Genomic DNA, 57,671 nt, shown 5'->3' with positions numbered 1-57,671 from the left:
CGGAAAAAGGCGAGAAGCAGTGGGATAAGTGGAAGTTACACATCCCTGCCGTGGGATCTATTATCGAGCGCTCGACGTTAGCTCGTTATTGTCGCAGTTTCTCTATGATGCTCAGCGCTGGCGTGCCGATGACGCAGGCCCTAAGTTTAGTGGCTGATGCGGTAGATAATGCCTACATGCACGACAAAATAGTCGGTATGCGCCGTGGGATTGAGTCTGGTGACTCTATGTTAAGGGTATCGAATCAGAGCAAGTTATTTACGCCACTAGTGCTGCAAATGGTGGCCGTGGGTGAAGAAACAGGGCAAATCGATCAATTACTCAATGATGCGGCAGACTTCTATGAGGGCGAAGTAGACTATGATTTAAAGAACCTCACCGCTAAATTGGAGCCTATTTTGATCGGTTTTGTGGCCGTGATTGTTCTCGTGTTGGCCTTAGGGATATACCTGCCCATGTGGGATATGCTCAATGTGGTCAAGGGCGGTAAATAATCGATATGGATAATGTTTATCTCCTCTCTTATGTGTGGGGCTGAGGTTAAATGCAGACTCAGCAAAAGGCAGAAAGCGATCTATTACGCCTCTATGGGCGTATGATAACCATAGGGTTAGTGTTGGTTATCATGGCGGTGATTGGTGCTAAGTACTTTTTTACCCTACCGCAAATCGCTGCCCGTGGATTAGAAGTCGATCATGCGCGTTTTTTAAATGTGCTGGTGATGGTGCGCTCCCAATGGCTATCTTTGGGCAAGCCGCCGCAGATGCAGTTGAATTGGGAGGCGTTTGACAACATATCCAAAGACACTGAGTTTAGTGTCGTCGATATCAATAGTTTAGGATGGCCACAACCTAAACAGTTAAACGGCCAAGGTTGCCAAGATTTGTGGCAGCAACTTATGGGTGCCGAAGTGGATAACGCAGGGCTGGTTGCTGATTATTTAGTTAAGGATAACAGCTGTCACTATCGGTCGCACAATGGCGATAGTTTAGGCTATCAACTGAACTCTGGCAGGGTCATTTTTTTGACTGCACCCTAAAATATTGTTAACTCAAAGGCTTTTTAAAATTGATTTAGCTGTTAGAATAAAATTTCTTAAGTATGGGGCATATATATGAAAACTAAGCAAACAGGTTTCTCATTAATAGAGCTTGTGATTGTGATTGTGATTTTAGGGCTACTCGCCGCAACCGCGATCCCACGATTCTTAAATGTCACCGATGATGCTGAAGACGCCAGTGTTGACGGCGTGGCCGGTGGTTTATCGACTGCCGTTAGCTTTGTGCGTTCGCAGTGGGAAGTCGATGGGCGCCAAAATAGCAGTGTGATCTTAGATGGTACGTCAGTTTCGCTCGATCCTCGTTTTGGTTATCCAACGGGAACTTCAGTAACTAGTGCCACAGCTATGACAAATGTCAGTTGCCAACAAGTATTTAATACCGTGTTGCAGAGCGCTCCACGAAACGTATTATTTAACCAAGATGCACGTAATCAACGTTATACTGCCCGTGTCATTAACGCTGCAGGTGGCAGTGCTAATTCAATTACTGGCGCAGTCGTTGCTGGTTTAGATTTATGTGTTTACCACCAAGTGGCTTCGCTGGTGCTAAATCAAACGAATGGTGTGCCCACTCCCGCTCCCGATTTAACAACGGTAGGTGCTAAGGGAATAGTGTATAACCCCGGCACGGGCAGAGTGTTAAGCTTTACCCAAACGCCATTTGTACCATAGAAACTAAAGCGTCATGCTTAAGTTAATCAACTTTTTTGTAAAGTTATTGAATAGGTAATTAAGAATGAAAAGACAACAAGGTTTTACCTTAATAGAATTAGTAGTAGTGATCATCATCTTAGGTATTCTTGCTGTCACAGCGGCACCTAAGTTTATCAATCTTCAATCTGATGCGTACGCATCTACTTTGAATGGTGTCAAAGCATCTTTGCAAGGTGCTAATTCGCTTGTTTATTCTAAGGCGGCGATTCAAGGGGTAGAGAGTAATGCAACATCTAGCATTATCATCGATGATAAGGGGAATTCTGATGCCGCTGACGATGTTAAAGTAAACGGTGTTTATGGGTATCTGAAGCAAGCTGCAGTAGATATGGCTGTTGTACTTGATCTAGATACCACAAATGAGTGGACTATTGATGATGCGCCAGCGGTCACAACGACGCTTACAACTCCAGCAATAATTCATCCTAAAAAGTTGACGCCTTCAGATACGGTTAAATGTTGGGTTGAATATAAACAGGCTGATTCTAGTAATCTTCCTAAATATCATGTTGAGTCATCTGGTTGTTAAGTAAGGATTGTCAATGAAAAAGCAAAGTGGTTTTACATTAATTGAATTAGTGGTTGTTATTATTATTTTAGGCATTTTAGCTGTGACTGCGGCGCCTAAATTTATCAATCTACAATCAGATGCTCGAGCTTCAACTGTTAAAGGTCTAGAAGCTGCAATTAAAGGTGCGGATACGCTTATCAACTCAAAGTCATTAATTGCGGGTAATAATACAGTTGCTTCAACAGCCACAACCCCGCCATCTGTTAGTGTATCTACAGGTAAAACAGTTTTGATTAACTATGGACATGCAACACCTGTATGGACAGGTTCCTTGGAAAATGCTTTGGATATTAAGGCCGCAACAGCTGCTAGCGGAACATCGAGTGAGTGGATCTACCTGGAAGATAGTGCAAGTAAGAGCATTTATTTCTATCCTCAAGGACAAATCAGTCCTTTAGCTGCAACTGCTCCTGGTAAATGTTACGTGCAATACGTTAATAATCTGACTGCATACGGTCCAATTACAGTGACTCCTGTAGTAACTGGCTGTTAAGTCTTTTAATGCTTAAAGGCCTGCCTAGCAGGCCTTTTTTTTAGGTAAAATGCGGTTCTTACATTATTTTAAAGAAATGAGTCCGACAAGAATTTACCGACATTTATTTGCGTTAATCATATAGTTGGCAGAAACTGAACTTAGCACTTGAAATCAGCAATTAACCCGAGCGATGCTTAACTTCTCTATGTCAAAATAGGCCGGATTTACCTTAGTTGAATTAGTGACGACCATCATCTTGATTTCAATTCTTGCTGTGGTTGTACTGCCACGCCTGTTTACTCAGTCTTCTTACAGTGCCTATAGTTTACGTAATGAGTTCATTAGCGAGCTGCGTCAAGTACAGCAAAAAGCGCTCAATAATACTGACAGGTGTTTTCGTGTAACCGTTTCTGGTACTGGCTATCAAGTGAGTCAATTCTCTACCCGAAATGGGGCGGTTTGTTCTGGTACAGCATTATCGCCCAACCCGCTTTATAGCCAAGCTTTTCAAGGTGGTGCTCAATTAGTGCTAGTAGGCCCTAACAGTATTAACAGCAGTAACTTCAGCCTCGATTTCGATATCGATGGTAGCACTTCGTTGGCTTGTAATGGGCCATGCATTAATGTGATTGCTAATGACACTGTGATGATTAACGTCTCCAGCGAGGGTTATATTTATGCGAATTAATCCTCGGTTGCTATTGGGTAAAGCATCAGTAAAAACATCCAAAAAAGCCAAACCACAGAAGGGTTTTACCCTTATCGAATTAGTGATTGGCATGCTGGTGATTGCCATTGCGATAGTGATGCTAACCAGCATGTTATTTCCACAGGCGGATCGTGCGGCTAAGACTTTGCATAGAGTGAAGAGTGCCGAGCTTGCTCATTCGGTGATGAATGAGATCTGGGGCAAGCGTTACGATCAAAACACTAATGCCAATGGCGGTGTGCCTGCCTGTGGTAGTCCTTTAGGATTACCTTGCTCAAATGTGACCAGTTTAGGGTCATCGGAGTGGAAATGGCCTAATGAAGGCGAGGGCCGTAACGATTTTAACGATGTGGACGATTATCACGGTTTAAGTCAAAACGCCACTATGCTCAACTCAACCCAAACCTATGCCGCTGCTTATCCTAACTATAGTTTAAGTGTCACTGTCGCCTATGGGCCTGCGCCCAATACTAAGCTAGTCACCATTAATGTGACTACGCCGGACAATGAAGTGATCACTTACAATCTGGTGAGGAGCAATTACTAATGGGCTCTTTAACTGCACAGCGTATGCAAGCATCCACACGGGGGTTTACCTTAGTCGAGATGGTCACAGTGATCTTGATTCTGGGGATTCTTGTGGTCGGGGTGAGTAGCTTTATTATTTTTGGTACGCGGATTTTTGTGGAGTCGAGTTCAGTCGATCAAGTACTCAGTCAGAGCCGTTTTGCCGTTGAGCGAATGACCCGTGAGCTACGTAGTGCTTTGCCCAACAGTGTGCGTCTTAATAGCGATTCGCTGACCTATCAATGTGTTGAATTTGTACCGATCGAGGCCAGCACAACTTATCTCACTATGCCAATCATCCCCGCTGCGGCCGCGAGTACTGGCATAGTTATTCTAGATAATACCGCGAGTGCGATTCGCGTGAATCAATTCGCTTGGATCTATCCTTTGGTTGATGCAGATGTGTATAGCAGCGCGAGACAAAAACGGGCACAGGTTAAAACGATTGCTATCTCGGATCCCTCATTTGAGCATCAAGTGACACTGACTTTTACTGCGCCAACACGTTTTGCCGAAGCATCACCACGACAACGGATCTATTTTGGTTTAAGTCCTGTGAGCTATTGCTTTGAAAAGGGGGCAAGCGGTAATGATTTGCAAATAGTGCGTTATGCCGGTTACAACTTTAATGTTGTTCAGCCAAATCCTGCCAATATGGGCACGGGCGTGCTAATGGCGCAAAGTGTTGCGAATCGCCTCGATAATAGTAATGACTTGCCGTTGATCTTAACGCCATCGAGTTTAGTCAATAATGCCATGGTGCACTTGCAGCCAAGATTTAATGTCAATGGTGAGACGTTCCAATATCGACATCAAGTGCAGGTGATCAATGTTCCTTAATTCACAGCGGCGCTCGATAGGGCGTAACTCAGCATCCAGCTCATCACTATCAAGATCAAAATCTTACGCTCTGCCTATGCGGCAGCGGGGTAGTGCGTTAATCATTGGCGTGTTTGTGATTACCGTGATGTTTCTGCTGGCATCGGCACTGATCAATATTGTGGAAGACGGTGATACCGGGCTCACCCAAGAAGTGTGGGGGACGCGTGCTTTTGCCGCTGCAAACAGTGGCGCCGATGCCGCGCTGGCTAAGTTGTTTCCATTGAATGGTAACGTCGGAACGTGTTTAGCATCAGATGTTTGGACACCGCCCGATGTAACTGGTTTTCATGCCTGTAGTGTGACGTTGACTTGTACAGCATATGCGGTAGACACAGTCACTCAATATCGAATCAGCAGTAAAGCGGTATGCGAAAGCGGTGAAACGCGCGTCAGCCGAAAAGTTGAGGTAGAAGCCCGTGGGAATTAATCTTTTTCATCGTGCCATATTAGCAGTACTTATCTTGAGTTTCCCTTCTGCTGTGATGGCATTCGACCCTATTGACCAGAGTGTTATTTTTGCCAAGGTTGCTCAAGGGCATCATGGCGATAACTCTAACGTATGCCATCAGATATCATCGCCACAGCTGATGATAAACGGTAATGGCATTATTAATGGTACTGGTGGTGCTGCATTAGATTATTGTTCGAGTAACGATGGCAGCGGGCTTGCTAATAACAGTTGTGATAACGGTTCTGGCGGAGTGCGAAAATGTGCTATCGATGGCAGTGATATCCGAGGGTTAAAATTAACTGGGAGCAATGCTTTTTTATCGAGTAGCGGCGTTGGTGGCGGTTATGGTTATTGTAATAGTGGCGAGCAATTAACGCTTGGTGGTAATGGCCAAAGTCAGTTTGACAATGTTTCGCTTTATTCTGCTTGTACTCTGACTTTATCGGCTACTCAAAATGAGTATCGATTTAATACTATCGCTATTGGTGGGGGCGCGACACTCGTTTTACCCGAAGGAGACTATTGGGTAGATAGTTTTACCTTGAACCAAAATGCTAAGGTGATTTTGCAAGGTAATGTCCGCATTTTTACTAAACAGAAATTTGCGTTTAATGGCAGTAAATTCAATGAAAATAATACGGCTTCTGCCCTTATTTTCGGTTATAGCGATATTCAGCTAAATAGTGGCACTTTACTCAATGGACGAGTTTATAGTGATGCAACATTAACTATTAATGATAACTCGATTATCAATGGTCGTGTAACGAGTCGTTATTTAGTCATGAGTAGTGGCAGTATTAATGAAGATTTACCTGTTGCACCGTTGCAATTACAGTTTGGTAAAGCGACCACAACTTCAGTAACGTTTGCCAATGCTTTCCCTGTTGGCGTGAAACCACTTATTTTCCTTATGCCGACAATATCAACGGCGAATACTAGCAACGATGGACCTGCATCAACCTTTGTGTCATCTGTGACTAACACCGGATTTACTTGGGTGCAAAGTGAACCAACGAGTCCCTCAAACCGATATATCGCTTCGAATAGTATGCCGGAAGTGCATTGGATTGCTGTGACGGCAGGTTCTCATGTTTTATCCGATGGCAGCCAACTTGAGGCAGGCAGAATCTCTACCGCTAACGCATTGAACATGAGTAGTTCTGCGTGGACGAATGTGCCGCTAAATACGTCTCTGAATGTCGTATTGAATCAGTTGCAGACGCGTAATAATTCTACCTGTTGGCTGACAAGCGTGGCACAGCTAAATTCGAGTGGTATTCAACTTAATTTAGATACCTCTGAGGTCCGCTTTGGAACTCAATGTAAACCAGGCAATCTGCGAAGTTTACAATCAGAAACGATTGGGTATTTAGCGGTAAAATCTAGTGTTGGCACAGTCATACTGAATGGCGAGGATGTTCACTATCAATTCGGTACTGCACTTACCCACACTGGCGGGGGGAATACTAAAACGCTGGCTGAGCAATGTGCCTACAACACGAGTTTGACTGGATTTGTTAATCCCCCGACTTTAGTCGCGGGGAAAGATTCTCGTCGAGGTGGCGATGGTGGCTGGCTAAGACGTTGTAATCTGAGTGCAACTCAAGTCAGCATGGTAAACGATGAAGATACTTATGGTGATAATGACCGTAGTCATCTTGCTGAAGACTATGGCTTTGTAGCGCTTGAGAAAACCGCACCTGTTTTACAATGTTTTAATGATAATTTTTCCCAAAGCACTTTGAGTAATGACTGGGTCGTTTCTAGAAGTAGCGGAGGATTCACCCCTTCGATCCAAGGCGGCCGTTTACGCTTAACTGAAGCCCAATCAAATCAATCTACGGCATCGACCTACCAAAGACTCTTTCCTGCAGCGGCAAACTTAGTTGAGATCCAGTTTGACCACTATGCATATGGTGGAAATGGCGCCGACGGTATTGCGGTGGTGTTATCGGATGCTTCTATAACACCGCAGCCCGGCGCCTTTGGCGGTCCATTAGGTTACGGTTATAAACCTGGTATTAATGGGTTCGCGGGTGGTTGGTTGGGTATCGGGATCGATGAGTTTGGTAACTTCTCTGGCGAGGGTGGAGGTGGCAGTATCGGTCAGCGTCGTCAGTCGGTTGTAGTTCGTGGATCCGGTGCTGGTACATCAGGGTATAATTATTTACGTGGTACTTGTAACAATGGCAACAGTAATACCAGTGGCAACTGTTTATCTCCCACGGTCGATGGCAATAATGTCTCACCTGCGCACCGCTATAAAATCACTATCGACTCGCAGATATCCGGTCAGTCGATGGTGAAGATTGAGCGTAATACCGGATCTGGGTTTGTCACCTTAATCCCTGCTTTTAATGCCATAGATCAACAAGGGCAAGTGGCGACGCCGAGTGATTTCTTGTTGTCGCTTACAGGCTCAACCGGTGGCTCGAATAACAACCATGAAATTGATAACGTTCAAATTTGTGCCTTGAGGTCTAATCCAATTGGCGCGCAAATCGATCATTTTGAGTTTGACCATACGGGGCAGGGATTAACCTGTAATCCCGAAACCGTGACGATTCGAGCCTGCGCCAACGCCAGTTGTAGTCAGCTTTTTACTGACCCTTTGACGGCGACCTTATTACCCGAATCCACCTCAGAAGGCATATGGATTGGCGGCAATCAGGTGAGCTTTAGTGGTGGTACTGCACAATTACAATTACGGCGCAATACTGCTGGCACTGTGACTTTAGGTGTAAAAGGTTCGAGCCCGACAACCAAACCTTTAAGTAAAACCCTTTGCCGTATTGGGAACGGGGGACTGAGTGAAAATAACTGTTCACTCAAGTTCGCCGACAGTGGTTTTATCTTCGACGTGCCCGATAAATTGGCCAATAAACCTATTAATGTGTTGGTCAAAGCGGTGAATAAATCTGATGAGACTCAGCAGTGTGTTCCAAGCTTCCAAAGCCAGACCAAGACATTGAATTTCTGGAGCAGTTATCACACTCCGAGTGCGCCTATTTCGCCAAAAGCCGTCACTATCAACAATACGGCCATTGGCACTTCAAGCGACTCGCCTACGGCGCTGAATCTGGTGTTTGATACTAACGGACAGGCAAGTATTTCAGTGAATTACCCCGATGCGGGCAAATTACAACTCGATGCCCAGTATATCGGCAGTGGCAACGAGCAAGGCTTAGTGATGACAGGCTCGGACCAATTTGTCAGTGTGCCAGCTGGATTGTGTGTCAAACCCGTGGACGCCAGCGCCAGTTGCCCAAGTGCGGATATGAGCTGTAATGCCTACCGTAAAGCCGGACAAAGTTTCGGTATGACAGTACAAGGAATGGCATGGGAAAAAGACGACGATAAGGACTTTTGTTCAGGCAACTTATCTACGCCTAACTTTAGCGATCAAGCCATGCGGCTTGCTAGTAAAGTCTTTGCGCCAAAGATTGCCAGTGGCGGCTATGATGGGGCGTTAGGCGTGGCATCCTATAGCCACTCGGCGCAGGCCAATAATCTCAATACCATCAGCAATCAGACCATCAGCGAAGTGGGAGTATTCCAAATTGCAGCGCAGGCGAGCCCAAATTATTTAGGAACGGCAAGCAGCTTAAATATTCCAATTGGCTATTCAGCTAACATCGGCCGATTTGCGCCTGACAGATTTTTAGTCAGTGACATATCTGTCATACCTGCCTGTGGCGGCTTTAACTATATGGATCAGCTTTTTCCTATGTCGATGAAGCTCAGTGCTTTAAATATCGCGGGGGATATAACGAAAAACTATTTCCCGCCATTCTCCCTGGCTACTGCCAAATTAGTGGGAGAAAACAACAATAATGGTGTCGATTTACAGAGTCGCTTAAGTGCCTTACCTATAAAGACTGATAGTTGGGATCAAGGCGTGGCGATGGTTGATGCTTCTTACCGAGCTAACTTTAGTCGGGTGACCCCAAATGTGGCGACGAATTTGTATCAAGATGGTCCTTTCGAATCACTCGATATTGGCGTGCAATTGATGGATAACGATCCTCATCCCAATAGCATTTATTCCTATGTCGCTTCGCCAGATATGGATGCGGCAACGACGGGCAATTGCACTAACTGTAGTGCTAAGAAAATCAGCACTCAAATCTTGCGTCACGGCCGTGTGGTGATGGATAACACCTATGGTCCTGAGACAGAAATACTGCGTATGCCGACTCGAGCCGAATATTGGGATGGTAGCAGTTGGGTATTGAATACCAACGATAGCTGCACAACGGCTGTGTATGGTTTGGGTTCGCAGGTGGACAATGCTGGCCTTGGCTACAACTTTGATCCAGACTTAGTGGCGGGGCAAAGTGTTGTACGTTCTGGCGGGACTGCTACATTCCAAGCTGGCCAATTTGAGTTGCTCTGGCAAGCTGTCACCTCAAGTGGTGCGCCATACCGTGGTCAAGTGACGGCGCCCTTGAATGTGCCGCCATGGCTAGAATGGTACTGGAATTGGAATGGTGTATCACCAACAGATCTTACTGATCCGCGGGCAAGTGCGTATTTTGGTCGCTACCGAGGGCATGACAAAATTATCTATTGGCGTGAGGTAAACTAATCTGAGTTATCTCAGCTATTGAATCGAGCTGAGCCTTTCGTATGAAATGCGCATCAGTTTCATTTATTGAAGGTCGATTGAAACCCTAGCGACAGATTTTAAATGCAATTCCTGAGTTTGACATTTGTTGTTAGTTTGTATGTTTCTTCGTTTTTAGTTGTCGATATTTTCGTCAATAAACAGTATTTTCCGCTTAAATACTGTTTTTTAGAGGACGATTTGAAAAAAAATCACTTCATTAGCGATTGTTAACCTCCTCGGTCTTGTGGAATCAGGGTGGCATTGATAAAGTTAGCTGATTTTTCTTTTCTTCTGACTCCACAGAATACAGGCTAGTTACATGTTTAAGAAGCTACGCGGCATTTTTTCTAATGATCTATCGATCGATTTGGGTACAGCTAACACATTAATTTATGTTCGTGGCGAAGGCATAGTGCTCAATGAGCCTTCTGTTGTTGCTATACGTGGTGAGCGTGGTGGCTCCGGTCAGAAATCTGTTGCCGCGGTCGGCACAGAAGCTAAACAAATGCTCGGCAGAACGCCTGGCAACATCCAAGCTATCCGCCCAATGAAGGACGGTGTAATCGCTGACTTTTATGTGACTGAGAAAATGCTGCAGCACTTTATCAAACAAGTGCACAACAATAGCTTTTTTCGTCCAAGTCCACGGGTTCTAGTGTGTGTGCCAGTTGGCGCCACTCAAGTTGAACGCCGTGCGATCCGTGAATCAGCCATGGGCGCTGGTGCTCGCGAAGTGTATTTGATTGAAGAACCTATGGCTGCTGCGATTGGTGCGGGTTTACCTGTATCTGAAGCGACGGGTTCTATGGTAGTGGACATCGGTGGTGGTACCACTGAAGTCGCGATTATTTCGCTCAATGGCGTAGTGTATTCGTCTTCAGTCCGTATCGGTGGTGACAAGTTTGATGATGCGATCATCAACTATGTTCGCCGTAACTACGGTAGCTTAATTGGTGAAGCCACGGCTGAGCGTATCAAGCACACTATCGGTACTGCTTATCCTGGCGATGAAGTGCTAGAGATCGAAGTCCGCGGCCGTAACTTGGCTGAAGGTGTACCTCGTAGCTTTACACTGAACAGCAACGAAATTTTAGAAGCCTTACAAGAGCCATTATCTGGCATCGTAAGTGCTGTGATGGTGGCGTTAGAGCAATCTCCACCAGAATTAGCTTCAGATATTTCTGAGCGCGGTATGGTGTTAACTGGCGGTGGTGCGTTATTGCGTGATTTAGACCGTTTATTAATGCAAGAAACCGGCATTCCAGTAATGGTGGCAGACGATCCATTGACCTGCGTAGCACGTGGCGGCGGTAAAGCCCTCGAAATGATTGATATGCACGGCGGCGATCTGTTCTCCGAAGAAACCTAATTTAACTTCGGTATAGGGCGGTTAATCACCGCCTTAGCTTTCATATGAAGCCAATTTTTGTTCGTGGTATTTCAAACCAATTCCGTCTGACACTGGCAATTATTTTGTCGGTGGCCTTGCTTGTGGTTAATCATCGCCTCGATCCTGTGCGGCAAAACCTATCCTCTGTCTTTAGTCCATTACAGTATTTAGCCAGCGTGCCCGGTGCGGCGCTTGACTGGTCATCTGAAAGTTTTGCCACCCGCAATATGCTGGCGTTGCAAAATAAAGAGCTGCTGCGGCAACAACTGCTGATGAGTGAACGCTTACAGCGTTTCGAACACTTACGCCAAGAAAATGAGCGTTTGCGTGCACTGTTAGGCTCACCCGCCTATCTGGATTCGCGCAAGATGGTGGCCGAAGTGCTAGAGGTCGCCAGCGATCCTTTCCATCATTACGTGGTGCTGAATCATGGTTCCCGTAGCGGTGTATTTGTCGGTCAGCCCGTGGTGGATGCGCAAGGAGTTGTTGGCCAAGTGGTGCAGGTCAGTGAAATGACCAGCCGAGTGTTATTGCTCTCCGATGTATCACACGGTTTACCTGTGCGTATTACCCGTAATGATGTGCGCCTTGTCGCCAATGGTACGGGTGAGCTTGATGAGATAGAGCTTCGCCATGTGGCCAAGAGTACTGACATTCGTGTCGGCGATTTATTGGTGACTTCAGGCTTAGGCAATCGTTTCCCCGAAGGTTATCCAGTCGCACGGGTTTTGGAAGTCTTAACTGAAGATGGCCAAAGTTACGCTCGAGTCACGGCCCAACCGTTAGCGGCTTTAGATCGTATTCGTTATGTGTTGTTGATTTGGCCGTCTCCCGATTCGGGTGTGACCTTGCCTAATCAGCCTACAGTCCCCGCTGCGGATCATTCGCTTATCGAAAACTCATCAAAAATTGGCAGTGCGAGTCCAGCGGAAGGCACATCTGCAGACACGACTAAGCCTGTGACTACACCCGCAGCCACTGTGGCCAAACCGGCAACGGAAACCACTCCACCAGCGACTGAGGTGCACCAATGAGTTTTCAAGCCGCCAATGGGCGCTTCATTGTTTGGGTGACATTATTTATCGGCGTGATCAGCCAGATTATGCCTTTGCCGAGTGTGGTCGATGCTTGGCGTCCCGACTGGTTGTTGATGATTGTGCTCTACTGGTCTATCGCATTACCCCATAGATACAACATTTTAACCGCTTGGGTCTTAGGCCTAGTGTTGGATATTTTATTGGGTGCCACCTTAGGTGTGCGCTCTTTAGCTATGTCTTTGGTGATTTATGTCGCCATCTTGCATTGCCAGCGATTGCGAAATTTCCCTAAGTGGCAACAGTCGTTGGTGATCATGCTGCTCATTTGTATGTATCACTTAGTGATTTACTGGGTCGAGTTTGTCATGCAAGAGGCGGTGTTCGATACGGATCTATTCTTACCTGCGATTTCAGGATTAGTGATCTGGCCTTGGATATTTTGGATTCTACGTCGGGTTCGACGTCATTATAAGGTTCGCTAACTGTGGATTTAGTTTTAGCTTCAACTTCGCCACGTCGCAAAGAATTATTGGCGTACATTGGACTCGGTCGTCCGGAGTTTTGTTTCACGCAAGTGGCGCCGGATATCGATGAAACCGTGCAGCAAGGTGAAGCGCCAAGGGATTATGTACGCCGTTTAGCCGCCGAAAAAGCCCATGCTGGACTTGCATTATGCGCAGATATGTCACAGCCTGCTGTATTAGGTTCTGATACTATCGTTGTGCTTGAAAACCAAATATTAGGCAAACCACTGGATGTGGCCGATGCTAAGCGAACGCTCAGTGAATTATCTGGCCGAACGCATACAGTAATGACCGCTGTGGCGCTGACTTACCAAGCAGATGCAGATTTAAGCTTCAAAACCTCAGTGCGCTTAGTCGAAACACAAGTGCGTTTTTGCGCCTTATCGGCCGCCGATATTGACGCTTATGTCGCTTCACAAGAGCCAATGGATAAAGCCGGCAGTTACGGTATCCAAGGACTTGGCGGTTGCTTTGTGGCTGCGATTGAAGGCAGTTATTCTGGCGTCGTGGGTTTACCTTTGGTTGAAACACGTGAGTTGTTAGCCGAGGTTGGGCTGATTTAACGCCTTGTTACTGGTATTGCGGCTTGAGGTTAGAATGAACCTTGCGGGAGTTTTAGGCTCTTAATCGAGAATCCCCATGAAGTTACCCTTAGCCTTGATCCTTTATTCGGTTTTCATGCTTAGATAGTGCGTAACTTCTAGTTTGTAAATTCTAGTTTGTAACTTCGATTAATTAATCTAGTTTCCCGAATGGGGTGAGTCGTGAATACCAGTCGCTTAATTCCAAATAAAATACAGCGCAAGATGGGTTCAGAATTACTGATCAACGTAACCCCCTCTGAGGCACGGGTTGCCTTAGTTGAGCATGGCGTGCTGCAAGAAGTACACATTGAACGCCGGATGAAACGGGGTTTAGTTGGCAATATTTACAAAGGTAAAATCAGCCGTGTGTTGCCCGGTATGCAAGCCGCCTTTGTCGATATTGGCTTAGATAAAGCCGCTTTTCTACATGCGTCCGACATAGTGCCGCACACTGAATGCGTTGCCGATGTTGAGAAAGGGCATTTCGTTGTCCGCGATATCGCCGAATTAGTCCGCCAAGGACAAGATATTATGGTGCAAGTGGTTAAAGATCCACTGGGCACTAAGGGCGCACGTCTGACTACCGACATCACGCTGCCTTCCCGCTATTTAGTCTTTATGCCTGGCTCTAGCCACGTTGGCGTTTCCCAGCGTATCGAGCTTGAAGAAGAGCGCAGTCGCCTCAAGCAAATCACTTTGCCCTATGTCGATGATGACGGTGGTTTTATTATCCGCACCGCCGCCGAAGGCGTGGGTGAGGATGAGTTATCCCAAGATGCGGCGTTTTTAAGGCGTGTTTGGTCAAAGGTCAGTGAGCGACGTAAGCGCAGTGGCGTGTCGCTCTTATATCAAGATTTAGCCTTACCTGTGCGGATTGTGCGTGATTTTGTTGGTACTGAGCTTGACCGTATTCAGGTCGATTCTCGCCGCACCTTTGCCGAGTTGCAGTCCTTTGCCCAAGAGTTTATGCCTGAAATTGCCGAGAAGATTGAGCATTATTCAGGGCCTGCGCCAATTTTCGATCTCTACGATGTGGAGAACGAAATTCAACGTGCGCTTGGTCGTAAGGTTGAGCTCAAGTCTGGCGGCTATTTGATTATCGATCAGACCGAAGCCATGACGACTGTAGATATCAATACCGGCGCTTTTGTTGGGCACAGAAATCTTGAAGAAACCATTTTTAATACCAATCTCGAAGCGACCCAAGCGATAGCGAGGCAGTTACGTCTGCGTAATCTCGGCGGCATCATTATTATCGATTTTATCGACATGATGACGGCGGATCATAAGGCTCGGGTGCTCAGTAGCTTAACCAGTGCTTTGTCTAAGGATAGAGTGAAAACCAATGTAAGTGGTTTCTCTGGCTTAGGTTTAGTTGAAATGACCCGTAAACGAACTCGTGAGAGCTTAGAGCACGTGGTTTGTGGCGAATGCCCCGCCTGCCATGGCACGGGCAGCATGAAGACGGTTGAGACCGTTTCCTATGAAGTGTTTCGCGAAATCATCCGCTTAAACCGCGCCTATGATGCAGATGAGTTCCTGTTGTACTGTTCGCCTGCCGTGTATCAAAGCCTGCATACCGATGAAAATCATCTGATTGCTGAGCTTGAGGTTTATATAGGTAAGCGTATACGTTTGCAAAATGAGCCTATGTACTCACAGCATAAATACGATGTGGTGATGATGTAGTGGCGGCACCTTTTACTGCAAAAAAACTAAGTCGTTTTTGTTGGCAATTTATCGCGCTAATCTTAGTGCTATTTGCGCTTGCAGTGAGTTTGATCCGTGGCTTATTGCCACAGGTTGATGGGGTGCGTCAGCAACTGGTTGATTACGTAAAAAGCGAATATAAGGTTGATGTGCAAGTGGGGGAATTATCCGCCCACTGGCAAGCGTTTGGTCCGGCAATTAACATAGATAATCTAGTGATCCCGCCGCAGGAACAACTGCCCGTCACTTTGATTATCAAGAATGTGCAAGTGAAGTTAGATTTTTGGCAATCGCTGCTGACCTTCACGCCGCGTATCGAAGATGTCAATTTTGATGGTGTCCATATCGCGTTAAACATGGACAAGCTGAGCGAAAATAATCCCGCCGCAACCAATAAAGCGCCGCAAGTTGATTGGCTCTATGCATTATTGCTCAAGCAACTCGACAGATTTTCGTTAACCCATGCCACAGTGCAACTGCTCAGCTTGCGCCAAGAGTTTCGCCCGATCCATATACGCCAGCTAAATTGGCGCAATAATGGCGAGCGTCACCGCGGTGCAGGGGAACTGTATCTTGATGATAATGCCTCTGAGCATGAATCTCTGGGATTACAGTTAGATCTCAATGGCGATGGCGCGAATCCCGACAGCTTAACGGGGCAGATTTATCTGGCGGCTAACTCATTAGACTTAGGTGAGTGGGCATCGCGTCAGCCTAATCCCTATGATGCGAGCAAAAAATTACCCTTAGAAGGGGTCGTTAATCTTAAGGCTTGGCTTACGTTTGCCGATCGCAGCATCAGTTCTGCCATGGCTCATTTTGAGCCGAGCTGGTTGCAATGGACCTTAAAGGAAGTGCCACAACGATTTGAAATCCAAGCGGGTGATATCGTTTGGCAGCCAAAAGATTCAGGCTGGGAAGTACAGAGCTCAGGGCTCGACTTTGTCACTAACGGTGAGCATTGGCCGCAGTTAACGCTGGCGGCTAAGCGTCAACATGACGAATTCTTTGCCTATGTGAATCAAGTTAACACTCAAAACCTGTTACCCCTGTTACCGCTATTCCCCGGAGTCGATAAAGCCGTATTACATCAATGGCATGCTTTATCGCCTGAAGCCAGTATTGGGCCCATTCGACTGTATCAAAAGGCCGATCAGCCTTTGCTCGCTACTTCTGAGGTGAAACAGTTACATTGGCAGAAGGTCGACGGTATCCCCAATACTCATCCTTTAGATCTGAACTTACATTGGCAAGACAAGACGCTGTATTTCTCTTTGCCTGCACAAGTTTATACCGTGGATTTTGGGGATGAATTTTCGGCGCCACTCGTCTTTAACGGTTCGGTAATTGATGGTCAGTTCAATACTGCAGAGTTGAGTTTAAATGTGCCTCAGTTGCAGCTTGAGAACGATGATATAGGCTTAGATGCTGCGCTGAAATTGGATTTCAGTGCTGCGGCGCATATGGCGCTGGCCGCCAATGTTCATATCAATAATGTCGCCAATGCCGACAAGTATTTCCCCAATAAGGCGATGGGTGAATCACTGGCCGAGTATTTGGATACAGGACTTAAAGCGGGTCAGACCCAAGATGCACAGGTCGTTTGGCGTGGTCCGTTAAACGGGTTCCCCTTCGATGACAATAGCGGCGTGTTTCAAGCGGCATTTACTTTAACGGATGCCCAATTCCAGTTTCAACCCGATTGGCCTGTTGTCACAGACTTATCCCTTAATGCTTTGTTTGAAAATGCTCGTATGGATCTTTGGCTCAACCAAGGCAAGCTGATGAACGTGGATGCCACGGGTGCCCATGTATTTATTCCCGCGATTGGGGAGCACACGCTGCTGAGGATTGAAGCCGAACTTGCTACCCAAGGCAGCGCGGCGACTAAAGTGTTACAAGCCTCGCCTTTGGCGGGTTCAGTGGGTAAAACCTTAGATATCGTGCAAGTACAAGGCGCTGTGACTGGCAATTTGGATATCAGTATTCCGCTGTATGACGGAGGCGCAGAAGATATTCGTGGTCAAATTAGTTTTGATAACACGCCTGTGTATATTGCCCAGCCCGGACTGCAGCTTAATGGCGTAACGGGTATCGTCGACTTTGCGAATGAGGTGGTGACAGGTAAAGGTATTAAAGCGCGTTTGTTCGAACAGCCGCTCAACTTAACCTTTGATACTCAGCCTAAAGGCAAAGATTTCGGTCTTAATCTTTTACTCAAAAGTCGTTGGGATCTGAATCGTCTCCCCGAAGCATTACATAATCCTTTGAGTGATTTCTATCAGGGTAAAATCAGTTGGGACGGCGCTATGACTATGCTGTTTACTGAAAAAGGTTATCAAATTCAAGCCAAAGTAACTTCGGATATGGTTGGCACTCAACTGTCATTCCCAGGATATTTTGCCAAACCCGAAGATGAGCCGCGGCCCTTAGTCGCTGAGTTTATTGGCGATCAAAATGATGCAACCTTAGATGTAAAGCTCGCGAGTCATGCCGAGTTTATCGGTGGTTTCGATAATGAAAAAGGCGCTAACTTTAGTTATTTTGATTTGTTATTGGGGCGTTTATTCGATCAGGATGAAGCCCGAAATACTGAAAAAGGTCATATTCAAATTGACCTTGGTAAGGCGAAACTAGCCGACTGGTTACCTGTGATTAATGCCTTTGTTGGCCAAGAGAAATTACCTAAAACCGGCATCCTCGTCGAGGATATCGACCATGACAGTTTATTCCCTGCGGTGGCGAGTATCGATTCCCATATTGGCCGCCTCGACCTTTTAGGGCAACAGCTGACCGAGCTTAGGCTCAATGCGAAACCCAATGAAACGGGCTGGCGTTTTAATACCGTTGCCAACGAATTTGACGGCTGGGTCGATTTCTATCCCAACTGGCGAACCCAAGGCCTCAAAGTTGTGGCGAGCAAATTCTATTTTTCACCTGAGGTTAAGTCGGATACCGATGCCGATTTTGCCAGCGATCAAGTGCTCACTAACCTGCCGCCCGTGGCCGTGAATGTGGAAGATTTTCGTTTCTTCGATAAGCCTTTTGGCAAGCTAGTCTTGCAGGCGGGCCCACAAGCGGCGGGCTATAAAATCCAAACCCTGTCGTTGACTACGCCTAATGTGACCTTGCAGGGCAGTGGTATTTGGCAGCAACAGGCAGGGCAGAATAAAACTGATTTGAGTGTCGAATTGAACGCCACTCAGTTTAATTACCTCTCGGCTCAGTTGGGCATAGATCCCGGCGTGAATGAAGCGCCATTAAAGGTTAACGCGGATTTGTCTTGGCAAGGTGCGCCTTATGCTTTCTCCCTCGAAACCTTAAATGGCAAGGTGAAGTTCGACTTAGGCAAAGGGCATTTATCTCAGGTGAGTGATAAGGGCGCGCGCATTTTCTCCTTGTTCAGCTTAGATTCTTTGGTACGCAAACTGTCGCTGGATTTCACCGATGTCTTCGGTCAGGGCATGTATTTCAACTCCTTCAATGGCAATCTGCAAATTGATAACGGTGTAGTGAAAACCACTGATACCGAAATGGATGCGATTGCGGGCAATATGAAGGTCCGTGGCTATACGGATCTCACTACTGAAAGTTTGAATTACGATATCCGCTTTGTGCCGCAATTGGCCTCGAGTGTGCCGACTGTGGTATTGCTCAGTACCAGTGCGTGGACGCTCGGTCTGGGCGCATTTGCGCTGACAAAAGTGCTTGAGCCTGTGATTGAAGTAATTTCAGAAATTCGTTTTCGGGTGACCGGCACTATGGCTGAACCTGTGGTTGAAGAGCTGGAACGTAAGAGTAAGGAGATTGAAATTCCCGAGGCTATTTTACCTGTTGTTGGAGTTGAGCGCCCAGCGGCGCAGACCGAAGCTGCGAGTCATAACGCCGATATCACTCAGCCGATAGAAGCGAAATCGACCGAAGCTCAATCAACAGCAGCTAAGCCAACTGAAACTAAGTTAACTGAAGCTCAGTCAACTGAAGTCAAACCAAGCGACGCTAAATCTGAGCCACAGCTTCAAGAAGCACAATCAGAAGCGCTTGAGCCACAAGCAGTTAAGCCTGAAGAGGCCAGAACTGAAGAATCAAAGTCAGAAGAGCCCAAGCCAGCCACAGATCAAATTAAAGCGCCCGATTTAAAGTTAGTGCAACCTCAAGCGACGCCTTCGCCTGAAGCGCCGAACACGCCTGCCACACCAGAGAATCAGCCAGCAGTAGAACCGATTAAGCAAATTCAGGGAGATAACAATGCACATCAGCCTGTTGCAATGTCAGAGCAGTCGCGACGTCAGCGCCAATCTGCTGTTTATCGAATCGCAGCTTAACGAACTCAAACGGGATGCCGATGTGTCCCATTTAGTCGTGTTGCCCGAATGCAGTTTACTGTTTGGTGGCCACGAAAGTCAGCAACTCGCCTATGCGGGTGATGCTCATCAGAGTCCGCTCAAGTCGGCGTTAAGTGCATTGGCAGCCAAATATCAGGTCTTTATGGTGGCTGGCACTATTCCGGCGCTGGCTGAGGATGGCCGCGTCTATAGCCGCAGTTATCTGTTTGATGATAAAGGTGATACTTTAGGGCACTACGATAAGCTGCACCTGTTTGATGTGGATGTTGCCGATGGTACAAAACAATATCGTGAAAGCGAAACCTTCTGCCCCGGTGATCACATTAGCGTTATCGATACACCTTTTGGCAAAATTGGCCTAGCCATCTGTTATGATTTACGCTTTCCCGACTTATTTAGGGCGATGCGTCTTGCGGGTGCTGAGATCATTACCTTGCCGTCGGCCTTCACAAAAGTTACCGGTGAAGCCCATTGGCAAGTATTGCTACAGGCCAGAGCGATTGAAACCCAATGCGTTATTCTCGCCGCCGCTCAGTGGGGACAGCATAATGAAGGTAGCCGGGAAACCTGGGGGCAGAGCATAATAGTCGGTCCTTGGGGCAACATTTTGGCCGAACGTAAATCGGGTACGGGTTGGGTGCAGGCTGAGGTCGATTTAACCGAACTGCACAGTATTCGCCGTAAAATGCCCGTGGTGCAGCATAATCGTTTCCTTGAGCCAAGCTTGAAATAACCGCCCGCACTGGCGAGCGGCAATACCGAATTAGACAGCGATTTACGTACAGAATTAGTACAGCGAATTTACACTCAGAATATCAAGATCCCTTGGGGTCAGAGAGAGCATAGATGCCATTTTTAGCACAAGTAGAGCAAAGTTTATTGAAGAATGGGTTAGCGTTAGAGGGGTTGCAAACCTATCTAAACACCATACATCAACACAAAATCGATTATTCCGATCTCTATTTTCAAGGTAGTCGCCACGAGTCTTGGGTGCTGGAAGACGGCATCATTAAAGACGGTAGTTTCCATATCGAACGCGGTGTGGGCGTGCGGGCGATCAGCGGTGAAAAAACCGGTTTCGCCTATGCTGATGATATTACGCCAGCAGCTCTAAGCGCTGCCGCTCAGGCCGCCCGCGGCATTGCCAGTGCCGGTGAGCAAACTCAGGTTCAAGCCTTTAAACGTCAAAAAGCCTTGGCGTTATACGACAGTTTAGATCCGATTGCGGCAATGGAAGAAGTCAAAAAAATCAATCTGCTGAAAGAAGCCGATGCTTTTATTCGCAGTTTAGATAGCCGCATTATTCAAGTGGTTGTTAGCCTTGCAGGCGTACACGAAGAAATCCTTATCGCCGCCAGTGATGGCACTTTAGCGGCCGATATTCGTCCTTTGGTGCGCTTTAACTGTAGCGTGATCTTAGAAGAAAACGGTAAACGTGAACGTGGCGGCGCCGGTGGCGGTGGTCGTCATGACTACAGCGTATTAATGGCAAGCGATGACACGGGTTTACCTATGTGTTTCGCCTTTGCCCGTGAAGCCGTGCGTCAAGCGCAGGTCAATCTTAATGCTATCGATGCACCAGCGGGCGAAATGCCCGTGGTGTTAGGCAATGGCTGGCCGGGTGTATTGCTCCACGAAGCGGTTGGACATGGTTTAGAGGGGGACTTTAACCGTAAGGGCAGCAGTGCTTTCAGCGGTAAGGTGGGTCAGTTAGTCGCCTCTAAGTTAGTGACTGTGGTCGATGATGGCACCTTGCCTAATCGTCGTGGTTCACTCAGCATCGACGATGAAGGTGTGCCGACTCAAAGAACCGTGTTGATTGAAGACGGTATTTTAAAGGGTTACATCCAAGACAAACTCAATGCTCGCTTAATGGGCGTCGCACCAACGGGTAACGGTCGCCGTGAGTCTTACGCGCATTTGCCTATGCCACGTATGACTAACACCTATATGACGGCGGGTGAGTCGGATCCAAGCGAGATCATCAAGTCAGTCAAGAAGGGCATTTACGCGCCGAACTTTGGTGGCGGTCAAGTGGATATCACTTCGGGTAAGTTTGTGTTCTCCGCATCTGAAGCCTATTTGATTGAAAATGGTGAAGTCACACAAGCCATTAAGGGCGCCACTTTAATCGGTAACGGCCCTGAGGCAATGAGCCAGATTTCTATGGTCGGTAACGATATGGCTTTAGATCAAGGTGTTGGCGTTTGCGGTAAAGACGGTCAAAGTGTCCCTGTAGGCGTAGGCCAACCTACCTTGAAGTTAGATCGCTTAACTGTGGGTGGTACGGCTTAGTATTCGTTCAGCTTGTAGATGCGCGATGGCGATAAGCGTGGTAATAGGTAAGGCTCGATTCGGCTTCGGGCTCATACGGAAAGGTATGCTCATGGCTATGTTACAGTGCATGAGCATGTTGAGCGCCAAGGAGCAAAACTGAGATAAATCGCCTTAGTCGCTCGGTCGAAGAGTACTAGGTTCGATCCTCTGTGATCGTCCTTCTAGCCGCTTACCATGATGGATGTTATCATTCGCAAAGGAAATTAGAGTAACTACTCTAGAGGTGTTAATGAAACTATCACGTGTGGCTTGGCTGTGTTTACTGCCCTTGCCTTGTTTATTGCCTTTGGCTGGCCATGCCCAGCCCACGAGCTTCACCGACGCTTGGCAACAAGTGCTGAAGGTGAGCGATAAGTTGCAAGCGCAATCCCAGGAAGTTAATCGCGCTAAAGGTGAAGAAGAGGCGGGCGAGAGCTTAAATCTGCCCTCCTTGAGCCTTAATGGCAGTTATACCCACCTCGAAAAACCGATTGAACTGGATCTTCGGGATCTCAATCCCTTAGCCTCCCTTGATCCCGCCACTTTGCCACCCGCCCTTGGCGGAGCACTGGCGAGTATTCCGGGATCAATGTTTGTCACACCTTTTACCGAGCAAGATATCTTCCGCGCGAGCTTACAAGCCATGTGGCCGATTTATACGGGCGGGCAGATCACCGCAGCCCAAGGTATACACGCGGCTATGGTGGCCGAGAAGCAACAAGAGTTACAGCTCGCCACCCGGGATTTATTTACCCTATTGGTCGACAGATACTATGCCGTTGATGTCACGCTGGCGCTGGTGAATACCCAAACCGATCTTGTTGGCTCTTTAACTAAGCATGTTGACCATGCGCTCGCGTTAGAGCGAGAAGGGCAAATCGCTAAGGTTGAGCGCCTCAATGCGCAGGTCGCGTTAGATAATGCCAAAGTCAATTTAGGCAGCGCTCGCCGTCAGCACGAAATGGCAGTTATCGCCCTGTCGCGCATGTTGCAGCAAAGCGATGTTGGTACTGAGTCACCTCTATTTGTCTTGCCGCATGCGCCGTCTTTAGGTCAGCTCACCCAAGTGACGCTGAGCCAACATCCAGCGCTTAAATTGCTCGAAGCCAAGGAAGCGCAGGCCAATGGCTTGGTTTCATTAGAACAGGGTAAGTATCACCCCACGGTTTTCCTTTTTGGTAATTATACACTTTACGAAGATGACAGCCTGTTTTCTCAGGTAGAGCCCGATTGGATGGTCGGCGTCGGTGTGAAAGTGCCTATTCTAAGCCGCGATGGTCGCAGTGGTAAGGTCGAAGCCGCCAAGAGTGCACTCTTGCAGGCCCGTTATACCAAGGCGCAAACACGGCAAGACTTGAGTCTGTTACTGGATCAAAGTTATCGCCAATTATTACAGGCCGAAGAAGAAGTGAAGGCGCTGGATACCTCACTCGAACTCGCCAGCGAAAACCTGCGCCTGCGGGAAATCGCCTTTAATCAAGGGCTTTCAACTTCTATCGACAGAGTCGATGCCGAGCTGAAACTCAGCGCAGTCAAGACTCAGCAACTGGCCGCCCGTTATCGTTATGTGCAAGCCTATGCCAGATTAATGGCCATCAGTGGTCAATTAGATGAATTTATCGGTCGTACCATAGCTCGAAACTCAGCTCAAACCACAGCCCCTACCCAAGTGCAGGAGACAAACAATGCGCGCTAACAGAATACTTGCCCTTGTGGCGTTGGTCGCATTAGGCCTTATCTTGGCCTATGGCCTCAAGCTGGCGTACAGTCCGCAGCCGAGCCTGTTGCAGGGCCAGATTGAAGCCCGCGAATACAATGTCTCCTCTAAGGTGCCAGGCCGTGTTGAGCAAGTGCTGGTGCGCCGTGGTGACAGTGTGGCCGAAGGGGATTTGTTGTTCGCCATCCACAGCCCTGAGTTAGATGCTAAGTTGATGCAGGCCGAAGGTGGCCGTGATGCCGCTAAAGCGATGCAGCTTGAAGCCAACAACGGCGCCCGTAGCCAAGAAGTGATGGCGGCCAAAGAGCAATGGCTCAAGGCACAGGCAGCGGCAACGCTGGCTAAAACCACTTATACTCGCGTTGAAAACCTCTTCAATGAAGGAGTGGCCGCGAGACAAAAACGCGATGAAGCCTTTACCCAATGGCAAGCGGCGAAATACACAGAGCAAGCGGCGTTAGCCATGTATCAAATGGCGCAGGAAGGCGCGCGGGTCGAAACCAAAGCCGCTGCCGCCGGTAACGCCCGTATGGCCGAAGGTGCGGTAAAAGAAGTCAACGCCATTATGCAAGATAGCCAAATGCGCGCGCCTAAATCGGGTGAAATCAGCGACGTGCTATTGCAGGCGGGTGAATTAGCGCCGAGCGGTTTTCCGATTGTGAGCCTGATTGACATGCAGGATTCATGGGCCGTGTTCCAAGTGCGCGAAGATCAACTTAAGCGCTTCAAGCAAGGCCAAAAAGTTCAGCTGAATATTCCTGCGCTCGGGCAAGATGTGGACTTTACTGTGTCCCATATCAGCGTGATGGGGGATTTTGCGACATGGCGCTCGACCGAGAGCGGCCACGATTTTGATATGCGCACCTTCGAAGTGGAATTGCGTCCAAGCCAGCCGATTGCCGATCTGCGTGTCGGTATGTCTGTGTTGCTGCGCAGTGAGTAACAGCCGTGACTGAACGCACGCCCAACGCCAATACGGTCGACAAGACTAAGGATGAATCACAGCCATCGAGCAGAAGCTTTATGGCCTTGCTCATCGCGTTAGTTCGCCGTGAGCTCAGTGCCCTGTGGCGCGATCCTTGGCAGTTGGCGCTGATCAGTTATATTCCGCTGATCGGGATTTTCTGCCTGTGGTGGCTATTCAGTGCAGGCTTACCAAGGCAACTGCCGGTGGCGATTGTCGATCAAGACCACAGTCAGTTGAGCCGTATGCTGACCCGTCAGCTGAAGGCTAATCCTGTGACAGAGCCACAAAACTTCACCGATTTAGCCGCGGCTGTGTCGGCGATGCAGCAGGCGAAAGTCTACGCTATCGTGGTCTTTCCCTATGATATGAAAAAAGATTTGCTCACTGGCCACAAGCCCACCATAGATGTGCGCTACAACAGCCAATTTTTGCTGGTGGGCAAGTTACTCTCAAGCCAAATTCAGCTGAGTCTGGGTGACGGTTTATTGCACGTCGCAGGTTTAAAACAGCTCGCCAACGGCACGCCTAAATCCCAAGTGGCAGTCAATTTAAGCCCAGTCAAAAGCCAAACAACGGCGCTGTTTAACCGAAATAACAACTACATAGGCTTCTTAGTGCCACCAGTGCTGATTGCGCTGTGGCAGTTGTTATCTATGTTAGTGATGGCCAACAGCTTAAATCGAGAGCTGCATCTCGCGCCCACGAACCAGAACAATGGCATAGCAAATACCTTAACCGAACATTTTTGGCCTAAGGTGCTGGCGAAATTTGTGTTGTTTACGCCGATATTGATGCTGCAGGGCAGCTTTATTTTAGCTTGGCTGTATTTGTATCTCGCGTTGCCTATGGCGGGCAGTTTAGCCCTATTGCTGGTGGCACAATTGGTGATGTTACTGGCGGTCTGGAGTCTGGTGTTATTCATCTTTGTCGTGATGCGTGACAGTGCGCGGGTCATCAGTTTCTGCACGGCCTTATTTGCGCCCGCGTTTGCCTTTATGGGCATCACTTTCCCCACCCATGATATGCCGCAATTGGCGCAGTGGTGGCGATTGATAATGCCATCGAGCCACTATATTGAGTCCCATGTGAGCGTCGTCAGTTACGGTGCTACTTGGCCGAGCGTGGCGGGCCAACTCAGCAGTTATTGGGGCTTTATCTGTTTGCTGCCTTTGATCTATTTGCTATCGCGTCAATTACTGCCGAGCACGGTTAGCGCGAATAATGTGGTGGCAGTAGTTGACTCGGGCGCAGCTCTGCCTGCGAAGGGGCAATAGGATGAATATCTGGCGACTGATGTTAACTGAACTTAAGGCGATTATTAGCGATAAAGCGATCGCAGTGACCTTGTTTGGCGGCGTGCTGTTTTATTCGATATTGTATCCTTTACCCTATTTAAACCAAGTGCCTACTGAGCAACAGCTGATTGTGGTGGACTTAGATCATTCTTCTTTAAGTCGCCAGTTGATCCGCCATGCTGACGCTAGTGCAAAAATCCAAGTCATAGGCCAAGTGGGTTCGATTACCGAGGCGAAGCGTTTTATTGAGACGCGCAAGGCCCACGGTTTACTGGTGATCCCAGAAGGTTTCCGCCGCGACTTAATGCTGGGTAAGGGAGTGACGTTGAGTTATGGCGGCGATGCCAGTTATTTCCTGATTTATTCCGCGGTTGTCGAAGGCTTAGTGAGCGCCGGTATGGACGCGGGCAAGCAAGTGCAATTGATTGGCATGTTGGCCCAAGGCACAAATCCTAAAAAAGCTGAGCAGAGTGTCAACTCGATTCACCTCAATAGCGTGCCCGCCTTTAACCCAAGCCTAGGTTATACGCCCTATGTAGTACCAGGACTATTTTTGCTGATCTTGCATCAAACCTTGCTCATAGGCACAGGTATTTTAGGGGCAGGGCAATGGCGCCAGAAAGGCTATTGGCAGCAGGTCTCGCCTGTACAACTCTTATGTGGGCGAATACTCGCCTTTATGTTGATTTATCTCTTCTTTACTAGTTTTTACGTCGGCTATTGTTACCACTGGTATCACGTCAGCATTCAGGCTAGTCTGGGTGTTGTCGCGTTATGGTTGTTACCTTTTTTATTGGCTACCGCTGCTGCTGGGGTCGCCATGAGCACCTTGTTTACCCGTCGCGATTTACCGACCCAAGTGCTGCTGTTGATTTCAATGCCAATCCTATTCGTGTCGGGTTTTGTCTGGCCGATAGCGCTCATTCCTGAACCACTGGTTTTAGGTTCGCAGTTTATCCCTGCCGTTCCCGCAATTATGGGTATGTTAGAACTCAATCAAATGGGCGCAAGTTGGGCGAGTGTGATGCCAAAATGGCTACAACTCTGGGGCTTATTTGCCGTCTTTTTTAGCTTAGCGATCTTGGGTATTAAACGCAGAGTGAGATTGTTGGCTGAAGCTAATCAGCTTTGATGGGACTCGCGGGACAGAGCATCTCGCGAGTGTTTACAGGTCTTGTACTTTACAGGGGCTGTTTAGGTACTTCTGTAATTAATCTTTAGAAGTAAAGACTTTCTACAATTTTACCATCGACGAGCATGTCGCACTTATCGCCCGAGCTCGATTTAGTCGCTTGAATGACGCCGGCAATCGCGCCAAATGCGCCACCTTGGCTGCTGAGCACTGAACCGAAATAGCATTGGCTAGAAATTTTGAAATCCTTGTATTTACCGCTCAAGTTTTGGGTCGGAGTATAAGGAGGGAAAGTGCCTTTCATAACAGAGTCGCCATTTACCGAGAGTGAAATGTTTTTGCGTTCTGTATCAAAACTGCCACCAAAAACTAAGTTAATACCATCGATTTCAACGGTTTTTTCTTGAGCGATAATAGGTGGTTTTGCGGCGCAGGCGGCGAGAAAACAGCTGCCAATGGCCAGAGAGATTAAAGTAATTTTACGCATGTCATCTTCCTTTTGATGCGATAAAACAAATGAAGCAGTCGCTTCGCAAATTAAACGGCCCCTGTTTAGTTTTGCCGAACGATTATATCTATATCTGCTTCATTTCCAATAACAAATTTAATACAAATGAAAAATTATCCTGTCTTGAGCTTATCCCTGCTTATTCCGTTAAGTTAACTCTCATCGCGCAGATAGCCAGCAAAGTGCCCTTGTTGGGTTGTCTTCTTATTGGTTTTGGGGGAGAATGCGCGCCGAAAAAATGGCCGAGGTACTCAGTATCTCGGTTATTTTTATTTAGAGAGTATGCGTTTTAAAACAATTGAGGCCGGTAAACATCCGGAAATGATATGAGGTTCGACTGAACCTATTTTAATGAGGACAAATCAATGGGGCTGTTGTGCGCCGAATTTTCGGTCATTGCCGTAAATCAAGTTGTTGAGTTAGCCATTAAGCCTAAAGTGCTGATGGTGAGTCACATGCCAAAACCAATTGCAGATGCATGGTTAGCTGTTCAACCCTGTGCAATGGGGGCGTGATCATGAGTCAACACAAACCGGGTTTGAAGCAGACCCTCAATTTATGGCAAGTGGTAGTGATGGGGCTCGCCTATCTCACGCCTATGGCTGTTTTTGACACCTTTGGTATTGTTTCCGAGATTACCTCTGGCCATGTGGCTACGTCTTATCTATTCGCGCTGGCGGGAATTTTGTTTACCGCGTTCAGTTATGGCCACTTAGTGCGTAAATATCCCTACGCGGGATCAGCCTACACCTACGCCCAGAAAACCTTTAGTCCGAATGTCGGCTTTATGGTGGGCTGGTCGTCACTGCTTGATTATATGTTTATGCCAATGATCAACATGTTGTTGGCAAAAATCTATTTAACCGCCATGTTCCCCACTGTCGAACCTTGGATCTTCATTTTCGCACTCGTGACCACAATGACCCTGCTCAATCTTAAAGGGATTGATTTGGTGGCTAACTTTAATGGGGTGATAGTGTTTGTGCAGATCGCCATTATTCTCGTGTTTATAGCATTAATGGCCTATAGCATTTCCCTTGGTGAAGGCGAAGGTGCAATTGCGAGCGTACGACCTTTTTATGCCGAGAATATGGCGATTGTGCCGTTATTTACTGGCGCCACTATTCTGTGTTTTTCCTTCCTCGGTTTTGACGGTTTGAGCTCGCTGACCGAAGAAACTAAAGATGCTCAACGTGTTATTCCTCGCGCTATCGTGTTGACCGCCTTGATTGGTGGGGTGATTTTTGTCGGCGTGTCTTATTTCCTTCAGCTTTATTTCCCCGATATTTCCCGCTTCCAGCAGCTTGATGCGGTATTGCCCGAAATCGCACTCTACGTTGGAGGAAACCTATTTCAGTCCATCGTATTAGTGGCGACTACAGTGGCGGTGTTGGCATCCGGCATGGCTGCACACGCTGGCGTTGCACGGATTTTGTATGTGATGGGGCGAGATAACATGCTGCCACGTAAAGGGTTTGCTTATATCCACCCTAAGTGGCGTACCCCTGCATTTAATGTCTTATTGGTGGGAGCGCTGGCGCTGTCTGCGGTATCATTTGATTTGGAAATGGCCTTAGCCTTAGTGAATTTTGGCGCTTTAGTGGCGTTCACCTTCGTGAACTTAGCCGTCATAGTGCAGTTTTATGTGAGGGAGCGACGTAATCAATCCTTTAAAGATCACCTGCAATACTTAGTCTTGCCCCTGTGTGGCGCTGGCACTATTGGCGTGCTTTGGGCGAACTTAGAGCCACAGTCATTAGAATTGGGATTAATTTGGGCTGCCGCGGGAGCTTTATATTTGGCCCTGCGTAGCATACGTTTACGCCGAGCAGTAGAGTTACAAAATTAGTTGCTGCATAGGATCATAGCGTTGCAGCTATTGTTAATAACTGACAAGGGTTTGATTGAGGCAGCATAGCCTTCTAATCAAACGTCCAATTGAAAAGACCCGCATTCGCGGGTCTTTTCAGTTTGCTTAATCGAGTTTTAAAGCGATGGCACTGTGAAACCTAAGTTGTCAGTGACCACATTTTTAGGGGTTGTGACTTTCAGCGATACACTAGCATTGGCCGATGCCGTAAATTTCAGCGGCGAACCTAGACTGCCTTTAGCATAAACAGTATTGGGCACTTCGAAGGTTTTAGGCGCTCCAGCACAATCGACGCAAAGCTCGATACTTGTCTGAGCAGGCATGATTTGATTCGCGCTGTCGTGGACAAATACTACAAACTCAGAACTCGCACCAACGGCGACAGGTTTGATGTCATTCACACTCGGCAATAACACACCGTCTTGCATCACACTGAGATAAGCCTGTGAGCCTGACATGCTCATTACTAAGGCTTTGCGGATATAGGTTTTATTGGCTTGGCCTTTGCCGCAGAGTGCGCTTTCGCATTGTGGACCGTTAAATTTACCATCGGCAAAACTATATTCTTTTGCTTGGGTATTCCAAAATGGTTCGGCTGAATTCCGAATGCCATCTTCATTGTCATCCCTAAACGCATCACCTAGATCACTGAAACCACTAGGCAAATAGGCTTCGATGTCCATGCCATTACCTGTGCATTTTTTCGGGACGCCTGAATTCGTTAAACAAGCCAAGTCGGTCACAGGCATGCCATTGATGTCTTTACTGATATCGGCATCATCGAAGATGTTATTGCCATTGGTATCGAAGAAGGTTTCGTGACCTAAGGCATAAGCGAGAATCGTGATGCGGTGATCGGGTACGCGTGCTGATTGTGATGTCCAAACGACGCTACAAGTGCCATTTTTAGTTAAACATGGAGAGGTTATGCCACCACCTTCTGTGGTGAAGTTGACCGCGGTATCATCGGGCGCTGGATTACCGAAACTATCTGAGGCTCGAATAGTGATAGTGGCAGTTTCACCATTAAAGTCACCTGCTTCTGGATTGAATACTGTCGTTGATAGGCTAAACCCAAGCTGTTGCGGTAGACCAGTATTTACAGTTAATTGTTCAGATTGGCTAGTGATGACTTCTTTAGTATCAGTATCAACGGCGGTAGCGACCACACGCACAGGTGTGGGGACAGTGCCGGATAATACGCGCACACTGGCGATACCTTGGGAGTTAGTCAGGCTTTGCGCATTCGCAGTGCCATTAGCAAAACTTAAACCACCAACCACAGTGTCTAAGGTAAAGCTGACTTCTTGCTGCGCTGCGGGTTGGCCATTAGCGCTGGTGACTTTGAAGCTGACTAAAGAGGATTCGCTTGCACCTGTGCCGCCCGCACCTTTGATGCGAATTTGTGCTGGCTCTGCTGACTCAAAACTTAAGCTGGCAAGGGTTTGGCGTTGTAGAGTAAATGGGAAATTTGCCGTTAGCGTCTGATTACCTGCTACTGTCGTGGCGATGATTTGGTCGCTACGTTCACTGTTGCCACTGCAACTGGTGTCTTGGAAGGTTGAGCTCGCATTACCCGATAAGGTCGTCACTGGGGTATCGAGTGTCGCACTATTGCTGTTGGTGCAATCTGAGCTAAAGCTGATGGAAGAGGGGGTTTGCACTCGGGTAATAGTACCGTCATTGGCCTCTAAGACTAAACTTGCGGTCACCCCAAAGCTGCCACCTGCGCTGATCTTATATGCGCCATTGGCATCGGCCGTTAAGGTACTCGCCAGTTTACCTTCAGTAAAGACAGCGCCATTGAATGAGCCGAGTTTCAGCGTACCTTCTTGATTGACCGCATCTTTACTCAAGACTTCATACAGACTGCTGGTTTGCAGCGATTGACCTTGGTAGTCCACTGTGACCGTGAGGGAGTTTGCCCCTAATTCAGTTGCACTTGGCGTATAAGGCACCTGGGCAATACCTTGATTGTCGGTTAATGCACTTGCAGGATTCAGCGCTGCAGAGCCGGCGCTGAACGTCACTTTCGCGCCTTCGATGCCGTTGCTTTCGCTATCGAGCAATATGGCTTGCAGTTGTACCGACTCATCGACTTTGAAGCGAGTCACTAAGGCTGAGCTATTTAAAATACTGGCGCTGAGTTTAGGTGCTGCAGGAGAAGTACCATCGCTAACACCTAAAAACTCAAACTTGCGCGTAGCTGTTAGCGCCGTTGTGGAATCTTTTGGAGTTGTCGTTGCAGTAATTGTCCCTGCATTGACAAGTAAATCAGGATTACTAACGATAATAATGGCTTCACCGTTATTGTCTGTTAGTTTGCTATTAGGTGTTAATACACCAAGGTCTGTCGTAAAGTCGACTTTCTGCTTGCTCACTGTAGCTGAGCCTTTCTTTAACTTCGCGACTGCGCAAAAACCTGTGTCTTTAGGGAAACTTTGGAGTGAAGTAACACTGCCGCATTCAGAACCCGATAAGGTCTTAAAGTCGATAGACAGTTTATAAATACCGTCAGTGGCATCTGTGCCACCGTTATCTTCGTCCGCAGGGCCGTTACAGGCCCCGAGTCCAAATAGTCCAATAAAAAGCAAAGCTAGGCTACATAACGTTTTGCTAAGTCGCATAAGCAACATCCTTGTGGGGCTGAAGTTAATTAGTCTTGGATTTCGCTGCGTAGATATTTAAACAGCTCTTTAGATGATTTTGATTCTGGACCTTTGGCCAGTTCTTTGGTCGCTTGACGCACCAAAGTACGCAGTTTTTGTCTGTCTAATTGCGGATAATGCTCAACTAAGGTTTGAATTTCAGCATCACCTTGGGTGAGTAAGCGTTCACGCATTTTTTCGAACATCTGCAACTTCGCAGTTTCGTTGTTGTTTTTATTCAACACGATAGCGAGTGAAGCCTTAATAGGCTCGATATCAAAATTACGCATCAATTTGCCGATATACTGCATGTGGCGACGATACGCCTCAGTATTAACCTTGATTTTGCGTGTTTGCAGGATAGCGTCGTACAAAAACTCATCCAGCTCGATTTTATCTAGCTGAGTTTTGCTCAGTGAAACAAGCTCCATACCGACTTTTTGCACGGCTTCGCTATCACGCTTGTCCGTTGTTTTACTGCTGACATAATCTTCATCTATGTCGTAGGGCTGTTTAAAATGTTCTGAATCACCAACAATCTTCATATCGATAAAACCTCAAGTAAATAACTGGCTAATAATAACATCTCCAGCCAAAAATCGCCTAGGTGAATGTGTTGAAACAAAGACCAGAGCCCCTTTTGCGCCTTAGCCTAGTGTTGGACCGCGACTCAGTGTCACGCTAATAATTAATGTGAATGGGATTTGTGTTTGTTATGCTAGCGTCATTGCCGACAACGAAAGAGTAGCTTTGTGTCTTTGAACAGAATCGATAGTGAATTGGGCGCGCTGAAAGATGCGGTGGCCGTGGCGCTGGAATATGCCAACAAATTAGGAACGAACGCTGCCGAAGTGGCGATCAGTAAACAACAAGGTTTGTCGGTTTCTACCCGTTTAAAAGAAGTTGAAACCGTTGAATTTAATAAAGATGGTGCCTTAGGGATTACGGTTTACCGCGATGGTTGCAAGGGCAGTTCATCGACGTCGGATTTAAGTCCAGAGGCCATTGCCTTAGCGGTGAAAGCGGCCGACGATATCGCCCGTTATACTTCTCCGGATCCATTCAGTGGTCTTGCCGATAAAGCCTTGATGGCAACTCAGAACCGCGATCTTCAACTGTATTATCCACAAGATATTTCCCCCGATGAGTTAGCACAACTAGCGATCCGCGCCGAAACTGCAGCGCTCGATGCCGATCCACGTATCAATAATTCCGACGGCGCCAGTGCCAATGCTCACACTGCGGTTAAAGTGTATGGTAACAGCCACGGTTTCTTAAACGGTTATTGCAGCTCGCGTTATAGCTTAAGTTGCAGCGTGATCGGTGAAGATAGTGAAGGCAATATGCAACGGGATTACGATTACACTATCGCCCGTAAATTCAGCGAGATGCTTGCACCTGAAGCGGTCGGTTTAAAGACCGCCGAGAAGACAGTAAGCCGCCTCGGTGCGCGCAAGATCGCGACGACGCGTTTACCCATTTTATTAGCGCCAGATATCGCCACAGGGTTAATCGGCCACTTTATCGGTGCGATCAGCGGTGGCAGTTTATACCGTAAATCCAGTTTCTTATTGGATTCGATCAACACCCAAATTTTCCCCGATTGGTTCAATATTGAAGAGCAGCCGCATTTACTCGGCGCTCTAGCGAGTGCGAACTACGACAGTGAAGGCGTGGCGACCCAAGATAGACGCATTATTGACCGCGGCATGTTAGAAACCTATTTGCTGACCAGCTACTCGGCGCGCAAGTTAGGCTTAACCAACACGGGCCATGCGGGCGGTATTTATAACTGGACGCTCGGCCACACAGGCCAAACCTTCGACGAATTGGTGAAAGACATGGGCACAGGTTTGATTGTGACCGAAGTTATGGGTCAAGGCGTGAACATGGTCACGGGGGATTATTCCCGTGGTGCGGCGGGTTTCTACGTTGAAAACGGTGAGATCCAATATCCAGTGGAAGAGATCACTATCGCGGGTAACTTAAAAGAGATGTTCCGTGGCGTGCAAGCCGTGAGTAAGGATTTTGATCTGCGCTCATCGATTCGTACCGGCGGTATCTTGTTATCTGAAATGAAGATTGCGGGTAACTAATTCATAGTCTCACTCATTCAGCCGTGCTGCATAGCGCTTAAGTCGTCTCAGCGTTTTAGTGCCTGTACTTTAGCGCTAGTAGCATGAATGTGGTTTGAGCATAAAAAAAGGGCAAGCGATTAATCACTTAATCTGCTTGCCCTTTTTGTTTAACGTTTGGATTAGAGCTGTTCGACCTAAAAATCCGCGCTGTTAAAAACTCTGTTGTTAAAAACAGTGCCTTTAAAATCAGTCGTTAAAATGCATAGCTTGCGTTGAGTTCGAACGAGCGACCTGCACCGGCAATTTGGTTAAAGCCATTGGTATTATCGGCCTTAAATTCCGCTACACTTACGCCGCCCAGTGGCAGCTCATAGTAGCTGTCGAACAGGTTATTCACGGCGAAGGTGACAGTCAGATCCTGCCATTTCATACTGCTGTTCAAATTGAGCAAGGAGTAGCTGTCGGTTTCATTTTCAAGGCGGCGGTCATCTACGCGATCTTTGGTCGCAACCCATTGCCATGAAAGACTGTTTTCCCACTGACCTAACTGATGTTGCAGTGCCAGCTCTGTTTGCAACGGCTTGATTTGATATAAAGGTTCATCACCTTCATCTCGCTCGCCACGGGTGACATTCACTTTGCCTAACACTTGCCATTTACCTGTGCTGGTTTCGGCAAACTGATAGAGCGCATTAAAACGTGCGCCATAGAGATTGGCATCTAAGTTAGTGAATTGGAGAATATTGCGTTTGCCATCAGGCGAACTGGTGCGGTTGAAGCTACCAATGACTTCGGCATCGACATAGTCAGTCACAGCTGTGTACCAAGCTGTGGTCGAGACTTGCCAGCTATCACCGTTATATTTGTAGGCTGCGCTCAGGGTATGGGCGGTTTCTGGTTTAAGATCCGGATTACCTACGTAACCATTACCATCACCATACCAACCTATCATAGTGGTCGCCATAGTGCCGCGGCCCCAGCTGTAACGTTCGTACAGATTCGGTGCACGATTCTTGCGGGCTAAACCAAACTCAAGTTGTTGATTAGTCGATAATTGATAGCGCGCCAGTAAGGTGGCATCGATCAGATTATCATCACGCTTTCTGTCCATCTCGTTAAAGGCCTGCGCCGCAGCGGCATCCATATTCGGCATGCCCATCATAGGCATGTTGCTATAGGCTTGGACTTCACCTGTATTGGTGGTGACATACTCAAAGCGAACACCCGCCGATAACCACCAGCTTTGACTTAAATCTTGCTGCCATTCGCCATAAACGGCGGCGCGGCGGCGTTCACCATCGTTGATGTTGATGTAGTCATTGGGCGCCATCATAGTGCCAGGCACCGCAGGCCAAACATCGTCGAGCTGGTAGCTATAATATTCTTGGCCGACCAGTAAGGTGCTGTCATCGCCTATTGGCAAGCGCCAGTGCAGTTGATAGCTGTAGTCATCACCTTCAGTGTTCATCGGCATCTTGCCGGTTTTCTCTGGGGTGAAAAAGCCCATCTCGTGCTTCACGCCGTGCCAATTGAATTGGGCGCTGAACTCACCGTCATCGTCGAGTTTGAGTTGATAACGGGCGAGGGCACCGTAACTCTTGTTATCCGTCATATCCATGTATTGGTTAGCAAAACCTTGGAATGGAATATTTTGATGGGTCAGTTTGATGGCAACTTGTTGAGTCTCATCGCGCCATGCGGCGGTCAATGCATGGTTTTGTGCGCGGTATAGAGTATCTATGACTTTATCGCCATTGCCATCTTTATAGCTGTTGGCATCTTCATAGGCGCCTTGATAGCTAAGGCTGATATTTTTGCTGGCAACTGTGGCATTGGTGCCCAGTAGCAAGGTATCACTCACGCTGCGGTATCCCGTTGAGATATCGCCGCTATTCCACTTTATGCTATCGCTTTCGCCAAATTTAGGATTAAGGCTGCTGACTTTGATCACACCCGCGATATTGTCGCCACCCGCGCTGACGGGCGAAACACCCGCAATCACTTCGGCTGTGGTGACTTGATTGGCGGAAATATAGGACAGCGGTGGATTCATTTGGTTGGCGCAGGAAGCGGTAATGTCCGCACCATCAACTAACACTTTAATGCGATCGCCCATCATGCCATTGAGGATAGGCAGGGCCGATACGCCACCCGCTTCGGAGAAATCTACTCCTTGTCCTTTCAGCAGGTTTTCAGCCGAACCTAACGTGTTGCGGTTTTCGGTCTGTTGGCCGTGGACTTCTAAGCGTTCAATATTGGCTAACTCGCTGTCATCGGCCATTGCCTGCGGTGCTAACGATAAGCCCATGGCGATTGCGAGGGATGAGGAAATTACTGAAGTTTTAAACGGGTGAGATAAATACGCAGAATTTGCAGCCATCTTATTGTCTTCCATTCACTTGGATTAATTGCGCTGCATTATAAAGAGCATCTCAGTGTGGCAGGTGCGGCATATTGTCGCAGAGGGTAACAAAGCGAGTTAAAAACAGAATTGAGCTTGAGCAGAAGGTAAATTCCTCGCACTTGAATCACTTAGGCCATGATTTTCTTTGACTCTTTAAACATTGTGCTCATCAATCATCAATCATCGATAAGCGTATCAATGGAACCTTGTCTTATCGGCCGTCAAAGGTGGGATGAGTTTTTAAGATGCGAGCTAACCAAAATACTTGCTATACAGCCGCTGAGTTTCGCCTTGGGAATCCATGGCGGCGAGTGCTTTGGCAAACTGGAAAGCTTTAGAATCAGGCGCTAACACTGTGGGATTATTGTCTGGGCTGATGGGGGTATCGGCGCGATAGTTTGGGTTGTGCCTACCGCGGTAGTGACGGCTTTTTTTCGAGAAGCCGAGGTACATTTCCTGCGCTGATTGGCAGCAGTCATAGTGGAGTTTGAACTGAGTGGGGTCGCGATCGTTAAGGTAATAATGCAGTGTGGTTTGATCGTAGATGAAAAAATCCCCTTGGTTTGAAAGCAAATAATCCAAGGCTTTAGACACATTGAGTTCAGGCGGTTTACGTACTTGTATTTTGTCCGGCAGGCCGCCAAAGTCGTAACTGCCGGGGGCGATTAAGAGGGTCATCTTGTTGTTGACCAACTGCTCAATCGAGCGAATATCGGCGGCGCCCGCACGGCTAATGCCTATGGCGCGTTCTGAAAGTCCATTAGGGATAAAATGCGCGTATTTAGCCCGATCTTCGGTGAAGTTAAGCCCGGGATAAAAGTCGATATTGCCGAGTTTGAGATCCCGCAGTATGCGTAATTTAGGTGCGCGCACCACATTGAGTTTGCAGCCAATCTTGTCCGCTGCCGCTTGGTAAAGGTCGTGATAAAATCCCGTGTTATTGGGCTCATCTCCAATAAAAGGTAAGCGTTCGCTGGTGCGATACCCCATGGTAATCACGCAGGCGTCTGAACTGGAAAAGGCATTGGCGAGCGGGGCTTGAAGCGTCATCAGCAAAAGCAGTGCGCCGAGCCAAGGTTGAGCGACTAAGGTGGATTTCAAATTGATCTCCTTATCTGTCGATTACAAAGTGTAACCTGAGTGCCAATAAAGGTTATGGCAAAATCCGTAAACTAAATCTTAAAATTCATTAACTAAATCTTATTGATTATTAAGCTTAATATATTATTTTTGTTTGAATAATCTATCATACTTTCCTACTAGTCAAAGCCATTTTTTATGTTGGAGTGCACAAACTCTGTACATCTGATTTGATTGCGTTATAGTTTGCGCTGTTAGGCCATGGGCTTAACTTTCATTAAGCAGTGAGGGATAAAATGACTAAGCAAAAACCGCAAAATATGACCTTAGAGCACGAAAGTGGCCGAGGCACCATTACCGACAACGCACTTAAAGCGTTAGTGACGAGTCCTTTATTTAGGACCCGTACCGAGAAAGCGAAAAAGGGCAAAGGGTCATACGACCGTAATGCACAAAACCGAAAGGGGCATCAGCACAAGGGCGATGCCCCTTTTGACTTTCTACGTCTGAGCTTTTGTTGATCTGTTATTTCCCCTGTTTTAGCCCGCTTGCTTTAGTCCCTCGTTAGTCCTGCCCGTTACTGCTACTTCGCCAGCCTCAACATCCGTCTTTACGCTTAAATCAGCCTTATTGTCGATAGTCGCTTTCCTTCTGAGAGCTTAGCTTGGAATGAATTGGTACTTTTACCCTGAGCGAGTATGGTGAACGCTTAGAGGGTTTTAGCGAAGGAGATGCGCATGGCACAGCAATATCGAATCGAACAGGACACTATGGGTGAGGTAAAAGTCCCCGCTGATTGTTATTGGGGCGCGCAAACCGAGCGTTCGCGGCAGCACTTTCGTATCGGGGGCGAAGCGTCAATGTCGATTGAAGTGATCCATGCATTTGGTTATCTCAAAAAGGCCGCCGCCATCACCAATCAACAACTCGGCACTTTGACTCAAGCTAAAGCCCAACTGATTGCCCAAGTGTGCGATGAGCTGATTGCGGGCGAACTCGATACGCAATTTCCCTTGGTGATTTGGCAAACGGGCTCGGGCACGCAAACCAATATGAACGTCAATGAGGTGATCGCCTATCGCGGCCATGTGCTCTCGGGTGGACAACTCACCGATGCAGTTAAATGTTTGCACCCCAATGACGATGTTAACCGCTCACAATCCTCCAATGATACCTTTCCCACCGCCATGCACATTGCTGCCTATCGTCAAGCCGTTGAGCTGGTTTTGCCCTGCATGACGTCACTACAGCAGAGCTTGCAGCACAAGGCCGAGGAGTTTGCGCACCTAGTTAAAATCGGCCGCACGCATTTTATGGATGCGACACCGTTAACCTTGGGCCAAGAGTTTTCGGGTTACGCCGCGCAATTAAGTCATGGCATCGAAGGCATTGAGCACAGTCTCAAGCGGGTGGCCGAGTTAGCCTTAGGTGCGACTGCTGTCGGCACTGGGCTGAATACGCATAAGGATTACGCCGTTAAGGTGGCGGACAATATCGCAAAACTCACAGGCTTGCCCTTAGTGACGGCGCCGAATAAGTTTGCCGCCCTTGCTGCCCACGATGAATTAGTCGCCCTGTCGGCGGCCTATAAAGTCGCGGCGGTAGGTTTAATGAAGATCGCAAATGATATTAGGATGTTAGGTTCTGGCCCACGCTGCGGCATCGCTGAGTTATTCCTGCCTGAAAATGAACCGGGTTCGTCGATTATGCCGGGCAAAGTGAACCCGACTCAGGTCGAGGCCATGACTATGGTCTGCGCGCAAATCATGGGCAATGATGTCGCCGTTGGCATTGGTGGCAGCAATGGTCAGTTTGAGCTCAATGTGTTTAAGCCGATGATTATCGCCAATGTGCTGCAATCGGGGCGCTTATTGGGGGATGCTTGTCAGTCGTTTAATGACCATTGCGTGGTCGGCATAGTGGCAAATGAACCGCAAATTGCTCTGCATGTGGAAAACTCACTCATGCTAGTGACGGCGTTGAATCAACATATCGGTTATGAAAAGGCCGCTAAGATCGCCAAAAAAGCCCATAGCGAACACAAGACGCTGCGCCAAGCGGCCTTAGAACTTGAGTTTGTCACGGCAGAAGAATTCGAGCTTTGGGTCGATGCCAATAAGATGTTGGGGCCAGATGCTTAATATCTATTGCTTAATACATAATGTCTCAGCCTAGCTGCTGATAAATGAGCGAAAGAAATAGTGAGGCGAAACAGTGGAGTAAGGATGCTGAAGCATTCGCAGTGTTAATGTTTACGGTGCATCGAATGATAAAAAAACAAAAAGCGAACCAGAGGTTCGCTTTTTGAGTCATAGCCTGTCCTGTATCAGAATAACTTAGTCTTGGGTATCAGCGTCGACTACTTCAGCCCACAGATCGTGTTCATCTGAATGGATGATGCGAGCACGAACCAACATACCAGGTTCCAACTCAGTTTCACCATTGATGAACACCATACCGTCGATTTCTGGTGCGTCGGCAAAGCTGCGGCCAATGGCGCCTTCTTCGTCTACATCGTCAATCAGAATATCTAAGGTACGGCCAACGAAACGGGCTAAACGCTCGGCGCTGATCTCGGCTTGGACTTCCATAAATCTGTGGTATCTGTCTTCTTTCACTTCTTCGCTGATAAGTTCGGCGATGGTGTTGGCGACAGCGCCATCCACTTCTGAATACTTAAAGCAACCGACGCGATCGAGGCGGGCTTCTTTTAAGAAATCGAGCAGGATTTGGAAATCCTCTTCGGTTTCACCTGGGAAGCCGACGATGAAGGTCGAGCGGATCACTAGATCGGGACAAATTTCACGCCAGCGTTGAATCGCTTCTAACTGACGGTCAACACGGCCTGGGCGTTTCATCATCTTCAGGATACGTGGGCTTGCATGCTGCATTGGAATATCCAGATACGGCAGGATTAAACCTTCGGCCATCAGCGGGATCAGATCGTCAACCCATGGGTATGGATAGATGTAATGCAGACGCACCCAAGCGCCCATTTTACCCAGTTGGCGCGCTAGGCTAGTAATGTCTTGCTTGACTGGCATACCGTTCCAAAAATCGGTACGACCGCCTTTGTCTTTGCCGTAGGCCGAGGTATCTTGGCTCACGACTAGAATTTCTTGTACGCCTGATTCAACTAGACGCTTGGCTTCATCTAAGATGCTGCCCGCTGGGCGGCTGTCGAGATCGCCACGTAGTGAAGGAATAATGCAGAAAGTACAACGGTTGTCGCAACCTTCTGAAATCTTTAAATAAGCGTAATGCTTAGGCGTTAACTTAACCCCAGTTTGTGGGATTAATGATGTGAAAGGGTTGTGTTCTGGCTTAGGCACATATTTGTGAACGTGCTTCAACACAGCTTCGTAGCTGTGTGGGCCAGTGATTTCTAACACATCTGGGTGCACTTCGCGGATTTGGTTTTCTTTGGCGCCAAGGCAGCCAGTTACGATCACTTTGCCGTTTTCTTCTAAGGCTTCACGCACAGCATCCAGAGATTCTTCAACCGCAGCATCGATAAAGCCGCAGGTGTTGACGATAACTAAGTCGGCATTGTCGTAGCTGTTAGTCACTTCGTAGCCGTCGATGCGTAACTGAGTCAGAATACGCTCTGAATCCACGAGGTTTTTTGGGCAGCCCAAAGACACGAAACCGATGCGATTCCCAGTGGTAACAGCATTAGTGCTTGCTGCTTCTAATGTTTTTACTGGGATATCAAGCGTGGTCGTTTGCTTGGGTTTAAAAGTTTCAACTGTCATGGTTTCTCGCTGAGGTATAAGCCGCCTTAAAAAAGATGGCGGATTATACCTGAAGTGGTTAAAAGGTACAGTAGCTTTGGCTGAAAAGTGTACAACTGGGGCGCTGAATATGCCAGTTAACCCTAAGGCCTATTTTGGGTGTGGGTATAGAGATATCCGCTAGAGATCCGCAGTCGAACTCATAGGGATAAAAAGAGCTAAATATTTTTCAGAAAAATTAACCCTTTTTAAAATCCGCCGCGTTTATAGCGAGCAAGAGACAGTTTGTTGATGCTGTTACATATTGGTACAGGTATTGGCACTTTTTACTGATAGCCTAAGCGCTAAATAAGCGACACAGTCGTGTTAGCCGTCTCGTTTGAATATGCGTTCTATTTGAAGTGGTTTAGCTATAAGCACATTATTTTGGAGTAAGTTATGAAAAATTCTCTTTTAGCGGTATTGGTAGCGGGTGGTCTTTTTTCGAGTACGTTTATGGCGCCAGCAGTGCTCGCCGCTGAGGTCGATTTCCCCCACATTGAAACCATGGGGGTCAGCCAAATCCAAGTCGAGCCCGATATGGCGGATGTGAATGTGGAAGTGGCCGTGACCGAAAAAACCGCTAAAGCCGCCAAGGATAATTCCGATGCCGCCGTGGCTAAGTTTATCGCCCGTCTCACCGCAGCGGGAGTGACTAAAGACCAGATCCAGAGCGCGAATTTAAATCTTCAACCGCAATACGTGTATGTGCAGGATAAGGCGCCAGAGCTGACGGGTTACACCGCCAGTCGTCAAATTACCGTGACGGTAACAGACTTTAGCCGCTTAAATGCAATCTTAGATTCGGCTTTGGAAGAGGGCATGAATCGGGTGAATAACATCGCCCTTAAATCGAGCAAAGAAGCGGAATATGTCGCCAAGGCACGCCAAGCTGCAATTGTGGATGCCAAACAAAAAGCCGAGTCTTTGGCTAAAGGTTTTGGGGAGAACCTAGGTAAGATCTGGCAGATCCGTTATTACGATCAACGCCCCGTGCAACCTGTCATGTTACGCATGAGCGCCAAAGCCGATGCCATGGGCGCCGCCGAGAGCTATCAGTACGGCCAAGTGAGCATAGAAGATAGAATCGAAGTGATTTATAAGTTGAAGTAGTCAGTGTTGAAGTAATAAGTGCTGAAGAATAGAAAAGGGCAGACTTAAATCGAGTCTGCCCTTTTTGTTCGCCAGTTCTTATTGGCTGCCGCTAGGGTTACATCTTCCAGCTTACAGTTGCACTATAGTTGGCTGGTGCACCGTAGAAACCTTGGGCCCAATAGAGGCTGTTGAGGTATTTCTCATCGGTGATGTTGTTGGCGTTAACGGTCAGGCTAACATTGTCGGTAAATGCGTAGCGCGCCATCAAATCGACGATAGCATAGGCATCTTGTTTCGTGATAATAGGGTCACCCGCATTGGCAAAACCATCAGCAACTACGTCATCCTGTGTGCGAGAGATATCATCCTGCCAGCGCATGTTAACACCAAAGCTTAAGCCTTCGAGTTGCTCAAATTCATAGACGGCACTTAACTTAAATAACTTACTTGGCGTGTATTCTTTTACCAGTTTGGCAACATCATCGCGGCCATTAATGTTGAAGTCGGTATAACCTAAGCTCACCTGTAAGCCCGGATAAACCTCTCCCGCTATATCCAGTTCGTAACCTTTGCTATTGATCCCATCACCAGCAATAAAAATCGTGTTATCAGGATTGCTGTTGAGTGGAACAGCCAAGTTCACTTGTTCGACATCGAAGTAGGCGAGGCTGGCGATTAACTTACCATCAAATAATTCGCTCTTTAAACCGACCTCACGACTTTCGCCTGTCACTGGGTCAATCAATTGATTGTTAATGTCTCTTTTAATTTGTGCGAGGAAGGTTTCGGTATAGCTAGCGTAGGCGACCAGTTCTGGCATAAAACGATAGACAAGCCCTAGGTAAGGGATGAAATCTTGTGCATCGGTATCCCGTGATTCACCGTAGGATTCACCTTTTGCTTCCCATTGGTTAAAGCGGCCACCAGTAATTAAGTGCATGTCTTCAAACAAATTAAACCGTCCAGTGAAATAAGCGGCTTTTTGGGTTGAGTTAACATCGCTCCCCAATGGACTGTCGGCAAAGGTGGGATAGGGCGTATTGCCTTCCCACGTATTGAGGTCTGGCATGGCAGGGAAACCATTGCCTGTGGTGTAGTCGTAGAGTGAGTGTTCTTGTTTGTCTGACGTTGAGTAGTTTAGGCCAAAAACTAACTGGTGTTCACGGCCAAACAAATTGATATCGCCTTTAACGTACACATCGGCCAAATCGCTGCTTTCCGTTGCATCGTATTCACTGCCGTAACCGGTCAGACCTAGCTCTGTGGTTTTATCTGGTGTGCCGTAAACATAAAAAAGCTGGGTGTCTTCATCGGTTGATTTATGCGAGTAAGTCGCACGCAGGTGCCAGTCATCGTTAAAGTAATGACTTAGCTCAACCACAGTATTGTGCTTCTCAACTAACCATGATGACCAATTGGCCGAGGTGCTAGTAGAGCGATCATAATTGGTCGCGCTACCGTCGGTATAATACAGCGGCAGTGCACCCCATAGGCCACCATCTGTGTCATTTTTAATGTAAGCATGGCTGAGTGAAAGAGTGGTGTTATCGGATAATTGTGCCTCAAGCATGGCATACAGGACATTCTTGTCTTGTTGATAGCGATCAAGATAGGAATCTTGAACTTGCTTCACCGCCACCGCTCTGGCAGCGACTTTTTCGCCCAAATTCACTGTGCCATCGAGTTCAAGGCGGGCGTTGTCAAAACTGCCGTAGCTGGCATTAATGTTAAATTGATTGTCTGCCGTTGGGCGCTTACGAATAAAGTTAACCGTGGCTGAGGGATTACCCACACCTGTCATTAAACCATTGGCGCCGCGGATCACTTCAACGCGGTCATAAATGGCGGTATCTTCGTCAGAATGGTTACTGCCGGAGCTTAATGGTAGGCCGATACCATCAATCTGGAAATTAGTGATATCAAAGCCGCGGGCGGTGTAATAAGTACGGTCAGTCTCGATACGTTCAACATTGACACCCGTCGCTGTATCTAAAACAGTATTGATATTGGTGAGTTGGAAGTCGCTCATTTGCGCGCTGGTAATCACAGAGACAGATTGCGGAATATCACTGATTGGCAATTCTAATTTTGAAGCACCACTGGCCGTACTGGCGTTGTAACCTGCAATATAACTGCCTTTGATTTCTATTTTTTCAATTTTTTCATCGACATTTTCATTGGGAGCGGCCTCATCGGCATAGCTTGGCATAGCAGTCGATAGTGCAATGATTATTGCTGAATAGAGTGTGGACAAGCGCAGTGTGTTCATCATTAAGCCTGATATTTTGGGGATGGGATGGAAAAGTGAGCACAATATAACGTAAGCGTACGGTTAAGTTAATGATATTCGTTATCATTTACATTTGTTAAATTTTGCAGGTTAAACTCGCGAATACTACTTAAGCCTGATTTACCTTGTGGTCTGCGTGGGTGAGGTAAGTGCTCATGATGAAATGCCAACACCTTGTGGTGAAAGATTTTATTAACATGATGAACAGTAAAAACTGGCAAATTTAAACATTTATCCTCACACTAGTAAGGTGATGTTAAGGAGGCCGTTTATGGATTTCCCCGCTCGAATAAAGCAGCAAACATGCATGGATTGCTTAAGTGGTAAGTCATTAGGATTTGAAATTCGCATGGCATTTCAACCTATCATTCATTGGCCTAGTCGTGAGATCCACGGATATGAGGCCCTTGTCCGTGGGCCCAATGGAGAGGGCGCTGGATGGGTGTTTGAGCGGATTAACGAAAGCAACAAGTACTATTTCGATCAGGCCTGCCGAGTTAAAGCGATAGAAACCGCCTCCAAACTGGGACTCGATAAGATGCTCAGTATCAACTTTCTGCCTAATGCCGTGTATAACCCTGAGACTTGTATCCGCGCGACGATTGAAGCCGCTGACATGTATGGGTTTGATATTCACAAAATCATGTTCGAAGTGACAGAGGGTGAGCAAATTGTCGATCGAGCGAAATTAGTCCGCATCTTCGAGAGTTATGCTAAGCGTGGTTTTATCACCGCAATCGATGATTTTGGCAGTGGTTTTGCTGATTTAAGTTGGTTAGATGCCCTGCGTCCCCAAGTGCTAAAACTCGATATGACTTTGATCCGTGATATCGATGTCGATAAAGAAAAACAGCTGGCGGTGGATGAAATACTGCGTATTTGTCTAGAACTTAATACCAGAGTCTTGGCCGAAGGCGTTGAGAGCGAAGCCGAACTGAATTATCTCGCTGGAATCGGGATTGAGTATTTTCAGGGTTATTACTTTGCTAAACCTAAGCTCGAACATTTAAGCACCTACGAAGAGCTGAACTTTCATGCACCATAGCCGCGCTCGTTCGACGTCTTAAACTATCTGGTTATTCTTCTGCTTTTTTGCGTTTACCATCGAATCTAAAATATTTAATTAACAGACACTTGCCAGCACGTTAAGTGCGGCGAGTGTGTCTGTGCCTGTCAGTAAAAACGACAAACGCGATGATGGCTTAGTTTAAATTGGGGCGGATATTTGAATCGCCGCTCTTACCCTTGCGGAGTTAGCGCCGCGAAAAGGTGGTGATATCGACACATCTGACTAAGCTTACTCTGACTCAAACAAAGGAGGTGTTATGAAACAGTTTACAGCTTTAACCCTATTAGTATCTTGTTCCTTACTGCTAGCTAGCCCAGTATTTGCCCACGGTGAAATCGGTGAACCCTCGGATGGCGCCAAGGGAATGGCGGGTGCCATGGGTATCATAGAATTTAAACCCTCAGATTGGCAAGAGAATAAACAGAGCTGGTGGAAGGACAGTGATGGTGTTGCACCCGGTGTTGCCGGTTGCCATGTCGGCACCGATGAACAAGGTGTGCCTAATGGCAGAATGTTTGGCGAGGCGTGTTTGCCCGATGGCTTGTTAGTCGAATCCAATCCTGGCAAAGATGTGATACACGGTCACAGTGACGACTTAGGTCATCCTGATACCTTTGACTGTAATGCTTGGTGTGTTGGCGAAGGTAAAACTGCGGGTATGTGTGAAGTGGCCGCCGCGCCGCCTTGCGAGCAATCCGCGAGATGCGCCTGCAAGTAGTTAATTGCGAGTGTGAGCTCGATGTGTGTTGTGAGTTCACTGCGATTTCATTTCTTTGGCTAACATATTATTCTATCTGCGATTATCGCGCTTAGCGGCTCTCCTACCCAACATACTTATTTGAATCCTTGAGTGCACAATTGGCCGCTTTAGCTTTAGCCGTACTGAGCTGTGGGGCAATTGTTTGTTTCTGATATCGGCTAACTGATATATCATGCGCCACCTAAAATTGCCCTTGTTACCTATTCGCTACTATGTCTTCCAACGCGCTCTATACCGATTTATCCGGCTATTACGATTTAATGTGTTCTGATATTAACTACCAGCAACAGAGTGCGAGCATCCATCGTCTGCATCAGTTCCTTGGCAATAACGGTAAACAACACCTTGATTTAGCTTGTGGTACGGGTCCGCATGTGCGGCATTTTATCGATCTTGGTTATCAATGCAGTGGCCTCGATATTAATCAGCCCATGCTCGACATGGCCATGCGCCGTTGTCCCGAAGCCCAGTTTAACCTGCAAGATATGACAGCATTCTATTTAGAAGAGCGCGTCGACTTGATTACCTGTTTTTTATATTCCATCCACTACAGCGCTTGTATCGAACGCCTTAAAAGTTGTATCGCCAGTGTGCACAGTGCGCTCAATGACGGCGGACTGTTTTGTTTTAACACGGTCGATAAACACAGAATCGATAACACGGCCTCGGTTAAGCATTTTGCCGAGTTTGATGGTAGTCATTTCGCCTTCGAATCCGGCTGGCATTACAGTGGTCAAGGCGAGAAACAGTCATTAAAGCTGAGTATTGCCAAAAGCAGTCTGCCGTTTACTGAGGTGTCAGCTTCGCCTTTACCAGCCTCTGATATGAAAGATTTAGGCTCGCTGGAAGCGGGGTTACACGCCGCAGGTTTGCAGGACGTTGGCTTACAAGAACTACACAGCATTGAGCAATGGCAAGATCAACATGCCATGGTCGCGACTAGCTTCACAGAACTTCAAGAACTGTTAGCCCCCTATTTTGAAGTGCATGTTTTCGAACACGATTATGAAAGAATCGTCCCGTGGGATCTCGCATCCGGCAACGCGCTGTTTGTCTGCGTGAAGATTTGACCTTCTGTTGAAGGTTCGGCAATTGGGCAATCGTCTTCGAACTTCGTTTGAACTTTCATTCTTTTAACGAGAAAGTTAAAGTCGTTGGGCTCCATCCGTGATTATTCATTAAGCGCTGACCAAAAGGGGAGAAGTACCTGTTCTCCTTTTGGCTTATTTGTAAAATATGGCCGGCATTCTTAACGGATTTGAAAGCCTCTTTTACTCATGGCCAAAGGGGCTATGGCTTTCGAAGTCCTCGCTTTACATCCATGTAAAATACTCCTGTTCGGCAATCCTCGTCTCGCTCACAAGCCAGAAAAACACTGATTTTCATTCATCCTGCGGTAACTCTGAGGGAAGGTGTATTTCTGGGTGCTAAGTACTGATGTTTAAATATGTTAGATATAAGAGCCTTACTTGCCCGATCATTTTGTCCCCTTAAGCAAACCGCATTTAAACTAGCCAAAAGCGGGATTGGATCACGAAATCAAACCATCGCCAATGAAAGGGACAAAAGTCCGTTTCTTAGCCTTGATTATTGAGTATTTTTATTATCTCGATGTTTAACGGATAAAAAGGATCGCTATATGGACATTATTTCATGGTTTAGTATCAATAATACCTTTGTTAATATTCCTCTGGGCAGTGGCTATGCCATGTCATGGATTGAAATGGTTGGCACTGTATTTGGTTTATTGTGTATTTGGTGTGCAAGCAAAGAGAAAACGATTAACTATTTTTTTGGTTTAATTAATGTGACTTTGTTTGCAATCATCTTTTACCAAATCCAACTATATGGATTATTAATTCTGCAATTATTCTTTTTTGTCGCCAATATCTACGGCTGGTATGCGTGGACTCGTCCCAATACTATTGATGGCGAATCACTACAAGTGCGTTGGCTATCTAAACAAAAACTGCTCATTACTGGCGTGGTCAGTATTGTCGCTATTTGTTTGATGACTATCTTCATTGACCCTTTCTTTGCAGCGTTAGCTAAAATCGCCACTAACACACTCAACGCCTTCGGAAATGATATCGTCCTTAAACCTTTAGATCCTGATGCCTTCCCGTTTTGGGATGCCACAATGACTGTATTGTCAGTGGTCGCGCAAATTCTCATGACCCGCAAGTATGTTGAAAACTGGATTCTGTGGGTTGTGATAAACGTGATTAGTGTTGGTGTGTATGCTGCGCAAGGGGTTTACGCCATGTCTATCGAATACGCAATTCTGCTGTTCATCGCATTGAATGGCACGCGAGTATGGATGGCAACTGCAAAGTCTAACCAAGCCAAATCCTCAAAGCAGGCGGTGCTATGAACCTACAACCACACATTGCCGTCAGTGCTGACGATATAGCTTCTAGAGTGATTGTGTGTGGTGATCCTGCTCGTGCAGCGCGTATCGCGGGTTGGTGTGAAAACGGCAAACAAGTTGCCAGTAATCGTGAGTTTCAGTTATTTAATGCACGATTTAACGGTATAGATGTCACGATTTGCAGTACAGGTATAGGCGCTGCTTCAATGCTGATTGCATTAGAGGAGCTTAAACAGTGCGGAGTTACTACCATCATTCGTGTTGGATCTGCAGGAGCGTTGCAACACAATATTGGCCTAGGAGAATTGATTATTGCCGAAGGGGCCGTTCGTGACGAAGGGGGCTCCTTGAGCTATCTTCCTGCATCCTATCCTGCTGTAGCCGATCATGCCTTAGTTGCGGCCTTACTTAGTGCAGCTAAGCAACTTCAAAGTAAATATTACTTAGGCTTAGTGCGTTCCCATGACAGTTTTTATACCGACCAAGAGACGGAAATTTGTGAGTTTTGGCACCAGCGTGGTGTACTCGCTGCTGACATGGAAACCTCTGCACTGTTAACGGTCGGGCGTTTCCGTGGTTTGCAGGTTGCATCCATTCTTAATAACGTTGTTCTATTTGAGCAGGAAGTTAAAGAAGGTATTGGTCAGTTTAAACAAGTTAACGGCGGTATGATTGAGGGGGAAAAGCGTTCAGCAATGATTGCGTTGCAAGCGCTAACAAGCCATAGGAGTTAACTTCACAATCGTAGTCAATGGCGCGCTACTCTATCGATGGAATCTATTTTATGTGCCTCGAATGAGTGGAAGCGTTATTGCTGCGGCATGTAAAGTGATGCCATCACAATGATTGGTCACAACAAATGCAGATCGAGCCAAACCCGAATACTCGCTTTTATCCATTCCTTAAAGCACACAGTGAGCAATTTCGGCAGAAATTAATGCACTGTGCAGTCGCTACTCGTCACCTCATCAAAGGTTCTGCTCTGCTAACCCAAGGGCAAGTTGTAGACCATTTATACCTAGTGCCTCACGGCCGAGTCTCTATGAATATTACTGTCGCTAGTGGTAAGCGTTTTCAGCTTGGTGAGGTGCAGTGTACTGAACAAATCTTTGGTGAAATGGAGTTTTTAAATCAAAATCTTTGTCAGTGGAGTGTAGTCGCTGAACAGGATATTGATGTAACGGCTATTTCCGTGGCGAAGCTGACGAGATCCTTACAGGCTCATCCTGAAATGGCGATGTTTTTTGCCAGTGCTTTAGCTGATGATTATCAAGACTCCATGGATATCTATACCCAACGATTATTACGCCCCATAGTGTATAACATTGCCTATGATCTATGGATACGAGATAGCAATACTGTTGTCCTTGGTGGTTTTACTAAAATCGACCCTGAAGCCGAACGTTTTGGTACAATTAGCCGCGTTTATCGACGAGCAGTGAAAGAGTTAGTTGTTCGTGGCTTAGTCCGGAAACAAGGGGCACATTTGGAAATTTTAGATCGCCAAGGTTTAAAAGCATTTCTTGATGACAGTAGCCATAATGATTTGTAGTCAGATTATATGTGTCTGTGAGTGTGGTAAAACGAATTTATATTAGTAAATAAGTTAGACATTCATTTTGATAACGTTACTTCGCGATAATTATTCCCATAATAGATAATGCTTAATTTTTCTAAGTTAAGTTAGGCTAAGTTAATTTTAGCCGTATCGTTTAAGTCCTATTTATAAAGGAAAATGTATTTTCCTTTAGCCTGTTTCATCATCCATGATATCTCAATGGCATTCTTATTCGAGCACTTCGACTACTTCGCAGGGGAAGATGCATTGCTTTAATTTAGATGTTGTTAGCCCTTAAAAACAAAATGAGTCTTGGGTGCTCTGGCTTTTCTATTCTCTTTTCATACTTTTGTGATGATGGCTGGCGGCTGATTTCGTGCTTCAATGTACGGTAAAGCGAACGCTATTATTGATGGAATGACTGGCAGTATGGAGAGTTGATATGAAGCAACTAGCAGAAAACCTGTGGATTTTTGATGGTGAAGCCGTACCATTTTTTACCTTGCCCTATACCACACGGATGACAGTGATCCGCTTAAATAATGGCGCTTTGTGGGTACATAGCCCAATCAAACTCACCCCTGAACTTCAGGCACTGGTCGAAGCGTTAGGCGAAGTTCGTTATCTTATTGCGCCTAACCACTTGCACCACCTATTTTTAAAGGACTGGCAGCAACGTTATCCGCAGGCCCAAAGCTTTGGCACTGCGGAAGTTCAAACAAAGCGGCCAGATCTCCATTTTGACGGGCTGTTCACCGCTCAATTTCATGCCATGTGGGCGACTGATATTGACCAAATATTATTTACGGGCTCTCATTTCATGCAGGAATGTGTGTTCCTTCATAAAGCATCGCGTACTTTGATTGTGACGGATCTTATCGAGAACTTTTCACCCGAATCTTTTAATGCCTTACAGCGATTATTGGCTCGCGGAGCGGGAATACTCGCTCCAAACGGTAAAATGCCCTTAGATTGGCGCTTAAGTTTTATGTTTGCTAAGACACAAGCGCGCAGTCATATTGATAAAATATTAGCTTGGGAGCCCAAAGCCATCATCATGGCCCATGGTCTTATTATCGAGAATGATGCAACGGCATTTTTGGAAAAATCATTTTCTTGGGTAAATAGGGAGGGATAATATTATTATTTTCCCCCAATATCATTTTAGCGTTTAAACCGATATACATTATCAGCGAATAAAAGGCGGACACTTTATAGTTGAATTCGGGAGTTAACTATCTGCAATATTATTTAAAATTAACCCATGTGACATGAATGATGACTAATTTGTGAGGGGTAGTAGGTTGATGGAATGTAGCGTGGTTGTGAATTTATCCCTTATCTATGAAATAGTTACAATTCAATAGGCAATAAATACATTAGCCAGAGTGAGTGCAAATTACCGCTATTAATATATAAGTGATTTTAGCTGTTATTTTAGACGGTTTTTCTTCATTTTAAATTATCTTGATTAAGCTATAGCATTGATAGTAGTGTTTTTTATTAACTTTCTTAAATCTATTTAGATTGAGTTCGGTAAGTCTGGCATTACTTTTGTAATGTACTTAGCGTATTTAAATAATTAACTAGGAGTACATTATGAAAAATACCATTCTTACTTTGGCCGCCATTATTTCTTTAGCCTCTGTTAGTGTTTACTCTCATGCAGAGAACATGAAAAATAATGATGTCGCAGAAAATGGCATTTATGTTGGTGCTAACTATGGTTATTTAAAAGTCGATGGTAAAGATGACTTCGATGACAATAGCGATGTTATTCAAGGGCTTGTTGGTTATCGCTTCAACCAATATTTAGCTATCGAAGGCGGATACGTCAACTTCGGTGATTATGGCAATAGTTTATCTAATGCAGAAACAGATGGTTATACCGCTGCGCTAAAAGTCTCATATCCCATTGTAGATCGCGTTGAGTTGTACGCTAAAGGTGGGCAACTATGGTATTCCACTGATTATGATGTGTTAGGTTTTTCTGGAAATAAAGATGGTGAAGGTGTGTTCGCCGGTGCCGGTGTCGCATTTAAAGTCACAGATCGATTCTTAATTAATGCCGAGTACACTTGGTATGATGCAGGAATTACCGTTGAGAATGTTAGCAACGGTGCAGATACAGACACAGACTTTAAACAAGCCAGTTTAGGTGTTGAATATCGATTCTAATTATTCGTTTTTGATATTTATAATTTAAAAATTGATTATCTAGGTGTGACACGCTAAGTGTCACACCTTTTTACTTTGATATTATCTTTGTAGTTTTTATTGGGTTTCATTCTTTTAAAGAAAGATCAAGGTCAGGGCGGGATCATACTTTGTTAACAGTAGGGAACTTCTTCCTATCTGCATGATCTGATCGGGCATGTTATTCTACTGAGCCTAATCCATTCCTTATTTGAACACTTGAAACTCATCGAAGACCCTCGCTCTCATATCAACCTAGACCATGATTTAGTTGATATTATTTTTCTTGTTTTAGCCGCAATCGCTTCAGGTTGTGATGGCTGGCAAGCTATCGAAGAATTCGGCCAAGAGAACCTATCTTGGCTACGTAAACATCGAGATTTTGACAAAGGGATCCCGACTCGGCATTCCATTGCTCGGATTATTAAAGTTATTGATACCGAAATACTGGTGTTAACGCTCTTTAGTTGGGCAAATAGTTTAAGAGAAACCTCATCCAAGCCATTGATCGCTATTGACGGCAAAACCTTGCGTGGGGCTGTTAATCAACATGGTGCTAAAAATGCGCTACACCTCGTTTCGGCCTTTGATACCGAACAAGGTATTGTGCTTTATCAGCAAGATACACAGGACCAAAGGTAACGAAATCGCAACGGTTCAAGCGCTGTTGCACATGTTAGACATTAAAGACGCTGTTGTGACGTTTGATGCACTTCACTGCCAGCGGGAAACGCTTCAACAAATCATCAAAGCTAAAGGCGACTATGTTGTTCAGGTCAAAGGCAACCAACCGCTACTGAGGCAGGCCATTGAGATGCAATTTCAACCTCACTGGGATAACGACGGCGTCGACATATTGAGTATCGAAGAGGGTGACAAGGGGCATGGTCGTAAGGAGCGTCGCACAACGTTTCAAATTCCAGCAAAGCTGCCACAGGCGCTCGCGAAAAAGTGGCCATCAGCCAAGTCACTCATTGCAGTTGAACGTCAACGAACATGTAAAGGCATTACAACCATAAATACGGATTATTACTTAAGTTCTTTGCCGCTAGATGTCGAACTTGCAGCCAAAGCGGTGCGTCAGCATTGGCACATCGAGAACCAGCAACACTGGGTACTTGACGTCACCTTTAGGGAAGACTGTTCAAGGATTGGTGACAGTGAAAATGCGAAGAATATGGCGTTATTTCGGCGTATCGTGCTGAACCTTTTAGAGCAGCATCCGCTAAAAGCCAGCAAACCAACCAAGATAAGAAAGGCAGCATGGAATGGCGATTTTAGGAGCGAGATTTTTTTTGGTTAAGATATTTAACAAAGCTTAATCCCGCCCTGAGATCAAGGTAGGGCACCTCCCGATTGATGGAACCTGGGATAGCTTTTGTGGTTGGGGCAAGCCTCATGCGCCCGAGTGGCCACATGAGGCTGAGTGGTAGCGCGTGTTAGGTGCGGAAGCGACTAATCAACTGAGCTAAGTTGTGGGCCAGTTGACTCAGTTCCTGGCTGGACTGAGATACATGGCCAGTTCCCATTGAGACCTTAGTGGCGGCATCACTAATATTAATGATGTTGACACCCAGTTCGCCAGTTACGGCGGTTTGCTGCTCGGTGGCACTGGCTACTTGAATAGCCATATCGTTGATAATACTGATGGCAGCGCTGATCCTTTCAATTGCATCACTGGCCTCATTTGCACAGCGAACACTCCCTTGCATGCGCTCTCGGCTTTTTTGCATGACTTCATTGGCATGCAGGGCTCTTTGTTGCAGTTGCTCTATGGTGCCTTTGATTTCCCGTGCTGAGCTTTGAGTGCGGCTGGCGAGAGTGCGTACTTCATCTGCAACCACGGCAAAGCCTCGGCCTGCTTCACCCGCTCTGGCGGCTTCAATGGCAGCATTGAGGGCCAGAAGATTGGTTTGTTCTGTGATTTGGCCAATGACTTCTAGCACCATAGCGATGGAGTCTGAGTCTTTTTGCAATTGACCAATCACTTCGCTGGCGGTCGTGATTTCGACATCTGAGTTGCGAATCGTTTCCAGCGTTTGTAATACCACCTGCTGCCCTTCGGCCGTGGCTTGCACACCTAGATTGGCCTGATCGGCCGTTTGAGTGGTATTACGGGAAATATCGCTAATTGAGCTTTGCAACTCCGTCATTGCGGTTGCCACTTGGTCAACTTCAGCGCGTTGTTGGTGCATATCTTCGGCCGCTTCGGCGGCGATTGTACTCATCTCTTCCACGGCGGCGGCCAACTGTACAGAAGCCGCGCCAATCTGAGAGATCATATCCTGTAATGTAATACGCATTTGCTCAAGGGTTTTTGCTAAATGGGTGAATTCACTACTGGTGAACTTTTCCATCGGAATACGGGTTGCGAGATCACCAGAAGCAATGTTTTCCAGTACTTGAGTGGTTGCGCCAAGGGGAATAAAGATCCGGCGCAGTAGGAACCATGCGGCCCCGAGTGCGATCGTCACAAAGAGGCAGAAGACGATAATCAGACTGCTACTAAGGGATTGGATTGCCTGTTCACTAGCATTTCTGGCGGAGCTGACTTTCAGAGTTTCCAGCGTCATTAAGGCGCTGAGTTCTGTCTCCACGTTATTGTAAATATGCCATGCTTCCATTGATGTCAGCATATTGGCGGTATTCTCTGGCAGGTCGTTATTATCCTGTTTCAAGAATTGAGTATGTAGTTCCATAAATGCTTGTAGTGGTGCGTTCAGTTTTTCTAACTGTACTAGAGTGTCTTTCCCTGAACCTTGTTTGAGTTCATTAAGTGCGGCTTGGATCAACAATGTCTGGTCTTGCAGATATTGACGCGATTCTTCGCTCATAGGCGCATCCAGTACCCGCCTTAAGCTGTAACCCAACTGTTCACGTCTGAGGCCCGATACCAGTTGAAGTAAAGCGGCAGCTTGAACGTTGCTGTGATACTCACGTTCTAACAGGCTTATCTGACTTTTAACCTCTTGCAAATGATAGGCAATAGTACCCAAGGATAGGCAAAACAGCGCTAAAAGCGCCGAGAACAAAGTGATTAACAACTTGCGTAAAGAAAGCTTGGAAAAGATGGCTTGACTCACAACCTGACTCCAAAAATAACCGTATGAAATATATGATGAATGGCTCTGGATTCTAGATTTTTAAACCGTATTAAACTGTGACTTATAGCGATTTAATTGGTAATTTCTTTGAATTTCAGTGTTTTTTATTGATTATATTTGTAAGTCATTATTTGCATTTTTTTTCTTATTATATTAGGTAATTTTTGCAACACAGCGAATAGGTAGGTTGTTTTTAAGGGACGTCGCCAAGCTCGTGCAGCTTCATTCGTGAGTTTTAATCAAGAGTCGATTAAGTAGGATTGCTGTTCCCGATCCTCCTTGGATTGTTTTTATATACAGCCAGAGGTTCCTAGCGAAATTACATGCATATTTATAAGGCATGGCTTCGTGCTTATTTGAAAATAGCTAACGCTTCCGATGGTTTTGCTTTATCCATATAAGCCCTCTAGTTTGGCAGGCCTAGCCTCTCGCTCATCAGCACGAAAATCACCGATTTTCATTCGCCCCTTTCCCCCGAAAGCTACGCAGACGTTCTGTCTGCATCACGCGCTATCCTTTTAATAAAGAATAACAAATCAGTAACAAATCAGGCCGCCCAATATAAAACAAGAACATAATGTACTTTCAGTTAGCATCCAAGTGACTAAAAGTTACTTAGTGGCTAAAAAGCTTGCGAGGTATTGCTCCAGAGGATGATGACTGACTAAATTGACCTATTTGGCCGAAAAAACGATATTTTTAGTAAAAAAAGCCCAACCCATTGCCTCGTTGGAGGTCTTGAAGGAACGAGCAATGAAACAGGCTTGAAATCAGCCAGCGTTAAGGTACCGGCAGCATTTAGCAAAGTGCCGTCGTCGCTTCTCTAAATGCTCGCAGTAATCGGTCAGTTCTTGCAGCGTCCCCACTGGACCATGAAATAGCTTACCAAACTCTGTGGTCAGTTTTAACCAATTTTCATGGGATATATTTAATCTTGTCAGTAAGTTGGCGCTATTTTCACTTATTGCACCACGCTTGTCGTTGCGGATGATCCGCCCTGTATCCTCAACTAACTCAAGATAATCCTTGAGTGTAAACGCGATTCCATTAGGTTGGTTATCGCGTTCATTACCAATGAAAGGCAGTAGATTGTTAGGCTGATCACCTTTCAATGCTGCCCGAATGCGTAGCTGAATGCTGGTATGGTCTGATTGTTCTGGCGTGTCAGCCATTTTGGCTCTGATGGGATTCAAATCAACATAGGTCATACAGGCTAAAACAGCGGCTTCATCAAGTAGAGCCTGTGACTTAAAGCGACCTTCCCAAAAACGACCTGTACAGTTATCTTCTTGATTTTCTTGTCTTGCTATCGGCTCGTTTAAGCAACGCATGAACCAACTGATATCACATAAACGGCTACGATATATCGCTATGGAATGTTTTAATCTGTTGACCTCATAGGCCTCAACCAACTCGCCTTTAGCAAATTTTTGTGTTAATTCATCGCCTTTAAATAGCTTATGCCATTGCTCAAGCACCTCTCTGTCGCTCCAGCGGTTTGCTGTCTCTACATCAATGCGTAAAACCACATGTAGATGATTGGACATCACCGCAAAGGCCGCCACATCTATGGCAAAAACGGCTTCGAGTTCAAACAGTAGCGACTCTACCCAAGCGCGGCGATGGTCATAGTTTTTACCTGAGTAATCATCATCGCCACACAAAAAAGCACGTCGAACGACACGACTGCAACAGTGATAAAAAGGGGTGTCTTCAAGACTAATTTGAGTTCTGCGAGGGCGCGGCATACCAACCTCCTTGTTTAATGCTTAACCAAAGCATAGTCGGAGGTTAACTACCTCGCCATTAAC

General features: G+C 46.7%; 45 protein-coding genes and 1 pseudogene (1 of these 46 running past the window's edge). 37 read left to right on the top strand and 9 right to left on the bottom strand.

The window, feature by feature from the left end:
• The 22 genes from NE536_RS12870 to NE536_RS12765 form a co-directional block, all read left to right on the top strand.
• Window positions 1-494, top strand: the end of a protein-coding gene (locus NE536_RS12870) for a type II secretion system F family protein (protein WP_259511419.1). 727 nt of this gene lie to the left of the window's left edge; 494 of the gene's 1,221 nt are visible here — the last part of the coding sequence; the start codon falls outside the window, past its left edge; the stop codon is at window positions 492-494.
• Window positions 495-544: 50 nt separating this feature from the next.
• A complete protein-coding gene (locus tag NE536_RS12865) occupies window positions 545-1,039 on the top strand; it encodes an MSHA biogenesis protein MshF (protein WP_220591877.1) in 495 nt (164 codons plus the stop codon).
• Between the two features lie 75 nt (window positions 1,040-1,114).
• On the top strand, window positions 1,115-1,732 hold the full coding sequence (locus NE536_RS12860; RefSeq protein ID WP_259511421.1) for a prepilin-type N-terminal cleavage/methylation domain-containing protein: 618 nt from the start codon (window positions 1,115-1,117) through the stop codon (window positions 1,730-1,732).
• A 64-nt stretch (window positions 1,733-1,796) separates the two neighbouring features.
• Entirely contained in the window at window positions 1,797-2,303 is a 507-nt protein-coding gene (locus NE536_RS12855) for a type II secretion system protein (protein WP_261272929.1), read from the top strand.
• Between the two features lie 13 nt (window positions 2,304-2,316).
• Entirely contained in the window at window positions 2,317-2,838 is a 522-nt protein-coding gene (locus tag NE536_RS12850) for a prepilin-type N-terminal cleavage/methylation domain-containing protein (protein ID WP_261272928.1), read from the top strand.
• A 223-nt stretch (window positions 2,839-3,061) separates the two neighbouring features.
• A complete protein-coding gene (locus NE536_RS12845; RefSeq protein WP_261272927.1) occupies window positions 3,062-3,508 on the top strand; it encodes an MSHA biogenesis protein MshC in 447 nt (148 codons plus the stop codon).
• Window positions 3,498-4,076 carry a prepilin-type N-terminal cleavage/methylation domain-containing protein gene (locus tag NE536_RS12840; RefSeq protein WP_261272926.1) on the top strand — a complete coding sequence of 193 codons (579 nt, stop codon included), beginning with the start codon at window positions 3,498-3,500 and terminating at the stop codon, window positions 4,074-4,076. Before NE536_RS12845 ends, NE536_RS12840 begins: the two co-directional genes overlap by 11 nt.
• Window positions 4,076-4,936 (top strand): PilW family protein, encoded by an 861-nt coding sequence (locus NE536_RS12835; RefSeq protein ID WP_261272925.1) that lies wholly within the window; start codon window positions 4,076-4,078, stop codon window positions 4,934-4,936. Before NE536_RS12840 ends, NE536_RS12835 begins: the two co-directional genes overlap by 1 nt.
• Entirely contained in the window at window positions 4,926-5,405 is a 480-nt protein-coding gene (locus NE536_RS12830) for an MSHA biogenesis protein MshP (protein ID WP_261272924.1), read from the top strand. The genes NE536_RS12835 and NE536_RS12830 overlap by 11 nt, the downstream gene beginning before the upstream one ends.
• Window positions 5,395-10,017: a DUF6701 domain-containing protein gene (locus NE536_RS12825; protein WP_261272923.1), complete on the top strand. Its 4,623-nt coding sequence runs from the start codon at window positions 5,395-5,397 to the stop codon at window positions 10,015-10,017. The genes NE536_RS12830 and NE536_RS12825 overlap by 11 nt, the downstream gene beginning before the upstream one ends.
• A gap of 340 nt (window positions 10,018-10,357) precedes the next feature.
• The gene (locus NE536_RS12820; RefSeq protein ID WP_006083256.1) at window positions 10,358-11,407 is read left to right on the top strand and encodes a rod shape-determining protein; all 1,050 of its coding nucleotides are present in this window, start codon (window positions 10,358-10,360) and stop codon (window positions 11,405-11,407) included.
• 44 nt (window positions 11,408-11,451) lie between these two features.
• The gene (mreC, locus tag NE536_RS12815; RefSeq protein ID WP_261272922.1) at window positions 11,452-12,462 is read left to right on the top strand and encodes a rod shape-determining protein MreC; all 1,011 of its coding nucleotides are present in this window, start codon (window positions 11,452-11,454) and stop codon (window positions 12,460-12,462) included.
• Entirely contained in the window at window positions 12,459-12,947 is a 489-nt protein-coding gene (gene mreD, locus NE536_RS12810; protein WP_006083254.1) for a rod shape-determining protein MreD, read from the top strand. Before mreC ends, mreD begins: the two co-directional genes overlap by 4 nt.
• 2 nt (window positions 12,948-12,949) lie before the next feature.
• Window positions 12,950-13,552: a Maf family protein gene (locus NE536_RS12805; RefSeq protein WP_259483790.1), complete on the top strand. Its 603-nt coding sequence runs from the start codon at window positions 12,950-12,952 to the stop codon at window positions 13,550-13,552.
• A 243-nt stretch (window positions 13,553-13,795) separates the two neighbouring features.
• Window positions 13,796-15,262 (top strand): ribonuclease G, encoded by a 1,467-nt coding sequence (rng, locus tag NE536_RS12800; RefSeq protein ID WP_006087039.1) that lies wholly within the window; start codon window positions 13,796-13,798, stop codon window positions 15,260-15,262.
• Window positions 15,262-19,608: a YhdP family protein gene (locus tag NE536_RS12795; protein WP_261272921.1), complete on the top strand. Its 4,347-nt coding sequence runs from the start codon at window positions 15,262-15,264 to the stop codon at window positions 19,606-19,608. The genes rng and NE536_RS12795 overlap by 1 nt, the downstream gene beginning before the upstream one ends.
• Window positions 19,532-20,362: a carbon-nitrogen hydrolase family protein gene (locus tag NE536_RS12790; protein ID WP_261272920.1), complete on the top strand. Its 831-nt coding sequence runs from the start codon at window positions 19,532-19,534 to the stop codon at window positions 20,360-20,362. The genes NE536_RS12795 and NE536_RS12790 overlap by 77 nt, the downstream gene beginning before the upstream one ends.
• 113 nt (window positions 20,363-20,475) lie before the next feature.
• Complete coding sequence (gene tldD / locus NE536_RS12785) at window positions 20,476-21,924, top strand: metalloprotease TldD (RefSeq protein WP_261272919.1); 1,449 nt, start codon at window positions 20,476-20,478, stop codon at window positions 21,922-21,924.
• A gap of 271 nt (window positions 21,925-22,195) precedes the next feature.
• On the top strand, window positions 22,196-23,641 hold the full coding sequence (locus NE536_RS12780) for a TolC family protein (protein WP_261272918.1): 1,446 nt from the start codon (window positions 22,196-22,198) through the stop codon (window positions 23,639-23,641).
• The gene (locus tag NE536_RS12775; RefSeq protein ID WP_261272917.1) at window positions 23,631-24,605 is read left to right on the top strand and encodes an HlyD family secretion protein; all 975 of its coding nucleotides are present in this window, start codon (window positions 23,631-23,633) and stop codon (window positions 24,603-24,605) included. The genes NE536_RS12780 and NE536_RS12775 overlap by 11 nt, the downstream gene beginning before the upstream one ends.
• 80 nt (window positions 24,606-24,685) lie before the next feature.
• Entirely contained in the window at window positions 24,686-25,903 is a 1,218-nt protein-coding gene (locus NE536_RS12770; protein WP_261272960.1) for an ABC transporter permease, read from the top strand.
• Between the two features lies 1 nt (window position 25,904).
• Window positions 25,905-27,056, top strand: coding sequence for an ABC transporter permease (locus NE536_RS12765; RefSeq protein ID WP_261272916.1), 1,152 nt, complete (start codon window positions 25,905-25,907; stop codon window positions 27,054-27,056).
• An 85-nt stretch (window positions 27,057-27,141) separates the two neighbouring features.
• Here NE536_RS12765 and NE536_RS12760 read toward each other — a convergent pair whose 3' ends face one another.
• Window positions 27,142-27,543, bottom strand: a complete 402-nt coding sequence (locus NE536_RS12760; protein WP_220776333.1) for a hypothetical protein — start codon at window positions 27,541-27,543, stop codon at window positions 27,142-27,144.
• 386 nt (window positions 27,544-27,929) lie between these two features.
• Between NE536_RS12760 and NE536_RS12755 the strand changes: the two genes are divergently transcribed.
• Entirely contained in the window at window positions 27,930-28,079 is a 150-nt protein-coding gene (locus NE536_RS12755) for a hypothetical protein (protein WP_259560319.1), read from the top strand.
• 2 nt (window positions 28,080-28,081) lie between these two features.
• Window positions 28,082-29,413, top strand: a complete 1,332-nt coding sequence (locus NE536_RS12750) for an APC family permease (RefSeq protein ID WP_261272915.1) — start codon at window positions 28,082-28,084, stop codon at window positions 29,411-29,413.
• A 137-nt stretch (window positions 29,414-29,550) separates the two neighbouring features.
• Here the strand turns inward: NE536_RS12750 and NE536_RS12745 are convergent, their stop codons facing one another.
• Together NE536_RS12745 and yjgA are read right to left on the bottom strand one after the other, a co-directional pair.
• Window positions 29,551-32,061 (bottom strand): Ig-like domain-containing protein, encoded by a 2,511-nt coding sequence (locus NE536_RS12745; protein WP_261272914.1) that lies wholly within the window; start codon window positions 32,059-32,061, stop codon window positions 29,551-29,553.
• Window positions 32,062-32,090: 29 nt separating this feature from the next.
• A complete protein-coding gene (gene yjgA, locus NE536_RS12740; RefSeq protein WP_006087030.1) occupies window positions 32,091-32,627 on the bottom strand; it encodes a ribosome biogenesis factor YjgA in 537 nt (178 codons plus the stop codon).
• Window positions 32,628-32,834: 207 nt separating this feature from the next.
• On the opposite strand from yjgA, the gene pmbA reads away from it, so the two are divergent.
• Window positions 32,835-34,178, top strand: a complete 1,344-nt coding sequence (gene pmbA, locus NE536_RS12735) for a metalloprotease PmbA (RefSeq protein WP_261272913.1) — start codon at window positions 32,835-32,837, stop codon at window positions 34,176-34,178.
• 235 nt (window positions 34,179-34,413) lie between these two features.
• Here pmbA and NE536_RS12730 read toward each other — a convergent pair whose 3' ends face one another.
• On the bottom strand, window positions 34,414-36,540 hold the full coding sequence (locus NE536_RS12730; protein ID WP_261272912.1) for a TonB-dependent receptor: 2,127 nt from the start codon (window positions 36,538-36,540) through the stop codon (window positions 34,414-34,416).
• A 276-nt stretch (window positions 36,541-36,816) separates the two neighbouring features.
• Window positions 36,817-37,665: a substrate-binding periplasmic protein gene (locus tag NE536_RS12725; RefSeq protein ID WP_006083237.1), complete on the bottom strand. Its 849-nt coding sequence runs from the start codon at window positions 37,663-37,665 to the stop codon at window positions 36,817-36,819.
• 275 nt (window positions 37,666-37,940) lie between these two features.
• Between NE536_RS12725 and NE536_RS12720 the strand changes: the two genes are divergently transcribed.
• On the top strand, window positions 37,941-38,165 hold the full coding sequence (locus NE536_RS12720) for a ribosome alternative rescue factor ArfA (protein WP_011847915.1): 225 nt from the start codon (window positions 37,941-37,943) through the stop codon (window positions 38,163-38,165).
• 216 nt (window positions 38,166-38,381) lie between these two features.
• On the top strand, window positions 38,382-39,785 hold the full coding sequence (gene fumC, locus NE536_RS12715) for a class II fumarate hydratase (protein WP_261272911.1): 1,404 nt from the start codon (window positions 38,382-38,384) through the stop codon (window positions 39,783-39,785).
• A 195-nt stretch (window positions 39,786-39,980) separates the two neighbouring features.
• Here the strand turns inward: fumC and rimO are convergent, their stop codons facing one another.
• Window positions 39,981-41,399, bottom strand: a complete 1,419-nt coding sequence (rimO, locus tag NE536_RS12710) for a 30S ribosomal protein S12 methylthiotransferase RimO (RefSeq protein ID WP_261272910.1) — start codon at window positions 41,397-41,399, stop codon at window positions 39,981-39,983.
• A gap of 417 nt (window positions 41,400-41,816) precedes the next feature.
• Between rimO and NE536_RS12705 the strand changes: the two genes are divergently transcribed.
• Complete coding sequence (locus tag NE536_RS12705; RefSeq protein WP_261272909.1) at window positions 41,817-42,530, top strand: oxidative stress defense protein; 714 nt, start codon at window positions 41,817-41,819, stop codon at window positions 42,528-42,530.
• A 97-nt stretch (window positions 42,531-42,627) separates the two neighbouring features.
• Here the strand turns inward: NE536_RS12705 and NE536_RS12700 are convergent, their stop codons facing one another.
• Window positions 42,628-44,781 carry a TonB-dependent siderophore receptor gene (locus NE536_RS12700; RefSeq protein WP_261272959.1) on the bottom strand — a complete coding sequence of 718 codons (2,154 nt, stop codon included), beginning with the start codon at window positions 44,779-44,781 and terminating at the stop codon, window positions 42,628-42,630.
• Between the two features lie 292 nt (window positions 44,782-45,073).
• On the opposite strand from NE536_RS12700, the gene NE536_RS12695 reads away from it, so the two are divergent.
• The 9 genes and pseudogenes from NE536_RS12695 (at window position 45,074) to NE536_RS12655 (ending at window position 54,059) form a co-directional block, all read left to right on the top strand.
• The gene (locus NE536_RS12695) at window positions 45,074-45,847 is read left to right on the top strand and encodes an EAL domain-containing protein (protein ID WP_261272908.1); all 774 of its coding nucleotides are present in this window, start codon (window positions 45,074-45,076) and stop codon (window positions 45,845-45,847) included.
• A gap of 280 nt (window positions 45,848-46,127) precedes the next feature.
• A complete protein-coding gene (locus NE536_RS12690) occupies window positions 46,128-46,589 on the top strand; it encodes a hypothetical protein (RefSeq protein WP_261272907.1) in 462 nt (153 codons plus the stop codon).
• 254 nt (window positions 46,590-46,843) lie between these two features.
• On the top strand, window positions 46,844-47,701 hold the full coding sequence (locus tag NE536_RS12685) for a class I SAM-dependent DNA methyltransferase (protein ID WP_261272906.1): 858 nt from the start codon (window positions 46,844-46,846) through the stop codon (window positions 47,699-47,701).
• Between the two features lie 569 nt (window positions 47,702-48,270).
• Window positions 48,271-49,005, top strand: coding sequence for a nicotinamide riboside transporter PnuC (pnuC, locus tag NE536_RS12680; RefSeq protein WP_006083229.1), 735 nt, complete (start codon window positions 48,271-48,273; stop codon window positions 49,003-49,005).
• The gene (locus tag NE536_RS12675; RefSeq protein WP_063884273.1) at window positions 49,002-49,736 is read left to right on the top strand and encodes a nucleoside phosphorylase; all 735 of its coding nucleotides are present in this window, start codon (window positions 49,002-49,004) and stop codon (window positions 49,734-49,736) included. Before pnuC ends, NE536_RS12675 begins: the two co-directional genes overlap by 4 nt.
• Window positions 49,737-49,861: 125 nt before the next feature.
• Window positions 49,862-50,554, top strand: coding sequence for a Crp/Fnr family transcriptional regulator (locus NE536_RS12670; RefSeq protein WP_261272905.1), 693 nt, complete (start codon window positions 49,862-49,864; stop codon window positions 50,552-50,554).
• 448 nt (window positions 50,555-51,002) lie between these two features.
• Complete coding sequence (locus NE536_RS12665; protein WP_259524327.1) at window positions 51,003-51,698, top strand: DUF4336 domain-containing protein; 696 nt, start codon at window positions 51,003-51,005, stop codon at window positions 51,696-51,698.
• 461 nt (window positions 51,699-52,159) lie between these two features.
• A complete protein-coding gene (locus tag NE536_RS12660; protein ID WP_261272904.1) occupies window positions 52,160-52,738 on the top strand; it encodes a porin family protein in 579 nt (192 codons plus the stop codon).
• A gap of 216 nt (window positions 52,739-52,954) precedes the next feature.
• Window positions 52,955-54,059, top strand: a pseudogene (locus NE536_RS12655) (ISAs1 family transposase).
• Between the two features lie 136 nt (window positions 54,060-54,195).
• Here NE536_RS12655 and NE536_RS12650 read toward each other — a convergent pair.
• Window positions 54,196-55,839 carry a methyl-accepting chemotaxis protein gene (locus NE536_RS12650; RefSeq protein WP_261272903.1) on the bottom strand — a complete coding sequence of 548 codons (1,644 nt, stop codon included), beginning with the start codon at window positions 55,837-55,839 and terminating at the stop codon, window positions 54,196-54,198.
• Window positions 55,840-56,630: 791 nt separating this feature from the next.
• Entirely contained in the window at window positions 56,631-57,608 is a 978-nt protein-coding gene (locus NE536_RS12645) for a transposase (protein ID WP_261272902.1), read from the bottom strand.
• Window positions 57,609-57,671: the final 63 nt, after the last annotated feature.

It is taken from the genome of Shewanella septentrionalis (assembly GCF_025370265.1).
Taxonomy (GTDB): domain Bacteria; phylum Pseudomonadota; class Gammaproteobacteria; order Enterobacterales; family Shewanellaceae; genus Shewanella; species Shewanella hafniensis.
Note: the sequence above shows the minus strand (reverse complement) of the source record. Positions and strands in the feature narration are given on the sequence as shown.

Coding starts and splice junctions, on each gene's coding strand:
- NE536_RS12865 (WP_220591877.1), top strand. CDS start 545: ATGCAGACTCAGCAAAAGGCAGAAAGCGATCTATTACGCCTCTATGGG.
- NE536_RS12860 (WP_259511421.1), top strand. CDS start 1,115: ATGAAAACTAAGCAAACAGGTTTCTCATTAATAGAGCTTGTGATTGTG.
- NE536_RS12855 (WP_261272929.1), top strand. CDS start 1,797: ATGAAAAGACAACAAGGTTTTACCTTAATAGAATTAGTAGTAGTGATC.
- NE536_RS12850 (WP_261272928.1), top strand. CDS start 2,317: ATGAAAAAGCAAAGTGGTTTTACATTAATTGAATTAGTGGTTGTTATT.
- NE536_RS12840 (WP_261272926.1), top strand. CDS start 3,498: ATGCGAATTAATCCTCGGTTGCTATTGGGTAAAGCATCAGTAAAAACA.
- NE536_RS12835 (WP_261272925.1), top strand. CDS start 4,076: ATGGGCTCTTTAACTGCACAGCGTATGCAAGCATCCACACGGGGGTTT.
- NE536_RS12830 (WP_261272924.1), top strand. CDS start 4,926: ATGTTCCTTAATTCACAGCGGCGCTCGATAGGGCGTAACTCAGCATCC.
- NE536_RS12820 (WP_006083256.1), top strand. CDS start 10,358: ATGTTTAAGAAGCTACGCGGCATTTTTTCTAATGATCTATCGATCGAT.
- mreC (WP_261272922.1), top strand. CDS start 11,452: ATGAAGCCAATTTTTGTTCGTGGTATTTCAAACCAATTCCGTCTGACA.
- mreD (WP_006083254.1), top strand. CDS start 12,459: ATGAGTTTTCAAGCCGCCAATGGGCGCTTCATTGTTTGGGTGACATTA.
- rng (WP_006087039.1), top strand. CDS start 13,796: ATGGGTTCAGAATTACTGATCAACGTAACCCCCTCTGAGGCACGGGTT.
- NE536_RS12790 (WP_261272920.1), top strand. CDS start 19,532: ATGCACATCAGCCTGTTGCAATGTCAGAGCAGTCGCGACGTCAGCGCC.
- tldD (WP_261272919.1), top strand. CDS start 20,476: ATGCCATTTTTAGCACAAGTAGAGCAAAGTTTATTGAAGAATGGGTTA.
- NE536_RS12780 (WP_261272918.1), top strand. CDS start 22,196: ATGAAACTATCACGTGTGGCTTGGCTGTGTTTACTGCCCTTGCCTTGT.
- NE536_RS12775 (WP_261272917.1), top strand. CDS start 23,631: ATGCGCGCTAACAGAATACTTGCCCTTGTGGCGTTGGTCGCATTAGGC.
- NE536_RS12770 (WP_261272960.1), top strand. CDS start 24,686: ATGGCCTTGCTCATCGCGTTAGTTCGCCGTGAGCTCAGTGCCCTGTGG.
- NE536_RS12765 (WP_261272916.1), top strand. CDS start 25,905: ATGAATATCTGGCGACTGATGTTAACTGAACTTAAGGCGATTATTAGC.
- NE536_RS12760 (WP_220776333.1), bottom strand. CDS start 27,543: ATGCGTAAAATTACTTTAATCTCTCTGGCCATTGGCAGCTGTTTTCTC.
- NE536_RS12755 (WP_259560319.1), top strand. CDS start 27,930: ATGGGGCTGTTGTGCGCCGAATTTTCGGTCATTGCCGTAAATCAAGTT.
- NE536_RS12750 (WP_261272915.1), top strand. CDS start 28,082: ATGAGTCAACACAAACCGGGTTTGAAGCAGACCCTCAATTTATGGCAA.
- NE536_RS12745 (WP_261272914.1), bottom strand. CDS start 32,061: ATGCGACTTAGCAAAACGTTATGTAGCCTAGCTTTGCTTTTTATTGGA.
- yjgA (WP_006087030.1), bottom strand. CDS start 32,627: ATGAAGATTGTTGGTGATTCAGAACATTTTAAACAGCCCTACGACATA.
- NE536_RS12730 (WP_261272912.1), bottom strand. CDS start 36,540: ATGGCTGCAAATTCTGCGTATTTATCTCACCCGTTTAAAACTTCAGTA.
- NE536_RS12720 (WP_011847915.1), top strand. CDS start 37,941: ATGACTAAGCAAAAACCGCAAAATATGACCTTAGAGCACGAAAGTGGC.
- fumC (WP_261272911.1), top strand. CDS start 38,382: ATGGCACAGCAATATCGAATCGAACAGGACACTATGGGTGAGGTAAAA.
- rimO (WP_261272910.1), bottom strand. CDS start 41,399: ATGACAGTTGAAACTTTTAAACCCAAGCAAACGACCACGCTTGATATC.
- NE536_RS12705 (WP_261272909.1), top strand. CDS start 41,817: ATGAAAAATTCTCTTTTAGCGGTATTGGTAGCGGGTGGTCTTTTTTCG.
- NE536_RS12700 (WP_261272959.1), bottom strand. CDS start 44,781: ATGAACACACTGCGCTTGTCCACACTCTATTCAGCAATAATCATTGCA.
- NE536_RS12695 (WP_261272908.1), top strand. CDS start 45,074: ATGGATTTCCCCGCTCGAATAAAGCAGCAAACATGCATGGATTGCTTA.
- NE536_RS12690 (WP_261272907.1), top strand. CDS start 46,128: ATGAAACAGTTTACAGCTTTAACCCTATTAGTATCTTGTTCCTTACTG.
- NE536_RS12685 (WP_261272906.1), top strand. CDS start 46,844: ATGTCTTCCAACGCGCTCTATACCGATTTATCCGGCTATTACGATTTA.
- pnuC (WP_006083229.1), top strand. CDS start 48,271: ATGGACATTATTTCATGGTTTAGTATCAATAATACCTTTGTTAATATT.
- NE536_RS12675 (WP_063884273.1), top strand. CDS start 49,002: ATGAACCTACAACCACACATTGCCGTCAGTGCTGACGATATAGCTTCT.
- NE536_RS12670 (WP_261272905.1), top strand. CDS start 49,862: ATGCAGATCGAGCCAAACCCGAATACTCGCTTTTATCCATTCCTTAAA.
- NE536_RS12665 (WP_259524327.1), top strand. CDS start 51,003: ATGAAGCAACTAGCAGAAAACCTGTGGATTTTTGATGGTGAAGCCGTA.
- NE536_RS12660 (WP_261272904.1), top strand. CDS start 52,160: ATGAAAAATACCATTCTTACTTTGGCCGCCATTATTTCTTTAGCCTCT.
- NE536_RS12645 (WP_261272902.1), bottom strand. CDS start 57,608: ATGCCGCGCCCTCGCAGAACTCAAATTAGTCTTGAAGACACCCCTTTT.